The following is a 57,671-nucleotide window of genomic DNA, read 5'->3' on the forward strand; positions in this document are numbered from 1 at the left end:
ACCCTTCTCATTTTGACCCCATGCCCATACACTTCCGTCTTCTTTCACCATCAATGTATGTGCTCCGCCGGCAGACAAGCGATTCGCTTTCACATCTGTCTCCCTGACTTCTACAGGAACTGTGATCGTTTGGTTATAGTAGCTGACTGTGATGTTCGCTGTCCCTACCGATACCGCTGTGATCACACCTGCTGCATCTACCGTTGCTACCGCTGGGTTACTGCTCTCATACGTCGACTGTGTCGTGACGTCTTGGGTGCTGTTATTTGGATAGGTCGCCGTGATTTGCAATGGCTTGCTTTGAGATGTCGGCAGTAACACCGTACCTGGACTCGCTACCAGTTGCTGAGCAGAGATGACCAGCATACTTTCTATTGGCGTCGTCCGATTCTGTACCGTTCCATCTCCTAGCTGCCCCTTCTCATTCTGACCCCATGCCCATACACTTCCGTCTTCTTTCACCATCAATGTATGTGCTCCACCTGCGGACAAGCGATTGACTTTGACCTCTGTCTCCTTGACTTCTACATGGACTGTAATCGTTTGGTTATAGTAGCTCACTGTGATAGTCGCAGTTCCTGCCGATACCGATGTGATCACACCTGCTGCATCTACCGTTGCTACCGCTGGGTTACTGCTCTCATACGTCGACTGTGTCGTGACATCTTGTGTACTGTTGTTTGCATAGGTCGCCGTGATTTGCAACGGTTTGCTTTGTGAGATTGGCAGTAAAACCGTCTCCGGACTCGCTACGAGTTGCTGTGCAGAGATGACCAGCATACTTTCTATTGGCGTCGTCCGATTCTGTACCGTTCCATCTCCTAGCTGTCCCTTTTCATTTTGACCCCATGCCCATACACTTCCGTCTTCTTTCACCATCAATGTATGTGCTCCACCTGCGGACAAGCGTTTCAGCTTACCTTCTTTCAATACTTGTGCTACTTTTACATTCGCGTTTACCTTGGTTCCCAAATAGTCGATGGTTACTGAGGTGATTCCTTCTTTTATTCCTGAAAGGAGACCACTTGCAGAAACAGATGCAATAGATGGATCTGCCATTGTAAACAATGATTTATCCGCTACATCTACTTCAGTACCATCCGCAAGCTTCAATAACACATTTAATTGTTGTGTTGTCCCCTCTTGAAGAGTGATGTCTTCCGGGATGACCTTGATGTTCTGAACCGGAATTTCTACTGTAACAACAACAGGCACAACCACACTCGCTCCCCCAAAGGAAACAGTGATGTTCGTACTACCTGCCTTAACAGCTGTAACCACCCCGTTTGCATCAACGGTTACCACTGTGGCATCTCCTGGCAAGTAGACTGCTTGCCCCGAAACATCCATGTTTTTGCCATCCTTATAGGTCGCTGTAACTTGTAGCTGCTGCGTCTTCCCAACCAACATGTTCAGGCTGACTGGTGTAACAGACAAGCTCTGCACAGGCTCTTGCGTCTCTGTAACCTGAACAGGAACGGTAACTACTTTTCCACCAAAAGATATGGTTACAGCAGATGATCCGACCGCCACCCCAGTAACGAAGCCACTTGTTCCAACACTAGCAATAGCAGGTTGCGAACTCTGATAAGTCGCCTGATTCGTTACATTCGTTTGGCTGTTATCACTGTAGGCCGCCTTTACTTCCAACTGCTGGTTGGTTCCTTTGCCAATGCTCACTGTCGCTGGCGTAACCGCCAAAGACACGAGAGAGATGGCCTTTCCGGAAACCGTAACAGGAATAATCGTACTTTGCCCACCGTAGCTTACCGTGATTTGCGTAGCTCCTGGCGAAAGTGCTGTTATCAGTCCACCACTACCCACAGATGCAACATTGGCATTACTACTTGAATACACGGCTTGTCTTGAAATATTTTCTTCGGCCCCGTTTGAATAAGTGGCCGTTACACTAAGCTGTTGAGTTCCACCTGCAACCAACGACACTTGCACCGGGGTTCCTTTTATTTCCTGAATACTAGCTCCCTGAACAGTTATCTGGCTGGATGCACTTTTACCATCATAAGAAACGGTAATCGTCGCTGTTCCTGCTTTGATACCCGTTACGACACCTTGGCTGCTTACTTGCGCAACAGATGCATTCGAGGTGTCAAAGCTGGCAACGCTGCTGATATCTTTGCTGTTACCGTCTGAGTAATGAGCGGATGCATACAAGCGTTGGATCTGGCCTTCTGTAATTGTTGATTGTCCTGGTGCAAGACTGATTGATGTCAAATGAACGGATGGTGCATCAACGGTAATGGCAAAAGTCTTCGACTGTCCTCCGAAATACAACCTGGCCTTCGTTGTTCCGCCGTTCACCGCATACACAATCCCCTTGTTGATATAGGCAACGGAGGGATCCTCCACGACATATACAGCCTGCGCGCTTACATCTACCTGACTCCCGTTGTCTAACGTTGCCATGACCTTGATCGATTTGGAGTTACCTGGTGATACATCCACCTTCTCCAGATCGAGACTCAATGCTTTGGCTTTCTGTGGTGTAGATGCATTTTGCTTTACGCTTTTTGTGATATTTCCGTTCTCGTCATGGTAGAAAATGACGCTTTCGACTCCATTTTCTTTGATCGCCTTGATTCGATTGTTTTGATCGTATACATACTCGTAAACCGTTCCCCCAGCCGCTGGAGCAAAAACGGTAAATAATACATTGACTGGATTACTTTCTGTATTGGTCAGCTTAATCGTATAGGCACCTGCTGCCAAATCATAAATGACTTCAGCTGCACTTGGCTTCTCCCTCGGTGACACTTGAACCCCGTTGGAATAGACCGTTACAGCAGGATACTTCTGACTTGGATTTTTCAATTGCGTCACCATGCGATACTTTCCAGGAATGATAGCATTCATGGCGATTTCTACCGTTTGTCCACCTGGAATCGTGATATCGTTTGGCTGATTAAAAACAAAGGCTTCGCCTCCTGGCTTTGCCAGAAGCGTAGCGTAAAACGTACTTTTTCCTACAATCTTCACATAATACGTTTTTCCGGCAGCAAAAACTGGATTCACTCTACCATTACTTCCTGAAGAGATCTCCTCATGGTCCAGCAAGCCCGCCCCTTTATAAACGGATATATTCGCATCTGCCGCTAATCCCGAGTCGTTATTTAACGTGAACTGATAAACTCCGCTCGTTTTCGCCGTGATTTTAAAGTATTTTGGCCGATTAACAGGAAAATCCATTCGTATCGGGTTATACTCTACCAACAGATTAAAATTGCCTTCTGCTGGTTTCGTTTGGACAGTGTAGGGGCTGCTGCTATAGCTGCTAGTACCTGATGAATTGTACGCCCAAAGTATGATTGTATAAGCGCGATCCGGTTGTAGGCCCGTGATGGTATAAGTGGATACGTTGCCTACCCGTTTGATCCCGCCGCCATCTACTTGAATGCCGTAGTCTGTTGCGCCTGCGACAGGACTCCAAAATACTTTAAGGGAATTCGTTTCTGCCTCTACTTTAATAATATTTGGGGCATCCGGTTTCTTCTCGATAGTCAAGCTTCCGGGATAAACCGCTACAAAACCGCCGCGATTGGATACTTCGATGTTCGGATAGGTGCCTTCTCCAAGATCCCTTCCCCTCCAGCTAAGGCTCCACTGACCTGAGCTACCAGTAGTAGTCATTTGCTTCGGATCTTTAAGACGATTCATTCTCCCAGAGATGATATCTCCTGGTTCCAGATGGGTATAGACCCCTTCCAAGGTAAAGGTCTCATCAATGTCCATGACCCGCTTTGCCCCAGGGGTATAAATAACGATCTTCGGGAGAGCATCTACCAATCGGGATGAGTAGTTCGTTGGTGTAGTCCATGCCCCGCGATTATCCTGAGCTTGAACCGTCCAGTAAACGGTTTGATACAACATTTCTTTTGTGATGGGGAAAAAATATCTGCCGGACGCATTCCCATTTTGGTTCGACTCGGAAATCGTCTCTTCTTTCTCACCGAGCTCGTTTCCGCCTGGTGTCAGTCCCACTCTTAATTTTGTTGATACGATTTTGTCTGAAACATCATTATCTCTAAGCGAATAATTGATTAATCCTCTAAGGCCACTATCCATAATGACAAGCTCTGTATTTACTACGACAGGTGCTTGATTCGTAGCTAATAGATAGAACTCCAATTTAGCGGTACTGCCTTCAAGGATTTTCGGGGCATCGCTCTTCATTACCGCTTTTAGTCGCACATCAATGAGTGCGTTTTTTTGTATATAGCTTGTATCAAATACATAAGAACGGGCTGTACCTGTTAATTTGTCCCGTTTTACAGAAGTGACATGCCCACCCTCGCTGATATAAATGATCAATTCTTGCGAGGCTATATAACTTGGATACCCTTTACGGCTGGAGTAGTCCCAATCCAACGTAATCGACTGCCCTTTTGGTATTTCTTGTCGATCTCTCGGATATTTCCAATCCGCAGAAATGGTTATCGGGTCCTTTTCAGCTTGCGCTCTCATATCCAAGCTAATATCGACTTTTTCGACGAGAGATTTACTGGATTTCTGATCGACTGCCCAGACACGAAGTGAGTAGAGATGATCTGGTTTCAAATTTTTGATGGGCAAGTTGTACGAAAATTCATTTGCGCTCTCTGATGCCGTAAAACGAGTCAGTTCATGAGGATCTTCTTCATCTAGCTGATACCAAATATGAACTTGGTCTCCGATGTTCGGATCCATCGCAATACCTGATATGATGATGACATCCTCTGAATTAACAGTAGTGACAGCCTTCCCTACCACTGGTGAGATCAAATAAACTTGGGGAGCAGAATTATCGTTCACCTCGGTCGTTATGTAGGTGATTTCAGGTGTCCATTTGAGAAGATCCCCAACGTTGTTTTCTTTCTGGTTGACTTGAAAAATCAGTGCGTCTCCTTCTTCAATGGAAAGCTCCTCCTGAAGCTCTACACCAATCTCATCGTTAAAGTCAATCGATTGCCAGCCTGAGGAAGGCCAAATTTGGACATCGTTTTTCAGTAATCGGACGTTGACTCCGTCTCCCTCTTCCACTTGAATTTTGGAAATCCAACCGCTTACGTGAATTCGACCTGAACGCGGTGCCTTCCATTTCAAGATTGGATCTGAGCTCCCGACTTTTATCCACGTATTTCCGATTGCCGTCTCGTTTTGATTACTCTTCCATTCCTCAGAAGCTTTGTCCCATTCCAAGTCCGTGAAGCGATCTCCGCTTACCTCCTGATAGGACCAATTGTTCTGCCCTTGCTGATTAGAAAATTGCAGCCAAAAAGCATACGTTTCATGTATGGGTTCAACAATCGTGATTGTCTTCTCCATACTGGTTTGCTTCCCGTCTTTTTCTGTGACCAGCACTTTTAATTGGTGTTCCCCTACTTGCATCTGGTCGACTTCCAACAGATAGGAGAAACCTGGTTTTAGATGTGGTGCGTCTGGGTATTTGCGCTTCATATCTGGTCGTTCAAGTCCATATTTCGCCTCGCCCAGCTTATCTCCATCCATCAAAACCTCGATTTTCTCCACTTCACCAGAAGAAACGAACCATCCCGTTATGTTGTAATTCCTACTGATCAGTTCGTTATCTTGCGGGGTGTCAATGGCGCCCCCTGTTACCAAGACGTCGCCTTTTACAGTAACAGGGTATTGCTTCACGATGCCAGCATAAGACACGGTAAGAACTGCATTTCCTGATGTGAGACCTGTTAGTAATCCAGTTGCATCTATTTTGGCGATAGATGGATTATCGATCGTGTAGGTCACTTCTCCCGTTACATCCTTGGTACTCTTATCTCGATAAGATGCAACGACCGTGAATGCTACGCTCTTGTCTTTTTCTAAAGTAACTTCGGAATAATTAGCTGTGATTCCCGTAACGGGACCAATGATGATGTTACTTTCCAGCACGAGACTCTCCGCGCCCGCTTTATCCGTTACTTTTATGGTCAGTTTGTGATTCCCTTCCGCAAACAAGGACGTATCCAGTAGATATTGAAAACCAGCATTTGCATTCTGGTAGAGTGGATACATGGCGAAAATATCTGGACGAGGTCCACCATAAACAGCGGTTCCTTGTAATTGTCCATCCACCAAAACCTCTATTTTGGAGACACCGCTTGGGTCCAGAATCCATCCCTGTAAGGTTGTGATTCCACCAATAACTGTGCCCTCTTTTGGGATATCCATTTGCCCTTTAGCAACCAGCGAGCCTGATTCTGATTCTGTGACAACAACTGGAATCACCAATGACTGATTTCCGTAATTCACGTGAATCTTTGTCATTCCAACCTTCAGACCTGTAACGATTCCCAGTGGACTGACATAAACGACATTCGGATCCTCTACTGTGTAAACAGCTTCCCCTGTAATGTCCTTTGGATTTTGCCCTTCAAAACTGGCCGTAATCTGCAGTTTCTGTATAGCGTCTTTTGCTACGCTCATGTTTGGTTCTGTATTTTGCAGACTGATTGCTGGAGCAATTTTTCCAACCACGAAATTTCTTTCTGGTAGTCGATGTTGCTTTCCTTCGCTATCCGCTGCGATCACAGAAACGGTATGATTACCCGGTTGTAGTTCGTTCAGATCTACGGTATAGCTGAATCCTGCTTGTGTATTTGTATATTCCGGATGAAGCAGGGCAATATCCGGTCGAGCAATCCCCGATTTTGCTTTCCCATGTTCGATCCCGTCAATGACAACCCGATAGTCTGAGATAGCAGAAGGATGTAAAAACCAGCCTGAAATCGTATAGGAGCCATTGACAGTAGCACCATTTACAGGCGTTTCTATCTCTCCCAAGGTTTTAAGTGCTTCCGCTTCCGTAACGGTAATAGGAATGCTGATACTTTGATCCCCATATTTTACGGTGAGACTGGTACTTCCTTGGGCTAGAGCCGTGACCAAGCCATCTGTGCTCACCTTTGCGACAGATGAATTCTCTATGTTGTATAGGGCCAGCTTGGTTACATCATGACTGCTCTGATCCTCCAGTACCGCCATGACAGACATTTGATGCGTTTTTCCTTGAGGAACGGTTATCTCTGTAACGTTTGCCTTTAATCCGATTGCTGGTAGCAAGGTAACGACTTGAATCGTTCTGTTCCCGAGCATTACCTGATTTCCACCCTTACCTGTTCCTCTAACAGAAAGAGTATGTGTGCCTTCCCGCAATTTTCCTGTATCGAGATTGTAGTGGAACCCTACGTTTCCATCCGGTTTAGAAGCATCCATAATTTCTATTTCCGGACGAGAAATGCCATAGGTTGCTTCGCCACTTACGGCTCCATCGACCAGTACTTCAATCTTTTCAACGCCATTGGAGTCAACAAACCAGCCGGTGACAGGGTAAACACCGCTGATTAATGCATGGTCTGCGGGACTGTCAATGCCTCCCCGAGCCAGACCCCCTGCTGCTTTGACCCAAACAGGTATCGTAAGCGTTTGTTCCTGGTATTTGACGATGATATTGGTCTGACCGATTTCAATTCCCGTAACGATTCCTTTATCTGAAAGGCTAATGATCGCAGGATTCTCAATCGTGTATTGAGCCTCTCTGGTCACATCTTTCGTTTGTTGATTCAGTAAAACAGCAGAAATGGATAATTGCTGTGTATTCCCTTGTATCAAATCTACCTTGCTTATATTTGCCACAATACTTGTGGCCGGTTCTGCACGACCGATGAAAACAGCTCGCTCTGCCAGAATTTGCTCGGCGCCTTCTTTCGTAACAGCCGTTACCTTAATCGAATGCTGCCCTTCCATTAGCTGCGTTGTGTCTAAACGGTACTCAAATCCGGCTTTAGCATTCTGATATTGTGGATAAGAGGATTCAATATCAGGGCGGGTAAGCCCATAAGAAGCTTCCCCCACTACTGTTCCATCCACATGAATCTCTATCTTGGAAACGCCTGATGGGTCCAGGTACCAGCCTTTGATGAGTGTGACGCCTGTCATCATGGAATTACTGGTTGGCGCCTCTAACTCCCAACGCGGTATCAGTGGCTCATCCTTTTTGATCGTAACGGGGATCGTGATTGATTGACCATCATATCGAATGGTCACAATCGTCGCGCCAGCCCCCATTGCTTTTACAAGCCCAGCAGCGTCAACTGTTACGACACTTTCATCTGATGATGCATATTCGGCAAGACTTGTCACGTCTTTCAGGGTGTTATCTTCTAAAACTGTAGATACCACCAACTGATGCGATCCTTCATTCGTTAGTTCCAGCTTAGTCACATCAGCATGTAGACCGCTCAACGGCTCCATGTCACCAATGTAAAACGTCGTTCCATCCATCACGGTTTGTTGTCCATTCGTATCCTGAACCTCCACCGTAATGCTATGTGTGCCTGCCACTAAATTTCGAGTATCCAGTTGATAGTGAAATCCAGCATTGCTATTCTGATAAACTGGATATTTCGCTTCAATATCTGGTCTCGGGTCGCCATAGGATGCCTCTCCCACATTCGTACCATCAATCAGGATACTGATTTTCGATACTCCGTCTGGATTGAGATGCCATCCTTTAATGGTATACGTACCACTGATTAACTCGCCTTTTTCGGGAGTGTCGAGCCCACCTATCGGGATCAAAGGAGCTCTTTTTGACACCACGATCGGGATCTCAATCGTTTTGTCACCCAACTCAGCGATCAGTTGCGTATCTCCGATTCCACTTCCCGTGACGAACCCTGAAGGTGTAACCGTAGCAATTTTTTCATCTTTGCTCGTATAGGTAACTTCCTTGCTGGCATCTTTGGTGTTGCCATTTGTCATGTTCGCCGTAATTTTCAGTTGATAATTCTCACCTTCGGAAAGACGCAATTCGTTCGGCGTCGATTCCAATGAGGTAATCTCAGCGGAGTCGTCATCCCCTAATCCCAGCGCTTTCTCCAGGTTTACAAGCCCTTTTCCGTAAAAACGTGATTCCCCTAAAGGTGTTGCGTTATCGACTAAACTATCACGCACTTCGCGATTGGTGGCTCCACCCAGTTTTGACCAAATCACAGCTGCTGCACCGGTTACGTGAGGAGCTGCTAAAGATGTACCTGAACGTTGCTCATAGTCTCCATGGAGAGACGTGCTTAGAATATCAACGCCAGGAGCCATCAGGTCTAACCCACTGCCAACACTTGAAAAGTCAGCCCGTTGATTGTCCTGATTAATCGCACCAACGGACAATGTCTCAGCATATTTCGCAGGATATAACTGGGTATCCTCACCCATTCCTCGATTCCCTGCTGCTGCAATAACCAGTATCCCTTGTTGATTCGCTCTTTTTATCTGGTCGTGTAGCGCTTGACTGTCAATTCTACCACCAGCACTAATGGAAACGATGTCCATGTCATTCTGTATCGCCCATTCAATCCCTTGAATCATGCTGGAATATGTACCGTGACCTTTTTCATCAAGGACTCTAATGGCATAGATTTCAGCTTCTGGGGCAACACCAACAATCCCAACATCATTATCTTTACCAGCGATGACACCAGCCACCGCAGTTCCATGCCCGTGCTCGTCATCAAAATCTGATTTTCCTTCTACATAGGAAATGCCTCCTTTTACTTGGAGGTCTTCATGATTGGATATACCTGTATCAATAATTCCAATTTTGATATTTTGGCCTTTGTAATGTTTTTCGTGAGCTTGATTCGCCCCTATGTGCTCAATCCCCCACGGAATTTCCTGCTTTTCTGTTCTGTTTGTTTCTGCTAACTCTATTTCACTATCTTCCTCAATATAGGCTACATTCTCGTCCTGAGACATTACCTCCATTTCATTCTCTGTTAATTGAGCAACCATCACTTTCGTGCTAACTTGCTGTACAGATGATCTTAGAATAGCCCTCACTTTTGTTTTCTTGCTTTCTTTAAAACCAATTAAATACGTTTTACTACTAGCGCTTGCAATAGCGTGCTCCGGGACAAGTTGCAAAAACAGTAAAGCAAGCAGTAGGAATAAATTGAAACTACTGATTAAGCGGATGAATCTAGGGTTCATTCCTGTAACTCCTTGTCATAATTGTGTTGAGCTTTGGATCACTTCTTTTTACTCTTCATCTCCTCCCCAAAAATAAGTACAGATAAAAAATGTAAATTTTACCTAAACAGCATTTAGAATTATAGTGAATTCCTGATATTGGAGCAATAGGAACTTACCAATATGTTTTGACTAACAAATTACTAGTCAGCCAATATTGCAAATTAGCAGAAGGGATTTCCAAGTTGGAATATGTTTCCCTTACTTGTAGGTCAGCCTTGCTCTCTCAAAAGCAGATTGTTTCCGAAGTTTCCTTACTTCAGACAAAAAAGAACCCCAAACGAGCGTAGATTACTCGTTTAGGGGATAGAGGTAGTTCTATTGATTGTTTATTTTTGCTGCTGTTTTCTCCAGTATATTAATTTCATATTTCTCATTTGGAAAAGGAAACTCCTCGGTAGTGTTAAGTATGTAAATATTTGAGTTAGTAGTTGGTTCGAGCTTAACAAAGTAATTTACATCACCCCAAGATACACCTGTGATCTCCTTTGTAGGAAACTCTAAATGAATTCTTATTTCCTCCAATGTCTGGGTATTCTTTAAATATAAGCGAGCTGAACTATTTTTCTGAAACAAATTAATTAGTTCCATGCAGTATTCAAATCTACCATCCGGTGTCTGCTGTATGGAATCAGTTCTTATTTTTTCTGTTAACCACCCATTCGTCTCTACGTTTTTATACAAATGTGGTGTCATTAAAAGCATCGCAATGATGATAATTAAAACCCCAATGAACTCCCACCACCTAGATGGACTCCACTTTTTCAATAATAGAAAACTAGAAACGACTATCAATAAAATTGAGGGTATACCTAGATACAAAAGTATTACCGTGGAAATCAAGTCTATACCGCGTTGAAAATTTGCAGTCGAGCCAAGTACAAACCAGATAACACCTGATAAATTAACGAGTATAGTGATGATCCAAATTAACTTCAACCACAATCGCACTGGGCATTCCCCCTCCTGCTAATTAATTTAGTTTCGCAGTAAGATTATTTTTTACCTTTTTGGTTCCACATAAAATTTTGCGAGATACGGCGTTATATATTTTTTCCACCTTTCAACATTAGAGTGCATTGCAGAGTGAGCCTCAATTGGGTCGTACTCCTCCCCTAATTCAATTTTTATATTTGCTGCATTTGTATACTCCCGTTTGGCTTCGCCAAGTAACCATACGCTTCCCCCATTTACCTGTACACCATCTCGTTCATTGTAAACATGTAGATGCTGTCCCACTGGATACTCTAAATAATATTCAAGTTCCCTTACAGGAGTAGCAATAGTAACAAGCGTTTCCACCTGAATTCCTTCATGTTCCAAAACATTTGCTGCTAAAATTGATACATTTCCGCCATGACTATGACCAATTAGCCGAATTGGTTTCTTCTCATTACCTTTAATACTTCGCCAATTCATGATCTCGCTTGCCAACGATTGTGCTGCCTTTACCCTTGCCGTATTATCGTTATCACCTGACCACTCAAATTTTCTTACATCCTCTTTATATAAATCTTTGAAATACGTAACAAAATCATCCTTCCAAGTAGAATTATCCGAAAAAGTCCCATGAACTAGCCATGCATCATGTCCTGTAGGATCAATATACCTAACCGGATTGTTGTGAGTATACGTATACCTATTGAGCGTCAGCGGATTATCCACTTGCCCTTTATACGTATCCTCGGATATAAACCTACCTATCTTCGGATCGTAATATCTAGCACGCAAATAATAGAATCCGCTCTCCTTGTCATGCATTTCCCCTGCATACATAAACGGATTTGAGATCGTCTCCTTGACCTTATCCCCAATCAAATTGCCCCAAATGTCATACTCATAAGTATTCAGGACATTCCCGCTCGGGTCTTTGATCTTAACTACATCCCCGTGGCTGTTGTAATAGTAATTGCCTTCTAGATTCGACGCATAGTCTTTTCGCCAGATCAACTGGTTACCAAACACATTCCGCGCCTTGACCCTGCCATCCTGCGTCAGCTCTTCAATCACTTGTCCATTCAAATAGACGTAGTGAGTCGTATCCGTCACGCTGCCAGTCTGTTGCTTCGTCGCCCGCAGTCCACCTGGGTAATACGTGTAAGTCGTTGTCCCCTTCTCGTCCTTGTACTCCTGTAAACGATTAAACAAATCGTGCTTCATTTCATAGGAGCCCAAGATATTTGCCGGAGCATTTGCATACACTTGGCGGTTGCCGCGCTTATCATAGGAATACTGCTTAACGTTCCCTTCGACCGATTCTTCCTTGATCCGGGAAAGCTTGTCGTACACAAACAATCCATAGTTCGTACCGGAGCGCTTTTGACTGGTGATATTGCCAAACAGATCGTAGCCATTCGTCTCGTTCCAGCCGTCTGCGTGATTCATTGCTGTTAGTTCTGCAAACGAGCTAACCGATTGTTGCATGGCTGTCGGTTGTCCCGGATACGATACAGCATTGGTTTCTCCTGAATTACTAATATCGTACGTATACGTGGTCGTTCCGACTCCGGGGATCGCCACCGCGTTCAATCTGTTCGCGTTGTCATAGGTGTATCCGACACTTAGAGATGGAGCAGAACCAGATACCGCACTTCTTGCAGGGTATACAAGTGTATCTACCAAATCGTCATTGTCTGAATACAGAAGCTGGTAGTCTTTGCCCATCATCGTCTGGCGATTCTTCCGATGGAATCCATCATAACCATAGCTGATGGCGTTTCCTGTGTGATTATTTTCGCTCAAAAGCAGTCCAGACTGTGGATCATACGCGCGCTCTTCATAGAAGGACGCACCGGAAGAAACTTTCGTCATTTCATGGAAAGGCGAATAGTCGTAGTTGAATGTGACGCCGTTTTTGTCCTTGTAACTCTTCACAAGGCCGCTTTTATCGTAGGTGTACGTCTCTGCTCTCGTTTCTGGATTCTTCTCCGAGAGCTTCCATGCCAAACTATTGTAGGTATACTCTGCGGTAGTCGTCCCATTTTCCAGAACACTGGTGAGATTGCCTAGCGTATCGTAGCCATATACGTTTACGTTATTTTCCGGGTCCTGCAAATAAACGAGGTTGTCGTTGTGATCGAAGCGCATACTCCACGCTTGGGAAGTTTTGCCGTCTGAGATTTCTTTATTGGTCACTTTCCCGAATCGATCGGTCTGGTAGTTCGTCACGCGATGGTGACTGCCGCTTTGGGTCGTCTCCTCCGTGCTTTCCACTTTTCCATACAAATCGCGGTAGGTGGTCGCGATATAGCCATTCGGAGAGAGCGTTTGTTCCGTCAGACGAGGTAAGTATCTTGTTCCATCCGAGTAGGCATTGTTTCGATGGTTCTTGGTGGTTCCTAGTGCATTCGTCGTTTGATACAAAAATCCATCCCAATCATACAGGTACGAGGTACTTTGCTCCTGTTTCCCAAAAGGAACCGTGCGGCTAACCTCTAACCCATCCGGCGTGAACTCGTTTTCTACCAATGGACGTTTCGCACCCGCTGTCCCCACCTGCTCTTGATAGGCGGTATCTCCATACGGGGTGTAGTAAGTGATTAGCTTCGATTGATCCGGGGCAATTTTCTCCACGATGCCCGGTCCCTCTGTACTCGATCCAGAGGCTTCGCCGTCCCGATAGACAAACGTAATACTTCGTTTTGCGCCTTGATTGTGAAAAGTCTCTGATAGAGGTCTTCCTAATTCATCGTATTCATACGTAGCCTTGCTTCCGTTCGGATAGGTCTGGCTTTTGATTTGTCCTTTGTCATCGATGTCGTAGGAAAAATTCAATACATCCGATTTACCGCTTTCCAACTCAACACCTGCGAGTGCGATTTGCGTAGGCTGAATTCCGTATTGATCATAAGCGGTGAAGGTCTGCGTCCGTGTCTTTCCTCCGCCAAAGTTCTCCGTTATCGAATAAAGCTGTTTGTTTGTGTACTCATATGTCCGTTCAACCGATTGACTTTTGGGCGTATTGATTAAATTGACAGGGAACGAGTTGATCTCTGTTTCCTTCCGGAGCAAATATTGATCGTTGTACTCATAGGTGGTATTCGAATAATACGGATCACCAGAAGCTGTCGTTGATTGTGTTCTGGCTGCCTTCAATACAGAGAAGGTAAGGAAGCCCCGTGGATTCAACGCCACTTCATCATATGTCCATGTGCTCATAATCCCGTTTGGCGCAATCTGCTTGATCAGTTGTCCATAATGGTTGTATTCCAGGTACGTCTCTTGTGCGTAATTATTGATCTTGGCCGCATACCTTGAGCGATTGGAAAGATTCGGGTCTTTCAAGTAGGAATTGTAAACCTCTAGATCACTCACTGCCGATGTCGGTTCCAGGAAAACGTATTGATACGTCGGCTTTGTGTTCCGGCCGGAATAGGCATAGGTTGTGTACGTAGTTGGATTGTACTCGACCCGATACTTCGCGCCAGATACATTCGTTCCGCCTTTGCTCACGCCTGTTGTCTTCTCGCTTCGCAGCAATGGATTCCCATCTTGATTGACCTTGTAAATGGAATTCTTCGTGTACCGGGAAGCCTCTGATTCGTTGACCTGGATGGTATCCCCATGGCGTTCTGCAAAATTCTTCAATCTAGGCAGTTGTTCCTTTGGTACCTTCCATATTTCGTGGAGGTTATCATTATTGGCATAGCTCTTTTCCAGCTTATACGTATTTGTACCGCTCGGTGTTTTCTGCGTGTAGCTGTACGATACTTTATTGACTGGATGATAAGCTACATAGCTTAGTGCATGCTTGTCTTGAAAAATCCGTACGAGTCCGTCATTGAAGGTAGTCTGACCTAGTTGATAGGGACGATAGTCGTAGTTGATTTTTAATCCTTGCAACGGATAGGAAACCTCTTGCATGAGCAAGTAATCGATTTCCTTACGCTTCTTTGTATCCGATTCCCAATACTTGGATGAATCTTGGAGGCTTGGATCGGTTGGGAGCTTATCCAGCGTATATTTTTTGTTTAAATTGAAATAGGCTATGCCCTTCGTTTTGGGATCATGATAGGCATAACGCGCCACTGTATATGCGCTGCTTCCGCTTCCTGCTGTCGGCAGGACTTCTACGCGAACAAGCTGATGATAAGCGCTCAATGCGAACTTTCGTTCAAAATGGTAGCGAATGTGCTTGAGCACCGTGGTCTCGGTCTTGTCTTTGTAGACGATCAAGTCTTGCGTGGTGTCGTTTTGCTTTCGGTTCAATACCACATAACGACCGACACTATCTTCGATACTGCCCCTCTCTCCGTCACTACTCAGATTGTACTTGATCGTATCCCCGTAAATATTGGATTTGATGACCATTCCTCGAGTCATATCAAATTCATACTTCAGATTACGGTAATGCAGCGTGTACTTCCGATTCACTTCGTCAATCGTGAAGCGGATGTCTTGATACGGATAATTCACAAACTTGTTGAACCGGTATTCTAAAGATGTACCGTCTTCTAAGGTAATGTAATACCGATTACTCGATGGATCCTTATCTACCTTGGTAGAGTAAATTTGTAGACTTGGATCATAGGCATCGTCCCTTACCGTTACGGCCTGCTCCCGACTGACGATATCCAATCTCGGCATATTAAAATCCCAGCCGGTTGCAAATTTGTCAGTGTCATGTAGGGTTTCATTCTTGTCTAGATCATCATCCCAGGTTGGCACACTGATTTTACTGCTCATGGAGTGGTATCTACGCTTTATATCCAGATCCAGTCCATGCTTTCCTGGCAAGTAGAGATCTTGCTCGACCAGGTTCGCAGCGCGATATAGATCGTCGACGGATTGCTCTGTTTTGGAACGAGCAAATCGAAACTCCTGATCCTGTTCGGTGTATTTTACCGGAGGAAGCGAAGTGGATTGGACCTCCATCTGTTCTTCCAGTTGCTTGATTTCATTCATTTTAGATAAAACGAGAGGGGTTAACCGCTGCAAAAGGTCTTTGCTTTCCTGACTCAGATTCTCAAATTGGGTGATAATCTGCTCAGTGGAACGGCGTTTGACTTCTTCTTGTTCTTCTGGTGTTAGTAATTGCAGCAGCTCGGAATAGAAATAGGCTGCGAATTTTAACAATGCTCTGTCAAAACTGCGATGAATGTCAATAACAGTGTCAGTCTCTAGCTGCGTCCATGTAAGCGAAGAAATATCCGTTTCCGTGTATTCTATCGGATTTTTTGCTTCTCCTTTGCCATTGGTGATTGGCTCGCCCATGGATTGTTGAATCTCTTCGATTGTCGTGTCAGGAGTTGATGCTTTCTCACCTGACGTAACTGGAGAGATGGACACGGGGGAGGATTCGTTTGCGAACGTCCTTCCAAGCGGCAGCATCGTCGTGCATAATGCAAGGCAAAGCACAACGATCATGAGTGATTTTATGGAAAAATGTTTCATAATGCCTCCGTTAGAGATATTCGTCCCCCCATGATGCGAAGGGGGGACTGCATGAACATGGATTAGGGTACAACCGTAATCGTTATCGTTTTAAACTGTCCATCGTAAGACACCCTGGCCTCTGTAGTTCCAGGATTCATCCCATATACAACGCCTTTCACGATAAATCCAACTCTAGAATCTACCACTGTGTAAAGGCCTTGTGTTGTTACATCCAGCGTACTGCCGTCCTCCTTTGTTGCTGTGACCTTGATCGGTCGCGTGCTGCCAGCTCGTACCTCCACCTTTTCCTGATCCACTTGTAATACGGTTCCTTTTGGTGGAAGCGTCACTGCATGCTTGACACTTTTCAAAATGTTTCCATTATCATCATGAATGAACGTTACGGATTCTACGCCATTTTCTTTAATCGCCTTTATCCGATTGTTTTGATCGTATACGTACTCATAAAGAGTCCCACCAGGCGGGGGAGCAAAAACAGTGAAGGAAACACTAACCGGATAACTCTCGGTATTGGTCAATTTGATCGTGTAGTTCCCCATCCCTAGCTCATAATTGCTTTCGGAAGGAGTTGGCGTCTCTTTAGGAGTTATGGCATTTCCATTGGACAGTACCGTGACAACTGGATATTTATGCGTCTGATTTTTCAATTGTGTCGTCATGCGATACTTGCCAGAAATGATCGTATTCATGGCCAGCTCTACCGTTTGACCAGGCTGAAGCGTAATTTCCTTTGGTTGGTTAAAGGTAAAGGCCTCTCCCCCCGGCTTTGCCAGGAGCGTAGCGTAGATGGAATCCTTAGCGACAATTTTTACATAATAGGTTTTTCCTGCAACAAACACGGGGTTGACTCTTCCGTTGGCACCCGCCGCAATCTCCTCATGTGCCTGCAAGCTTGCCGCTTTATAGACGGATAGGGTTGCATTTGCAGGTGAACCCGAATCGTTGTTTAACGTGAATGAATAGGTTCCATTTGTTCCGGCAACGATTTTCATGTATTTCACCTCATTTGCAGGGAAATACATCCGCACGGGGCTATTCTCAACGATTCCATTAAAATTGCCTTCTGCTGGTTTCGTTTCAACCGTAATCGAACTGCTGTAGCTGCTAATTCCGGCTGAAGTATACGCCCAAAGTTTAATGGTATACACACGGGAAGGCTGAAGGCCCGCGATCGTATGATTAGTGACGTCACCCACTTTTTTAATACCCCCGCCATCGACTTGGATCCCGTAGTCAATGGCACCTACAGATGGACTCCAATAGATTTTGAGTGAATTGGTTTCGGCCTCCACGTTAACGATACTTGGTGCATCCGGCTTGTCTTCCACCGTTAAGCTTCCACTGTAATAGTTCACAATCGGCTCCGTCACTTGGATATTTTCGTACGTGCCTGTTCCTATTTCCCGCCCCGTCCAATTCAGCTCCCACTGACCGGAGGTTCCTGTTGTTGTGAATTTTTTGGCAGAATGAGAGGAGGACACTTTGGCTTCAATCGTTTCTCCAGAGGTAAGCTTCGTGTATGTTCCATCCAATGTAAAGATGTCATCAAGGTCCATGACTCTCTTGGCAACCGGCGTGTAGATCACGATTTTCGGAAGTGCTTCTTCCAGTCGGACGGAATAGTTAACCGCTGGTGTCCAAGCTCCCCGGTTATCCTGCGCCTGCACTGTCCAGTAAATGGTCTGGTGCAGCATATCTTTTGTTAGGGGGAAGGAATACCTGCTAACAACTTGTCTGTTTTGAGAAGACTCCCGGATGAACTCTTCCTTTTCACCAAGCTCGTTTCCACCTGGTGTGTAACCTACTCGTAATTTTGTCGAAACGATTTTGTCCGTGACATCATTTTCATTGAGCGTATAGTTGATGGTTCCTGTAAGCCCTCTGTCCAAGGTGACAAACTCCGTACTGTATACGACAGGTGCTTGATTGGCAGCTAGAACACTGAAATTCAACTTCGCCGTGCCACCATAAACATAAGTAGGCGTTTTTGGCATGATGGTGCGAATCCGAGCTTCCACGCGGGCATTTTTCTCGATCACACTTGTATCAAACACGTAGGAACGTGCTGTACCCGTCAATTTTTCGCGGATCGTTGAGGTCATACGCCCACCTTCGCTAATATTAATCAGCAATTCTTGCGACTCGATTTTACTGGAATGCCCACGGTAGCTTGCGTATTCCCAAGTCAGTGAAACCTTTTCTCCTTTTGAAATTTCGGTTCCATCTTTCGGAGATTTCCAGTCTGCGACAACCATAATGTCTTCCTTTTCGGCTTGCGCTATCATGTCCAAGGTGAAGTCTACTTTTTCACTGACTGATCTTCCGGACTTTTGGTCGACTGCCCAGACACGAAGAGAGTACAAAACATCCGGTTTCAAGTGATGAGTGGACAGGTTGAACAAAAATGGTTGGGGCTTTTCCGAAGCCGTAAATCTCGTCAACTCTTGTGGATCTTCATCATCCAGCTGGTACCAAATGTTAACCTGATCTCCCATATTCGGGTCCATGGCAAAACCTGAGATCGCAACAACATCTTTGCCATCAACGGTGGAGACCGCTGCTCCCACAGCGGGAGAAGTCAAATAGATTTTTGGGGCCGCATTATCGTTAACGGCGTTGCTCACGTACGTAATTTCAGGTGTCCATTTTAGTAAATCGCCGATACTGCTTTCTTTTTGATCCACTTGAAACAAGAGTGCATCTCCTTGCTCTACCTCAAGTTCTTCTTGGATTTCCACACCAATTTCATCGTTGAATTCAATGGCTTGCCAGCCAGTAGCCGGCCAAATTTGTTCATTGTTTTTCAGCAATCGGACGTTTACCCCATCGCCTTCATCGACTTGAATTTTGGAAATCCAACCGCTGACCTGGATTTTTCCTGATCGTGGCGCTTCCCATTTGATGACAGGGTTTGAGCTGCCAACCCTTATCCAGATATTCCCGATGGCCGTATCGTGATTACCCTTCCATTCTTCTGTTTGCTTGTTCCACGTCAAATCAGCATGTTGATTCCCTAACACCTCTTGATAGGACCAATTGTCCTTGCCTTGCTGATCTGAAAATTGCAGCCAATAGGCGTATTTGTCATGAATCGGTTTCACAATCGTGATCGCCTTTTCCATGCTGGTCTGTTTCCCGTCTTTTTCCGTTACCAGAACAGTCAGCTGATGCTGTCCCAAGTCCAGACCATTCACTTCCAACAGATAAGAAAAACCGGGTTTTACAGGCGGTGCCTCTGGGTACATTCGCAAAATATCTGGGCGATCCAGTCCATATTTCGCCTCACCCAATGCGACGCCATCCATCTGCACTTCGATTTTTTCCACTTCACCCGAGGTCATGAACCAGCCTGTCACGTTATAGCTTCCACTAATCTGTTCATTCTCTCCTGGAGCATCAATCGCACCTGTCGTCGTCAGAGCGCCCCCCTTCACATGAATAGGCACTTGCTGAACGATGCCAGCAAAAGTAACGGACAAAATGGTATTCCCTGGCGCTAGTCCCGTTATCACACCAGTTGCGTCTATTTTTGCAATGGCTGGGTCTTGAAGCGCGTAGGTGGCTTCGCCCGTTACGTCCTTTGTACTCTTGTCCCGATAAGCTGCTACAACCGTGAGAGATGCGGTCTTTTCTTTCTCAAGATCAATTGTGGAGAGGTTGGTAGTAATCCCTGTTACAGGGCCAACTGTTACCTCTTTATCGAGGACGAGACTCTCTACTCCCTTTTTGTTGGTTACTCGTACGGTTATTTTGTGCTTGCCTTCATTGAAACTCATTGTATGGAGTTGATACTGAAAGCCTGCATTTGCATTCTCATAGCGTGGATACAGGGCAAAAATGTCTGGGCGAGGTCCGCCATATACTGCCGTTCCTTGTAGCTGCCCATTCACCCCAACTTCAATCTTGGCTACACCGTCCGGATCAAGGAGCCATCCCTGAATTGTTGTGGTTCCTCCGATTTCTGCTTTGTCCATCGGGATGTCGATCTGTCCTTTTGCGACCAGTGGGCCTGATTCTGTTTCCGTCACAACCACTGGAATCGTTAGGGTCTGACCTCCATAACTGACGACAATCTTGGTCATTCCTACTTCGAGTCCTGTGACGATTCCCAATGGACTCACGTGGATCACATTGGAATTTTCGTACGTATATACCGCTTGGGCAGTCACATCTTTTGGACTTTGCCCGTTTGACGTCGCGGTAATCTGTAACTTCTGGATCGACGATTTTGCTAAACTGATCTCCGATTCTGTATGCTTCAAACTATCTGCCGGAGCTACTTCTCCAACCGAGAAGCTTTTCTCTGGCAACGGATATTGCTTGCCTTCGCTATCCGTCACCACAACAGAAACCGTATGATGACCGGATTGTACCTCGGACAAGTCCATCTTATAGCTAAATCCTGCATGCGTATTCTGATAGTCTGGATGCAGCAGGGCAATGTCAGGACGAGCTATACTCGAATTGGCTTGTCCAACTTCTTTTCCATCAAGGAAGACCTGATAACGAGAGGTCGTAGACGGATGCAAAAACCAGCCCGCTATTGTATAAGAACCATGGATAATCGCGTCATTTGCTGGCGTTTCTATTTCGCCGATTGCCTTTCGTACTTCTGCTGCTGTAATGACGACTGGTAGCTTGATACTCTGATTTCCGTATTTGATCGTAAGGCTCGTATTGCCCTGCGCCAGAGCCGTAACTACGCCGTCTGGACTCACTTTTGCAACAGATGGATTTTCTACGGTGTATAGGGCTAGCTTGGTCACATCCTGCTTGCTCTGATCCTTTAGCTCTGCTTTTACAGTCAGTGGATGTGTCTTTCCTTGTGAAAGCTGAAGCTCGGCGATATCTACGTGCAATCCAATTGCCGGGAGCAATTCGACCACCTGAACGGTTCTTGACCCCAGCATCGTTTGATTTCCATCCTTGGCTGTTCCGCGAACAGAAATGGTATGCTTTCCTTTTTGTAGAAGAGCTGTGTCGAGGCTGTAATGAAATCCAACGTTGCTACCCGGTAAAGAAATATCCGTAATCTCGATTTCGGGACGCGGAACTCCATACGTGGCTTCCCCGATTACAACGCCATCCACCAACACATCAATGCTCGAGACGCCGCTTGAGGCGATAAACCAGCCTGTTACAGGGTAGACCCCGCTAATCGTCGTATTGTCGAGAGGACTGTCCAATCCCCCTTGAGAAACTCCGGCAGCTGCTTTCACCGAGATCGGTAACGTTAGCACTTGTCCCTGGTAGTCGACAATCACCGTGGTCTGTCCGATCTGAAGACCAGTGATGATTCCGTGACCGGAAATGCTGGCAACGGTAGAATCCTCGAGGGTGTACTTCGCCTCTCTTGTTACATCTCTGATTTGGTCATTTTGCAAAACAGCCGAAATGGTAAGTTGCTGTGTATTCCCTTGTGATAGCTCGACCTTGCTTACATTTGCAGCTATACTCTTGGCTGGTTGTGCACGCTCGATAGACACGGAGCGCTCCGCCAGCACTTGCTCTTTGCCTTCCTGATTCACAGCGATCACCGTAATGGTGTGCTGCCCTTCCGTCATTGGAGTCGTATCCAAAAAATACTGAAAACCAGAAGTAGCATTTTGATAAGCCGGGTACGCCTGCGCGATATCAGGTCGCGATTGCCCGTAAAGAGCTTCCCCGACTAATTTCCCATCTACATAAACCGCTATCTTTGAAACACCTGCCGGATCTAAATACCAGCCTTTCATGAGAGAGACTCCCGTCATTGTGGAATGATCGGCTGGACTCTCTACTTCCCAACGCGGTATGAGCGCGATTTTTTCCTGGATCGTGACAGGAAGCGTAATGGCTTGTCCTTCATGGCGAATCGTCACAATCGCTGTTCCCAGCCCTATTGCTTTTACGAAGCCAGTTGGGGATACCGTTACGATACTTTCATCCGAAGAAGTGTACTCAGCCAGCATCGTGACATCTTTTAGCGTTTTATCTTCGAGAATCGTAGACACAACGAGCTGATGCGTATTCTCGTCCGTTAGCACCAGCTTGGAAACGTCCGCATGAAGGCCTTCTACTGGCTGCTTGGTGCCAATATAGAATGTATTTCCTTCGATAACCGACTGCTCTCCATTCTTGTTTTGAATGGCAAGCGTAATCGTATGCAATCCTACGCTCATTTCTCTTGTATCCAGGTTAAAATGAAAACCTGCGTTTCCATTTTGATACGCTGGATACTTGGCCTCAATATCGGGTCTTGGATCACCATAAATTGCCTCCCCAACCTTTATGCCATCAATCATGATACTGATTTGGGGCACTCCTGCTGGATCTAGGTACCATCCCTTCATCTCATAGGTACCGACAATTAATTCGCCATTTTCCGGGGTATCAAGACCACCACGTGGGGTCAATGGTACCTTTTCACTTACCACTACCGGGATTTCGATCGTCTTGTCTTCAAACGTTACGATCAATCGCGTCTCACCAATGCCAGTCGCAGTCACCAGTCCTGTTGGCTTTACTGTTGCGATTTTTTCATCGCTACTGACATAATTCGCTTCTACGGTAATGTCTTTGGTCGTGTCATCAGTCAGCTTCGCCTTGATCTTCAATGGATAGCTTTGCCCTACGGAAATAGCCAGCTCGTTAGGATTGGATTCAATCGCCTGAATCCCGGCATACTGTGTGCTTCCTATCTCCAAAGCTTTTTCCAGGTTCACCAGCCCTTTGCCATAAAAACGTGGCTCCCCTAGAGGTGTTGCACTCTCGATCAAAATATCCCGGACTTCTTCATTGGTTGCCTTTCCCTTCTTCGACCAAATGACTGCTGCGGCACCTGCCACGTGAGGAGCAGCTAAAGAAGTACCCGAGCGCAATTCATATCCTTTGTGAAGGGAAGTGCTTAAAATATCCACGCCCGGAGCCATCAGGTCCAAACCGGCTCCTACACTGGAGGTATCTGCACGCTGGTTATCCCGATCAACGGAACCTACCGACAAAGCTTCCGGATAATGTGCCGGGAATAATTGAGTATCCTCCCCCATACCTCGATTGCCCGCTGCTGCAATGACCAGAATTCCATGCTCATTTGCCCTTTTAATCTGGTCGTGCAACGCTTGACTGTCCACGGACCCACCTGCACTGATCGAGATAATATTCATGCCATTCTGGATGGCCCATTCTATTCCCTGAATCATACTCGAATACTTACCATGGCCTTTTTCATCAAGAACTTTGATCGAATAGATTTCCGCTTCTGGCGCGACTCCTACGATTCCAAGATGATTGTCTTTTCCTGCGATTACCCCAGCTACTGCGGTACCATGACCATGGGCATCCTCATAATCCGCTTCACCTTCTACATAGGAAATGCCGCCATTCACTTTCAAATCTTCATGACGTGAGATTCCGGTATCCAAAATTCCTATCTTCACATTTTTACCTACGTAATTTTTGCTATGTGCTTGAAGTGCACCTACATGCTCGACTCCCCAAGGGATCTCCTGTTTTTCTGCCAGGTCGATCTCTGCCAACTCAGTGTCACTATCTTCCTCCATGTACACCACATTTGGATCTTGAGATAATTCCTCCCTCTCGCTTTCAGTTAAGGTAGCCACCATAATTTTGGAGCTGAGTTGTTGCACAGATGTTCCTTGAATGGCGCTCCTTTTCGTTCGCTTACTGTCCTTGAAACCAATCAAGTATGTTTTGCTTTTTTCCGTTGCACGCACCTGCTCAGGAACCGCTTGCAAAAACAGTAAAGAGAGCAGAATAAATACGTTACAAATACTGACGGAACGGATGAATTTACTGTTCATCTCTAAGACTCCCTCCCCCATACCGGTTCAAAACCGAAAGAAAATAAGTACAGGTAAAATTAGTGAAATATTCCTTAAACACACAATTCGAATTATAATGAATTCCTTATATTGGATCAACAGGAAATAAAGACAAAAAAAGACGTTCTTAGACAAGAACGCCTTTCTCTTTCCTTATTTATCCTCTCATCTGCCCTGCAATCGTCAAATGCGCCTCACCTGCTACACGAATAACAGGCTCCTCACCAGATCGATCAACCGTTACATACAGCTTTCCTGGTCGACCAATCGCATGTCCTTGCCCAATGACGAGCTCTGTCACGTTTCCAGCGGGCAGCAACTCTTCCAATGCCAGATAGCCAGCCAGAGCCCCGTTTGCAGCACCTGTTACAGGATCCTCCGCAATCCCGATCGCGGGTGCAAAATCTCTCGTGTACAAGTCATAGCCTTCAGGAGCATCCCACGAAAACAAATGGGTGGTTGTGATGCCGTGTTCCTTATTCATTTCTGCGAGCGAAGCGAGCAATGGCTGAGCTGCATCGATTGCCTGACGGGTGCGGACTGGAACGAGTAGATGCCTATTTCCAGTGGAAGCGAGCTTCATCGGATAACGATCATCCATATCAGCTGGTGTTAGGCCTACCAGCCTCGCTACCTCTTCACTGTCTAAATCAATCTCCTTCACAGAAGGCTTGATTTGGGTCATTTCCACTCGCTGTAACTGGCCATTCTCCATCACCAATTGAACAGGAATCAAACCAACGTTTGTTTCAAACACGATACGACTACCCCTTTCCAACCAACCACGCTCTGTTGCCAATAGCCAAGCAGAACCCACTGTCGCATGGCCGCAGAAATCGATCTCAACCGAAGGAGAAAAATAGCGAATGCGAAAATCAGCTTCTGGGAGGTCGGATGGCATCAAAAAGGCAGACTCAGGAAGATTCAACTCATTGGCAATTTTCTGCATTTGGTGTAAAGTCAAAGTACCTGCTTCCGGGATGACGCCCGCGGGATTGCCTGCAAACGGCTCTTTCGTAAAGGCGTCCACATGATATACACTCACATGATTCATGGTTATTTCTCTCCTTTCTTAAACGAATGCTTCTCTTGCTTTTCATCTTAAAGTGGTGCAAGCGCGCTGTAAAATGAAGCTTTCGCATACCAACCATGATAAAAACTTCATGAAAGGAGAAGCTCTATGACTTTGTTTCAAATGGAAGTCCTTGTGGCTGTCACAAACGCTGGCAACTTCACGCGAGCTGGGGAACAAATCGGATTGAGCCAGTCGGGTGTAAGTCATACGATCGGCGCACTGGAGAAAGAGCTCGGTGTTTCCTTGTTCACCCGCAATCGCAGCGGTGTTAAGCTGACCGCAGCTGGCGAAAAAATCGTCGCCTCTGCCCGGATCATATTGGAAAACGTCTCACTGATTAAACAGGTGGCTGCCGAATCAGGCGATCATCTGGAGGTAACGCTTCGGATTGCTTCCTTTCCTAGCGTAACCGCTCAGCTTCTACCCAAATTGCTAAAGTCGATAGAAAGTCACTATCCGCATATGCAAACAAAGCTATATGAAGGTAGCTATCAAGAAATAAAAGAATGGATTCGCTCGGGAGTTGTCGATGTCGGTTTTCATGTGTGGCCTGATGACGAGCTGGAGGGAATCCTGCTGACGACAGACGCCCTGCATGCTGTCGTGCCAGCCAAGCATCCTTTGGCACAAGAGCCCTCCCTTACCTTGGAGCAATTAGCCCGCGAATCGTTTCTCATGCCCATGGCGGGTTGTCACTTGTTGATTGGCGCGGAGTTTGCCAAGGCTGGCCTTACGCCAAATGTTTCCTATGAAATCGCTGATCATACAACGATTTTGGCCATGGTAGAAAGCGGTGTTGGAGTGACAGTCGTTCCGTCACTGACTCTACCAGCACAACTCCCTGATGTCGCTATCAAAGAAATCACGCCGCCTCTCTCTCGGCAAATCGGCTTGGCTGTACGTTCGCTTCGTGAAGCCCCACCTGCCGTTCAGGCTTTTTTGCGAGAGGCAGAGCGCATCGTACCTACACTATAAAAAGGACGTGCTTCTTCGTTGAAAAAATGGCTCATTCTCCTACTCGCTCTCTCCGTGATCAGCAGTGTGATTTTAGGGATTACTATTCAAGCCGGTACGTTGGTGCCATTGATTAACCAGAGTTTTTTAATCGGGCTTTTCCTGTTGATCGTAGGGAGTATTGCCGTCGTGACACGCTCCGGATTTTTTACGATTTTTCTGCGTGGATTCAAGCAGTTAAAAGGGATGTTCTTTCGCAAGCCGCGCATGATGGACAGTGACATCGTTCAAGCTAACGACCCTACTTTTGAGGAAAAGAAGGAGTCGTTCGTGCGAATCGGAACCTCGCTTTTTCTTACATCGGGTACTGGACTGATTGTCTTTTCAATTGTTCTTACCTGTTTCTACTATCTATAATCTCACAAGAAAGGGCTGTCCCATCGATCGGGAACAGCCCTTCTTCCTTTCTTACGACTCTATCAAATGGCATGCCACCCAATGCCCGGGTTGTACCTCCTGCCACCTCGGCACTTCTTCCGCACAACGAGGTTGAACAAGTGGGCAGCGTGTGCGAAAACCGCAGCCACTCGGCTTGTTCGCTGGACTCGGCAAATCTCCCTGCAAAACAATACGCTCTCGCTTCACCGTCGGGTCAGGCACTGGCACAGAAGAGAGCAAAGCCTGTGTATAGGGGTGCAACGGACGAGCGTACAGCTCATAGCTCGATGCCAGTTCGACCATTTTGCCCAAATACATGACGCCAATCCGGTTGGAAATATGTTTGACCATGGACAGATCATGCGCGATGAACAAATAAGTCAATCCGCGATCATGTTGCAAATCCTCCAATAAATTGACGACTTGCGCTTGAATCGAGACGTCGAGTGCAGAGATCGGCTCGTCGGCAATGATAAATTCCGGTTCCACTGCCAACGCACGCGCGATTCCGATCCGTTGGCGCTGTCCCCCACTGAATTCATGCGGAAAACGCTGCGCATGGTCCTTATGCAAGCCCACTAGATGGAGCAGCTCCGCCACACGCTCTCGTCTCATTCCGCGACTCAAATGATGGATGTCCAAGCCCTCTGCAATAATATCCTCCACGGTCATACGCGGGTTCAGACTTGCTTGCGGGTCTTGGAAAATCATCTGGGCATCCCGATTGAACTGCTCCGCTTCTTTTCCTCGAAGCTGATGAACATTCTTCCCTTTGAACAGCACTTCGCCATCTGTATGATCATACAGCCGAATAATGGTCCGGCCTAGCGTAGACTTCCCGCAGCCACTTTCGCCAACTAGACCAAATGTCTCCCCTCTGTTGATCGTAAACGAAACACCATCAACTGCTCTCAAATCAAATCCCGTTCCAAGCGAAAAATACTTCTTCAAATCGCGAACAGCAAGCAACGCTTCTGTCATACTCCCTGCCTCCCCGCTGCCACCAGCTCCTCTATTCGCGGTGCCCGTGGATCGTGAAGCCAGCAAGCAGCCTGATGTCCACGGCCGAATTCGCTCGTCACAGGCATCCGCTGTTCGCATATCTCCATTGCAAAATCACAGCGGGCAGCAAACGGACAGCCGACTGGCGGATTGAACAAATCTGGAGGACTGCCTTCGATGGGAATGAGCCGTTGCTTTTCGCCTTCATCCAGACGCGGAAGAGAACGCATCAATCCCCATGTATACGGGTGACGAGGATTTGCAAAAACATCCTCAATCGTCCCAGTCTCAACCACCATCCCCGCATACATGACTACCATACGATGAGCAATCTCGGCTACGACTCCCAAATCATGGGTAATAATCACCACCGATAACTCCTGTTCCTCTTGCAGTCGTTTGAGCAAATCCAAAATCTGCGCCTGAATCGTCACATCCAGTGCTGTCGTCGGCTCATCCGCAATCACCAGCTTGGGTTGGCAAGCAAGAGCAATCGCAATGACCACTCGCTGACGCATCCCTCCGCTGAATTGGTGCGGGTACTGATCGATTCGCTTTTCCGGATCGGGAATTCCTACGAGGGAAAGCATCTCGATCGCGCGCTTTCGCGCTTCCTCTCTGGATACTTGGTGGCTGCGAACAAACCCCTCTACGATTTGTGTCCCTACCTTCATCGTCGGATTGAGCGCTGTCATCGGGTCTTGGAAGACCATGCCGATCTGCGTTCCGCGAATACCCAGCAGCTCTTTTTTGGGCAGGTGGCTGATTTCAGCTCCTTCAAATACAACCTTTCCCCCGACGATTTTTCCAGGTGGATGAGGGATTAATCCCATGATTGCTTGAGCCGTAACGCTCTTGCCACATCCACTCTCCCCTACGATGGCAACCGTCTCCCCTTTGTCCACGTAAAAGGACACGCCCCGCACGGCCTGAACCTCTCCGCCATACGTCTTGAAATTCACCCGCAAGTCATCGATTGTCAGCAAATGCTGATTCATCCTCATTCCCCCTGTCGTCTCTAATCGCGTAGACGCGGATCAAGCGCATCCTGCAAACCGTCGCCGAATACGTTGAAGGCGAACATCGTCAGCGAGATCATCAATGCCGGGAAAAACAGTCGCCACCAATCACCCGTCAAAATAACGCCCAAGCCATCGTTTGTCATCGTCCCCCAACTGGCGACGGGAGCTTGTACACCGAGTCCAAGAAAGCTGAGAAACGATTCTGCAAAAATCGCCGATGGAATCGTAAAGGTCAAATTGACGATGATGACGCCGAATGTGTTGGGAATCAGATGCTTGAGCAAAATCCGTGAAAACTTTGCTCCCAGTACTTGGGCAGCCAGAATGAACTCTTGATTTTTCAATTGCAGGATTTGTCCGCGCACCAACCGCGCCATGCCAACCCACCCCGTAGCAGACAGGGCAATAATAATCGTCAGCATTCCCGGCTCCATCACCACCATGAGCAAAATAACGACCAGCAAATACGGCAGCCCATACAAAACCTCAATAATGCGCATGATGATGGTATCGATACGATCCCCTCGTTTGCCTCTTCCCGCCATATAGCCTGCAATCCCCCCGACGGTCACCCCGATGACCAGATCGATGAATGCTGCGACAATGCCAATCGTCAAAGAAATCCTCGCCCCATACCACGTACGGGCAAACATGTCACGCCCCAGCTCATCCGTACCGAACCAATGCTCTGCGGAGATTTCCTGATTTTTGGTCAGCAAGCTCTGGTCGGAATAACTATACGGCACAAGGTTCGGGCCAATGATCGCCATGCCAACCAAAGCGAGAATAATGAACAGCCCGAGCATAGCCAATTTGTTTTTCAGCAGCTTCCGAATGACCTGCTGCCCATTGCTGAGACTGGGTCGTGCAATGACATTCGCCTGCGTATTTTTCGCCAACGGGCGAAATAACGGGTCCACTTTGTGCTCCATCGCCACAGTTTATCTCTCCTTGTTGGTCAGCTTGATCCGCGGATCAATCAGGGTGTATGCGATATCAATCAGGAAAATGGTAAAAATCAGAATCGCACTGTAAAAAATCGTCGTACCCAAAATGACTGGATAGTCACGGTTGAATATGCCGTCTACGAAATACTTGCCAATACCGGGAATCGCAAAGATTTTCTCCACGACAAAGGTTCCTGTGATCAAACTGGCAATCAAAGGTCCGAGAAAGGTGACAACAGGCAGAATCGCATTGCGAATTCCATGTCTGACGACGATGATAAACATCGGAATCCCCTTTGCTTCTGCTGTTCGAATGTAGTTGTGGTTCATGACTTCAATCATGCTGGCACGCATGTAGCGGGTAATGACCGCAACTGGACCAAAGGCGAGCGCCAGCGAAGGCAGTATCGTATGCATCCAGGTACCCCATGTCGCAACGGGAAAGAGTGGCAGCTTGATCGCGAAAAAATTGATCAGAAGCGGTGCCATAATGAAGCTCGGAATCGCTACCCCCAATACGGCAAGCGCCATGGCAACGTAATCCAGCCATTTGTTGCGATTGAGCGCTGCGATAATGCCCAATGTAATGCCGAAAAGGAGTGCAACCCCAATCGCTTGTGCACCCAACCAGGCAGATGCAGCAAAGCCATCGGAAATCATGTCATTGACTCCCCGAGAGTCTGACTTGATGGATGGGCCCAAGTCGAGCATTAACAGATTTTTCAGATATAAAATGTATTGAACAGGCAACGGCTCGTCCAGGTTGTATTTGGCACGTAAATTATTGAGAATTTGCTCGGGCAACTGATCCGACTCGGAGGCAAACGGGTTCCCCGGAATGGCATGCATCAAGGCAAACGTCAGCGTCACGATAATCCACAGGGTGACGAACATCATCAAAATACGTTTTACCAGATAGTTTGACATGGAAGTCCTCCTCGTTTACTTAGCCAGCTCGTAAATAGCATGTGCGTAAATCGCCATGGCACGCAGCAGGTCGTCAATCTCGGCATATTCATCAGCCAGATGGGCCATAGATTCCTTCCCTGGAAAGAGAGGACCGAAAGCAACACCATGCGGCATGATTTTGGCGTAAGTTGCTCCTCCTGAGGAAAGAAGGGTCGCTGGCTCTCCCGTGTGCTCCTCGTACACGCGCGACAAGGTTTGGATCACAGGATGCTCTTTGGGTACAAAATGCGACTTGGATGTCCGCAGAGCGGAAAGCGTCCAGCCCAGTTCTACAGTCCTTTGCTTCAATTTCTCAACGTATTCTTCACAGGAAATGGTCGCCGGATAGCGGATATTGAGCCGAACTGTCCCCCCTTCGCTGGAATCGTAATGTAAAATCCCCGCGTTGACCGTCAGCTTGCCTGACACTTCATCCTCGCAAGCCATATGGAGATGGTGAGCAAAATAATCTTCATGCAAAACATCAGCCAACAGCGTAAGAAAGGACAAACAGGAGCCACCAAATGGGTACGCTCGTAAAAAAGTAGCCAACAAGGTTCCCGCATTCACGCCTTGGAATGGCGCCATCCCATGAGCTGGCTTTCCTGCGAGCGTGAATTGCAGCTGTCCCAGCCCTACCAGCTCCATACGACCAGTTGTGTGATTTTTATTCAGAAACATCTCCCATTCTTCCGCCAATCGGGAAAGGACGACCTCCTGCCGTGCCTCGGAGTCCAGTCGTACTAGAGCGACTGCTTTTTCGGGTACACTATTGCCTTGATCACCGGAGACAAACGACGCTAACTGCCATACTCCATTTCGTTCGATTGCTTCCATCACGGGAATCGTCAATGTCGGATTGATCTGTCCCTTCTCGGCATGTGTCATCGGAAAGGAGGAATCAGGTGAGAAGCCAATCGGTGGGATGCGATCATGCTGGGCAAAATGCTTCATGCACAGCCAGCCGCTCTCTTCATCCGTTCCGATGATCATACGCACGCGTTTTGTCAGGGGCAAGCCTGAATCCTTGACCAGCTTCAGCGCATAGTACGCAGCCATCGCTGGGCCTTTGTCGTCAATCGCTCCCCGCGCATAGATGCGACCGTTGCGAATGCTCGGTTCAAAAGGCGGGGTCGTCCAGCCTTCCCCCACAGTGACAACATCGATATGAACGAGCACACCGATCTCTTCTTTTCCGTCGCTGAACTCGATTGTCCCAGCGTAACCATCCAGGTTTTTGATCTGGAAGCCATCCAGCTCACCGCGTCCGAGCATGGCTTCAAGCGCCGCGGCAACACCTTCGCCAAATGGCTTTCCTTCTTTTGCCGTCGTCATGTCTTCGATGCTGTTAATGGAAAGAAAGGATTTCAAATCATCGAGGTACTGCTCTCTTTGCAGAAGCGCTTGCTGCCTCCAGTAATCGCTCATATACGTTCCCCTGCTTTCATCCGATGTAAATAGGCAAGAAACGATTCACCTTTCGAGGAAATCTGACTTCCTTGTCTTCCTTTTCCCACTTGAATCAGCTCATCCTGCTGCAAAAGCTTCAGGCGATAGCGCAGCTGTTGCAACGTAACCGAGTGACCTTGTTCTTGCAACTGCGCAAGTAGCGTATAGCGTCCGCCGCTTCCTTGTCCCAGCTCTTGCAAAATAGCCGTGATTTCATCTAGAAATCCTCGTTTTTTATATTCAGTGACGATGCTTTCACATTCATTGTGTAGACCATCTACAGGCAACGGCGCTTCCGGTATTTCCCGCAGAAACGGCAAATGATACGGATACGCTTCCTCCTCCACGACATGCGCTAAATACTCGATCACATTTTCAAGCTCGCGAATATTTCCAGGCCAATCGTACTCATGGAGCGCCCGCATCGCTTCATTGGTCAACGTAAACGGCGGGCGGCGCAAATCATAGGAATATTTTTTTATAAATTGTTGGGCCAACCACGGGATATCCTCCCGTCTGTTCCGAAGCGGCGGCAAATGAATCGGCAAGATATTCAGGCGATAATACAAATCAGCACGGAAGGCTCCCTCCGCAATCATCCGCTGCAAGTCTTGATTCGTTGCGGCGATGACGCGAATATCTGTCGGAATAATCTTGCTCCCTCCTACGCGCATAATCTGACGTTCTTGCAATACACGCAGCAGTCGGTTTTGAATAGCGGTGCTGGCATCCCCGATCTCATCAAGAAAAATGGTCCCTTTGTGGGCCAATTCAAACCAGCCGATATGTCCACCTTTACGCGCTCCGGTAAAAGCCCCTTCTTCATAGCCGAATAGCTCGCTTTCCAAAAGGGATTCCGATATGGCAGCGAAGTTCACCCCAACAAATGGCTCTCTTCTGCGTGGCGAAGCATTGTGGATAGCCTGGGCGAGCAATTCCTTCCCTGTCCCTGTCTCTCCCAACAACAGCACGGTGGAGTTGCTTCTGGCGATTTTGCGGGCAATCTGAATGACTTTTTGTACAGGGGCACTCTCCCCATAAAAATCATCAAACTGGTATTTTGCTATCAATCCTTTGCTGTAAAGGCGCATGCGGTAATCATGCTCTAGCTTTTCAATTTCTGCCGCCTGACGAAACAAAAGCAGACTCCCGAGAAAGCTGCCTTCCATGACGATGTGCATTTTGCGGAAAAAGTAGGTCTTGTTCGCCCAATCTACCAAAACATCCTTGTTCTCTTCACAATGTCGGATCAACTGATAAAAACTTGCGGGCAAGCAATTGGACGCCCGCTCACCGACGACTTCATTCCCTTCCATCTGCAACGTATCGATTGCTTTCTGATTGACAAAACGGATGTTTTCTTTTTCATCCATGGCAATCACTGCGTCCTCGATTCGATTGACGATGGCCTCCAAATATTTGCTCAACAAGTGCGCATGCTGAATCTCGTTGTTCAGCTCTTTGGTGATATCGACCAACGATTGCATAGCGCGTGCGGTCACCTTTTGAAAATTACCGTTTTTAAAATGAGAGTAGATGGCAAGCCATGTAGATAAATCGATGATCCGATACCCGATATCGACAACTTTGCGAATGTGCGTAGGCACATGCTCTGCCTCTCCTGGCGTAACCGCAATCTCGATGTCAGGTGGATAGTCAGCACCTGGATAATAGGGATACAGCTCAAAATCCATCCCTGAAGCACGCAGCAATTCCACATTTTCTTCAGCAGTTTCCTTGGTGTCACTGACGAGAAGCACTTTCACGCCTTTCGGGATTTCCAGCATCCCGCGTAAATTGTGATACGGCAGCATTCGCTTGGCAATGATGATGCTGGATTCTTTCGGCACATACGGTTGCACAAGGGAGACGATCCTTTTGGTGGATACAATGACGAGAGCACCAGGCGTAATCGGGCGTAGCGGAAGCTGGTCGACTCGCATCGCCTCGACATGGATATCATCGCCGATTCCCAATTCATGGTATTGACTAACGACAGACTGTAGAAACTCATCCATTCTCGCAATAAATATGATCGATTTTTTGTCCATTTCAGCAGCTCCAAGATGTAGTGTGAAGACAAGAACGTTTCGAATATTCGCTCTTGTCTTCGCTTATTTTACTTACTACTTATTGCCGATTTCTACCCATTTGTAGTCAATCGTGCCGACTGGATGGCGAATAATGCCTTTTATGTTTGGCTGCTCCATAAATACTTTTGTCCCGAAATAGATAGGTACGAGTGGCATATCATCCATGAAAATTTTCTCCGCGTCATGCATCAGCTTGAAGCGCTCGGGTTCGTCGGCAGTGTTGCGAATCTTCTCGACCAATGCGTCATACTCTTTGTTGCTGTAATTGATACGATTCCCAGGATGGTCAGTCACGAACAGCTCCAGGTAATTGACTGGGTCTCCGTAGTCGGCAGGGATCGTCGAGCGGGAGAATTGAAGCGTGCGGGCACGCTGTTCTGCCAAGAATACTTTCCACTCTTTGTTTTCCAGCTTCACATCTACTCCAAGATTTTTCTTGTACATTTCCTGCAAAACTTGCGCGATGGCCTTATGTGCATCACTGGTGTTATAGGTCATGGTGACAGGCGGCAGGGTTGTCCAGCCTTCTTCTTCCATCCCTTTTTTCAACAATGCTTTTGCCTGCTCTGCATCGTTATCCTTGAAGAAATCTCCGCCCTTTGTGCGGAAATCCGCTCCGTCTGGCTCCGGGAAGCCCAATGGCACGTGGGCCATGGCAGGTGTTTGCTTCCCTTGCACAACATTGTCTATCAAGGTTTTGCGATCGATGGCCAGTGCAAATGCTTTCCGAATGTTGGCGTTCGTGAACGGAGGAATTGTGGTGTTCATCCGGTAGTAGTAGATGGACGCTTCCGTCTCCACTTTTGCTTCTCCGGAATCGATCAACTGTTTCTTCATATCATTGGGAACGGTCTGGATCATGTCGAGCTGACCTGTTTTGTACATTTGGAATTGTGTATTTTCATCGTTGACCATGACAAACTCGATTCCCGCATACTTGATCGAATCACGGTCCCAGTAGCCATCGTTTTTCACCAGCTTCACTGTCTGGTCATGAACCCAATCTTCCATTTTGAACGGTCCATTCGTCACGATGCTTGCAGCGCCTTCCGCCCATTTCGGATTGCTCTCCACGACTTTTTTATTCACTGGGAAGAATGTCGGCTGCGTCAGGATGTGGAGGAAGTAACCTGTTGGCGCCTTCAGCTTTACCTCAAACGTCTTCTCGTCTACGGCCTTTACTTGTACGCCATCTGCATTTCCTGTTCCTTTGTTGAACGCTTCTGCTCCATCGATGTAATAGGCGAGAAAAGCAGACGGGAATGCATTGTTAGGATCCACAATGCGCTTAAACGCAAACTCGAAGTCCTGCGCTGTCACTGGTTCACCATTCGACCATTTGCTATCGCGCAGGGTAAAGGTATACGTTTTTCCATCCTCACTCACTGCCCATTTCTCGGCCATGGCTGCTTGCGGCTTGTGATCCTTGTCCAGTCGAACCAAGCCTTCCATTGTGGCGTTCAACACCTCGTTGGAAGTACTGTCAAAGCCCTTTGGCGGATCGAGCGAAGGTGGTTCGGTCTTCAGATTGAGTTTGAGCTTTGCAGCGACATTTGCTTGTCCACCTGAATCTGTGGACGCTTGACCTGCTGTCCCTCCCCCTCCTGGCTGTGTCGGCGTTGCCGACTGACTACAACCCGTAATGGCAAGAACAGTGACAAGTGCAGCGGTACTAAGCAGCTTCCATCCTTTTCGCATGTTCATTGCATGTGACCCCCTTTTCTTTTTAAACAACATGTAGCCTTTGTTGCTTTATGAATAAACGGCACGCTGGGAATGCCATTTATACACGTAATGAAAAATCTGTCTTGGCGAGTCGAAAGGAAGTCTCGATCCTTCCAACAACGTTCCCACTCATGTTTGTAATGGGCGGATTGGTATATTCCGCGAGCGCTTCCAATGGACCGTCCATGCCGATTCCCAATTGACGAAGCACTTCATTGACGACCGGGTTGATCGCTCGTGGTCCTCCATCCTCGATCTTGATAGCGATGCCCAATCCTGTTTCACTATCACCCAGGCAATACACAGACTCTGCGCCTGCCTTCCCTACGATGCGACCGCTAAATGCTGACATGAGGTCTGTGCAATATCGATTCTCGCCCCCGACCATTTCGGGATGAGCGGTCATGGCATCCGTAATTCGCTGAACAGCTTTTCGTCGCTCCGGATTCTCAATCACCTCTGGTCTCGCCAGCTTGGCGAAGGCCCACGCGTAATGAGCGAGCGGCAATTGATGGACGGGAACCCCACATCCATCTGTCCCGAGGTTGATTTTGTCTTTGGGGTAGCCTGTTATGTCCTCGATTACTTCGAGAATTCGCTGTTGCACCGGATGCGTAGGCAAATGATAGGTAGTCACGTCCTCCCCCATATGTGTCGCAGTGGCAATCATGCCTGAATGCTTACCGGAGCAATTCGAGAATACGGGTGTGAGCGGCTTGCCCTCCCGGATTAGCTGTTTGTAGCTCTCCTCATCACGTGGCACATGTGTCCCGCATTGTAATGCCGCTTCTGGCTGACCTGCTCGCGCAAGCATCGAGAGCGCCCGCGTGCGATGGCGTGGCTCTCCACTGTGAGAAGCGCAACAGAGCGAGAGATCAGCTGGCTCAAAACCATACCGATCTGCCGTCCCCGTCTCGATTACCGGAATCGTCTGCAACGGTTTCATACTGGAGCGTGCATATGTGAGGCGATGGGGGTCCCCGTACGAATAGAGTAATCTCCCCTGCGAATCAACAACTGCGATATGTCCAAGATGTGAGCTCTCTACCTGTTCTCCCCGGTATACGTTGGCAACGACGTTCATAGCAAGTCTCCTTTGAGTGTGAATATTTGAATGTTTGTACTTTTCTAAACAAGCAAGTAGTGTGCCAATAACTGAAAAAACTAAGCACCTGGCGGAGTTTGGCTATTTTCTAGAGAAAAAGATCAGCGCCTTCCCTAGATTTGAACAAAAACAGGCTAACTTATTTTCGGAAACAGGCTCACCTAAAAAAGCAACAGGGTGACAGCTCCATTTTCATTTCAAAATGGAGTACTATCAGATCATTGTCATAAGCCTCCACGTTTTAGCAGAAAGTTTTATATCTGCAACAAAAAAAGAGACGTTCCCCATGAAACGTCCCTCCTTGGCTCGTGTTGTGATCTTATTTTGACAACCCCTACTCCTGAATCGGGAAGATCGATTGGCATTGTCGAGGAAATAGAAAAGACGGACAACGGAAAGAGGGAGTAGGAGTAGGAGCAGGAATGTTATTTGGACGCGGCGAGCAAAATTTCCCCAGCACCTCCATTTTGACTTCCGCATGTACCTGAATCTCCTTGCAGATGATCACTTCCAATTCCACCCTTCCACCAAGCAAAAAGTGCTCATTCGGTGTACACTCGATACCTGTGATCCTGCAAGAGATATTGTTTTCGTCTAAAGGCTCTGGCAAGCATAGAATGATTTCATCGTCGAATGATACGACGACCGGGAATTCGCACAAAAAGTCACCATTCGCGAAGATGCGGATCAGGACAGTTGCCTGGAAAACAAACTGTACCATACCTGCTAGAAAAGTCGTTTGATTGATCGTCATCTGCACTCTGCGAACATTGACGATGCTGCAGGAAAAATCGGAGGCAGATTTCGCATGTGAGCGATGAATGAGCGGAAATGGCGGAGGGACGACAGGTTCTATGCATTGAATAGAGATGTCTTGACCTGACTGTATGGCTTCGTCAATCAACGGAAGGCATTCATCAGGGATGGATACTTTGCTTCGTTCATTGTTCGTGGAGACAATCCAGTCGTACACCTCTTGTACCATGATGCACCTAGCCTCCAGATTGTTCGGGGGCGGAGGCGTGGCTGTTGGAAATACTTCTGTAACTGTAACGGTAAACGAACAGGAACTCGTATTTCCAGCCGCATCCGTTGCCGTGCACGTCACCACTGTCATTCCCCGCGGAAACGCCATGGTCTCAACTACTTCAGCTACAGGTAAGGACGGGAAATTGTGAACGACGCCGGACGGGCTGCAAGAAATCGAAACGATGCCGCAGCTAGGACTTGCCGCTGTTACCGTGTACGTTACGGTTCCGAAATTCACACCTGGATCCGTACCGGTGATTATATTGGAGGGACATGTGATGGTCGGGGGTTCGACGAAAGGAAAACTGATGAAGACCTCTCCATTATCAAGCCCAATACTCGTCAAGTTAACCTGATTGCTTCCCCCGTTGAATGAGCCACCTCCTCCTCCGACCCCAGCGACTAGAGGAAACAAGGGATCTAATCCGTTTCCTCCGCCACCCCCACTAAAGCCTCCACCGCCACCGCCGCCACTTTCTCCTCCGCCTCCTCCGCCACCAAAACCACCAGCTCCGCCGCTTCCGTCAGGGGTTCCACCCGCGCCACCGGCGTTGATCGCGGTTCCGCCGCCGCCACCCCCTGGGGAGGAGGAACCATTTCCAACAATGCCTGCTCCACCGCCTCCACCATCGTTTGGCGCTCCCGCACCGCCACCTAATCCATTGATCCCTCCAGCTGCGCCAGGCGATCCGGCCGTTCCTCCTATGGTGAGCACTGCATCCCTTCCAGGCAGAAAATTGGCTTCACCGCCACCCCCACCCGCTGCTACGAGCAGATTGGTCGCTGTCACCGGGTTTACAGTCCGCCATATAAATGTGCCGCCACCGCCGCTACGATTAACTCCCTTTCCTCCAACCAAAACGCTCAATACTTCACCGGGAGTGACAGGAAAATCCCCCTGAATGAACGCTCCGCCACCAGCATCAAAAAAACCTCCGGAAAAGCCTCCTCTCGCCCCTACTGCCTGAATCGTCATAGTAGTAACGCATGGAGGAACGACGAAGGTCTGAAGCTCGCCCGTAAAATGGAGTGTGACAGCCGCAAACGTGATGACTACAATACCATCGCCTGTTCCCACACCGGAAACGTTTTTCTGATTGAGTCCGGCATTAAAGGAACCTCCGCCACCTCCGCCACCGAATGATTCCACAAGGTTTGTACCCCCACCACCCCCACCGCCGCTGTATCCTCCACCGCCTCCGCCACCTGCGCTCCCTTCCCCGCCGCCGCCAAAACCTCCAGTACCTCCCCCGGTACCCCCAGCATTAATAGCGGTTCCTCCTATGGCACCCGTGGAGCCGTTGGCACCGTTTCCAATGATACCTGCTCCTCCAGCACCTCCTCCCCCTAGGAATCCGCTGCCTCCTCCACCTCCGAGGCCATTCACTCCCCCTGCACCTTTTAATGTCTCTTCTCCTGCTCGACCAGATGTACTCGACTCAATCGCATTGACTCCTGGGGAGCCTTGAGTACCGCCACCTCCACCACCTGCTGCAATCAGAATGTTGACAGCAGTAATGGGACTCATCGTTCGCCACACAAATGATCCGCCGCCTCCACCCCCTGCGGTTAAGTCATCGCCACCACCCGCTCCGCCTACGAGGATAGACAATACCTCACCGGGTGTCACGGGAAAGTCGCCCTGAATATACGCCCCCCGCCCTCCAGTTGTGAGTCCGTCACCGCCTCGTGCACCTACTGCCCGAATCGTCAACGAAGTAACGGTTGCAGGGACGACAAAGGTTTGAATGGCGCCCGTAAAAGCAAAGTTCTGTGTAGGCATTTCCCACCATTCCTTCCAAGCAAGGTTATACACACATAATTGCCCATTCCTATATATATGTGTTGACTGTAGATACGACATAGGCGAAAGAATAGAAAAAGACGTCCCATAGGCAGGACGCCTCGTCACTTGGTCATAGACCTTTCGATTCCGCTATGCTTTTGCCACCCGCTGCATATCCGCTTCGACCATCATGTGAATGAGCTCTTCCAGCCTCGTTCTCGGTGTCCAGTCGAGCTCTCTTTTCGCTTTTTCCGGATTGCCCAACAAAATGTCCACTTCTGCTGGCCGATACAATTCCGGGTCAATCACGACATAATCCAGGTAGTTCAACCCAACATAATCGAAGGCGATTTTGCACATCTCTTCCACCGTCGATGTTTTTCCCGTCGCGATGACATAATCATCCGGCTTATCCTGCTGGAGCATCAGCCACATTGCTTCTACGAAATCTCCTGCAAAGCCCCAATCCCGCTTCGCCTGAATATTCCCCAGCCGCAGTTCCTTTTGCTTGTTGGCGGCAATTCTTGCAACAGCATGCGTCACTTTCCTCGTAACGAATTCCAGCCCACGCAAAGGCGATTCATGATTGAATAAAATGCCGTTGGTGCTAAACATCTGAAAGCTTTCCCGATAGTTTTTGGTTATCCAGTAGCCAAACAGCTTGGAGACTGCATATGGGCTTCTTGGGTAAAAGGGCGTTTGCTCCGATTGCTGTGGCTCCTGGATTAATCCGTACAGCTCACTTGACGAAGCCTGATACATTTTGATAGCAGGGTCCGTTTCCCGAATCGCCTCCAGAACATGCAGGACACCCATTCCCGTTACTTGCGCGGTCAAAATAGGTTGTTCCCACGACGAACCAACAAAGCTCTGCGCACCTAAATGATACACTTCCGCTGGTTTACATGCCTTCAGCGCACGCGTCAACGACGACACATCCAATAAATCGCCGTCCTTGTACTCTACCTGATCTGCGATGTTCAAATACTCCAGCCGCCACCTGTCCACTGTGCTCCTGCGTGGAACCAGTCCCACCACATGGTACCCCTTCTCCAGCAAAAATTTTGCCAGGTAGGCTCCATCCTGACCTGTGATTCCTGTGAGGAAAGCTGTTTTCATCCGCTTCTACTCCCCTTCTTCAGGCTGTGCCGTAATGTTGATTCCGGTAAGTTCCCTTGAGCATCTCTTAAGCTTATGCCGGATCATGTTCATACGTTCAGTTGTCAGGGTGAGGGTCAAGAATAGAAGTCCGTAATAAACTAATGAAAGCAAGCCGTTGTCATAGATCAATAAGGAGGTAGGCAGGTGACATGTCGCTCATTACCGTCGTGATTCCAACCTATAATCGGGCGAAGTATCTCCCCACAGCCATCGAAAGTGTGTTGAACCAAACACACAAGGAATGGAAGCTCCTCATTGTAGATGACGCCTCTACTGATCACACACAAGCCATCGTCGAAAAGTACCTCGGTGATCCCCGCATTCACTATGTGCTACTCCCTGAAAATTCAGGGATTGGAAAAACAATGGCTACTGCTCTGGAACGAATTGATACGCCCTACTTTGTCTCACTTGACTCGGATGACTGGTTCGACGGAAAAACCTTAGAAATTTTGTTGGATGAGATGGAACGCCAGCCGGAAACCACGAACGTCGTGTTCTCCAACACCGTTTTTTGGAGGGAAGTGGGTGACACGCGTGAACTATCCGAAATCATGCGGCCTCGGAGCTATGAAGATAAGTATGATTACTTGGAAGCCCCAATGGTTTGGCCTCGTTTTTATCGGACACAAGCGGTTCGTGATGTCGGCGGATTTGAATGTGACGATCCCATGCAGGGAAGGTTTTCTCATGACAAGTACATGTTATTAAAATTGATCGGAACAGGTGATATTCACTGGGTCGATGCGAACCTCTATCATTATTTGATTCACGAGAGCAACAATTCCCACACAAAGAACTGGCCGCAATGGACAAAAGCAAGAAAGTACATTCTAACGAAAATCTTGAAACTGTGGGGAGACGAGTACGAGCCTGTTTTTGTGTACACACCCCAGGGATGGATCTATGTGAGCAAGCTCATTCCAAAAGAGAAGCCTTCCTAGCTATTCTGCGACAATCTGCTTAAACAAGGTCAATGCCCGCGCCACCGCTTGATCCATGTTGTAGTATTGATAGTCCGCGAGTCTGCCCGCAAAAAGCACCTGATCGCGTATTTGCTCCGCTTCTTGTTTATAGAGGCTGTACCGTTGACTGTTTTCCTTGCGGGGAATTGGATAATACGGCTCGTTTTCGTCAGGTGAATACGACTGTGGATATACGAAGGATATAGTTGTGTGAGGAACGACTTGACCGGTGAGGTGCTTTTGTTCGAGGATTCTTGTGAAATCATACTCATTGGGATAATTGACAGTCCCCACTTCTTGATACCATGCCTTTTGATGCGTTTCAAAATGAAAGCGCAGGCTTCGATAAGGCAATCGCCCATGCTTATAGCCAAAAAAGGAATCGATCGGGCCGGTGTAAATCATTCGTTTATACCTACATTCATCCGCGATTTCTTGATAGTCCGTATTGAGGAGCACCTTTATATTCGGATGGTCCAGCATGCGATGAAACATTGCTGTAAAGCCATGCAACGGAATTCCCTGATACGTGTCCTGAAAAAACCGATTGTCCCTGCTGACATACACAGGAACCCTTGCGGAAACAGACGGATCCAGCTCCTCCGGCTTCAAGTCCCATTGCTTGATCGTATACCGATGAAATACTTTTTGATAAATGAACTCAGCCAAAAAGCCAAGCTCTTCATGAGCACTTTCTCGAAGCTTCAGAATCGGAATCTTCGCCCCGAATCCATATTGACGGATCAGCAAGCTCTCCAGTTTCTGAGCATATTGCGGAGAAAACAATGCGGACAAAGCATTTAGATTGAAAGGCAACGGTATTTTTATGCCATCGACATAAGCACGCACCTCATGGAAGTACGGCCGCCACTGGGTAAAACGCGATAAATAGTCCCAGACCAGCTTGGAATTCGTATGAAAGGTGTGCGAACCGTATTTGTGAATCAGTACCCCCTGCTCATCATAGCAATCATAGGCATTTCCTCCGATATGATTGCGCCCCTCTACCACCAACACTTTCTGATCGAGCTCATTGGCAATCCGCTCTGCGAGTGTAGCACCCGTGAATCCAGCTCCGACAATCAGCCAATCCACCTTCATGTTAGACTCACATCCTCCCGTCTTCATCACATCCACTCACTCACTTACCATTCCGTTAATACCCTAGTAAATGATGTCGTACTCTACACGTGGGAGTGAACTCTACATGAATGCAAACTGGCACGCACACTACACACGCTGGAACGAGTGTGAATCCCTTGATTCAGAGCTTCGTCAGCAGTTAACCGCCATGCACGCTGATGAAAAGCAGCTTGCGGATTGCTTCTCTGCCCCGATTGCATTTGGAACCGGAGGGATGCGCGGGGTCATGGAACCGGGAATAAACCGCATCAACCTTTACACGATTCGCAAAGCAAGCGCAGGGCTGGCTCTTTATTTACTCGAAACATACCCGAATCTGGCCGTCAAAAAAGTCGTCATTGCCTATGATTCACGGAAACACTCACAGATGTTTGCCAAGGAAACCGCCAAAGTTCTCGGACAGTACGGGATTACTACATGTATATTCAAACAGCTGACTCCTACCCCTCTGCTTTCCTTTGCCGTGCGCCACTATCGTGCGTGTGCTGGTATTGTCATTACAGCAAGCCATAATCCGCCCGAATATAACGGCTACAAAATTTATGGCGCAGACGGGGGACAAATTACGCTCGCGACAGCCGAACGACTGATGGACCTTATCGCTAATGCCGGAAATGAACTCGAAATCACTCCAGCAGATGAGCAAGAGCTGTACAAAAATGGACTGCTCCACTACATTGACGATTCTCTCTTGCATACGTATTTGGAAAAAGTAAAGCAATTGCGCGTCCATCCTGACTTATCTCCTGCCATCCGGGAGCAAGTGAAGATTGTCTTTACTCCCCTACACGGCACGACGCATGACTCGATCACGCGTGGATTGAAACAGTTCGGGTATACACAGGTGAGTGTTGTTCTCGAGCAAGCTATCCCCGATCCTAACTTTTCGACGGTAGACTCGCCTAATCCCGAAGAGCCTGAGGCCTTTCGATTAGCGATTTCATACGCCAAACCGGTGGATGCCGACATGATCATGGGCACGGACCCTGATGGAGATCGCCTTGGCGTGCTCGTCAAAAATAAGGCAGGAGACTACAGCGTCCTGACAGGAAATCAGTTGGGAGCCATGCTTCTTCATTACCTGCTGGAAACCAAACAAAAAAAGGGGGAGCTCCCCACAAACGGCCTTGTCTTGAAAACAATCGTCACGTCCGAAATGGGTAGAGCCATCGCGGCAGACTTCGGTGTATCAACAGAAGACACCCTGACAGGCTTCAAATATATTGGCGAAAAAATCGAAGCCTATAAAAAAAGTGGAGCGTACGTCTTCCAGTTTGGGTATGAAGAAAGCTACGGGTACTTAATCGGTGATTTTGTCCGGGATAAGGATGCCGTACAAACTGCTTTGCTACTTGCTGACATGTGCGCGTATTACAAATCACAACACAAAAGCCTCGATGACACACTGAATGACTTATTCGACCGTTACGGTCATTATGCAGAAGAGCTGATTTCTTTCACATGCAAAGGAGGAGAGGGCATGCAAAAAATATCGGCAACGATGTCTTCCCTGCGCAATCAGCCACCTTCCCAAATCGCCTCCCATCCCATCCTGGCCATCGAAGATTATGCCAGCGGAATCCGCACAGATTGTCAAACAGGTACAACCACACCGCTCACCTTGCCAGCCTCGGAGACGATCAAATACTTTTTCCACGATCATTCGTGGTTTTGTGTCAGACCCTCAGGCACGGAGCCCAAAATCAAAATTTATTTAGGAGTGAAAGGAACGAGTAGTCAAGATAGCCAAGAAAAGCTCTTCACCTTGAAGCAAGCTGTCTTGCAGCTGCTCGATTTCTAGTCAGGACTAGATTTCCAAATAGGGACCGGACTGAGGTGGATGTCCGCCCGCGACTGATCCGTAACGAGGAGGATGATAAGCCTGTTCTGGTGTTAATTCAGGGAAACCGGATTGAAGAAGTAAGTCGCGTCTTACAAAAAAAGCGTTGACGCCCTTTGAATCTGTCCCCACCAAGGCATATCCCAAGCTGGTTCCCAAAATGGCCAGGGAACTCAAGCTGGCACCATAGTAGGTATTCCCACCCCATTTAAAATCCGGTTGATACACGATCACCATTTTTTGTGGAGGCGGAAAAGCCGCATTGTACTCAATAACGACAAGTCTCGGGGTGTAAGCAGAAAGAGCTTGCCATACCCAGTAGTCATTGCCGTCAATGTCGATAGAGAGCAGATCAAATTCTTTTTGGACACCATTTTTTTCGAATAAACCAGCAATATTTTCTCTCGTGATTAACTCATTCTTGATGATGACCTGGGGATAGGCAGCATAATCCGCAGACATTCTATTGCAGCTATTCAGGTCGCCTTCCATCGCCAATCCGCTCCAACCGTGCTGCGTGACGAGATTTTTGAGCATACATTCCGAGCCATCTCCAACGCCGAATTCCACAAAATAGCGATTCGTAGTTCCGATTCGTGAAAATATTTCTTCAATGATGCCATCTTCTCCATTTTGAGAATACACTCGTTTTTCATAGCGGTTTAACACATCCATTCTCTCCATGCCTCCATTCACAATTTCCCTCTTTCCGTATCATATTTATCTTTTTGCGGATACGATTGGTCATTCAAGGAACAGGCCGCAAAACAGGCTATTTGCATGGTTTCAAGGCCCTCCTCGGGACAATATATTAGGATAAAGTTTATCAATAGGAGCCTAGCAGGCATTTTGTAAGACAGAGGAGATGTATAATGGTGAGTTTGCCCATCGTGTTTATTCACAGAACGGCTGAAGAGCATGTAGGATTATGCATGCAACAGGCGAAATACAGCAACCCTTCTTCTCGTGTCATTCTTATCGGAAGCCCAGAAAACAAGTATCTTTCTACAGGAAATACAGAGCACTTCCTGTTGAGTCGTTTCTACCAAAGTGCCCAAGCTTTTTCTTTTGTTTACAAGCACTCCACTTCCAACACCTACGAATACAATCTGTTTTGCTTCCAACGCTGGTTTATTTTGCGCGATTTCATGAGGAATCAAGGGATAGAACGTTGCTGTTACCTGGACTCGGACGTCATGCTATTCACCGATATCAGCAAGCGATACAACGAGGAGTTCGATGACTTTACATTTGAGTATACCTGGACGACTGTATGCGATCTGGAAACACTCAATCAATTTTGCGATTACACGACCAAATTTTTTCGCGACCCTCTTCACTACGAGACTCTGCTTCAATTTGCAAAAGAACTCGGAGATGTCCCCATTTCCGACATGGTGTTGTTTATCCTGTTTCACAATTACGCGCTTCGCCGTAAAGCTACGTATGGTATAGTCGCCAATGGCTTTTTCGATCATAATCTCAACTGTCCTTTTGCTCCATCCTGCCCGCAGGCTGACAGTCAAGATGGGAAAAAGCAGATTTATCAAAAGGCTGGTGCTCTTTTTTGCAAAATAACGGGCACGACTGATTACCTTCCTGCTCATTCCTTGCATTTTCAAGGACACGCAAAAGCATATATCCCCTTCTTTGGCTCACAGGCTATCCCAAACACAGATGATTTCATGTTTTTCGACTATGCGACCTGCAAATGGGTGCATGCCGAGCCCTGATCCCCATAAAATTCCCTCTGGAAACGAGCTGTACGCCGTGCCATTTTTCACGTTTTTCCATATTCATAATATGTTAAGCTGTTCATCCTTCGCTACGAGCATCATGGACAGGGGGGATTCGACTCATGAAGGCATTGATTACCGGAGTAACGGGATTTGCCGGCAGTCACTTGGCTGAGTATCTACTGTCACGGGGAGATGTAGATGTTTACGGTACATTCCGGTCCCTTACCAAAAAGGAGCAGCTGGGGCACCTGATAGACCGCGTGCATATGGAAAATTGTGAACTAAAAGATCCCCAATCTGTAAATGAACTCATCCAGAGAATAAAGCCTGATCTCATTTTTCACCTGGCTGCCCAAAGCTTCGTCCCTACCTCGTTGTCATCTCCTGCGGATACGATGGTGAACAATATTGTCCCACAGTTACATTTGTTCGAGGCGGTACGCAACCATGCTGCTGCTTGCAAAATTCAAATCGCATGCTCCAGTGAGGAGTACGGTTTGGTTTATCCGGAGGAAACCCCCATTAAGGAGACCAACCCCCTCCGTCCTCTGAATCCATACGCGGTCAGTAAAATCGCCCAGGATTATCTCGGATACCAATACCACCACAGTTACGGTCTGGCGATCATCCGTACACGTACGTTTCACCATACCGGTCCGAGAAGAGGCGAAAGCTATGTGACCTCCAATTTTGCCAAACAAATTGCCCAGATTGAGCTTGGTCTGCAAGAGCCAAAAGTTCATGTCGGCAATCTTGAGGCCATTCGCGACTTCACGGATGTACGGGATATTGTCAAGGCGTATTGGTTGGCGATTACGCGAGGTGAACCAGGTGATGTCTACAATATATCCGCGGGTACTCGCTACACCATCGAGGACATGTTGAAGACACTACTGGCCTTGACTGATGTGCAGGTAGAAATCCAAGTAGACACCAATCGGTTGCGCCCCTCTGATGTGGACATTGTATTGGGAGACTCATCGCTGTTCCGAGAAAAGACGGGATGGGAGCCCGAGATCTCCTTCCAGCAAACGATGAAAGATTTATTGAACTACTGGCGCTCTGTCCTACGCCAACAGAACAGCCCTTAAAAACGCCGAGTGGATGAGTAGAAAAAATCAGGAGGGAACTTTTTATGTCCATGCAATCCCTTCCTCTCGTCAGTGTCATCACCCCTTCGTACAATCAGGCAAAATTTATCAAGCGAACAATCGAAAGTGTACTGACACAGGACTATCCCCATATTGAGCATATTGTAGTCGATGGCGCCTCCACTGACGGTACACAGAATATTTTGCAGCAGTACAGCCACCTGGCAGACCGCTTCCGCTACGTTTCCGAACCAGATCGCGGCCAATCCCATGCTATCAATAAAGGATTGCATATGGCACGTGGCGAGATTATTGGCTGGCTCAATTCAGATGATACGTATTTCCCCGGTGCCATTCGAAAGGCTGTAGCTGCCTTACAGCAGCATCCCGAATGGGGCGTGGTTTACGGAAAAGGGCTCCACATTGATGAGGATGACAAAGTAAAATATCCGTACATTTGGGTGGAGTTTGACAGAAAAAAATTGTTTCATTTCAACATCATCTGCCAACCCGCTGCTTTCCTGCGAAAGCATGCCTTTGAAGCAGTCGGTGGTGTAAATGAAGAACACGACTGGTGCATGGATTACGATTTGTGGAACCGGATTTCCCTGCATTATCCGATTGGAACGATACCGGAATTCTTGGCTAACTCACGCTTATATGACGCATGCAAAACGTTTGTCTATGAATTGGAGCCAGGGTTTTCCGAAATTTTGAAAACAAGCGTGAAGCATCATGGCACCATCTCAAATGAATGGCTCTATCACTATACGCAGAATCATTACAAGCAAGGAGCCTTTTGGTTTCTCAATAAACTAAAAGCGTATCATGCTTTCGGGCCCTCCCCCCAAATCATCGCATCCAACCGCTACTCGGACTCATGGGCTCCCCAAAACCTGCGAATGACCATCGAAGCCAGCCATGGACCAATGAACGCTTTGCTTATCAAAGGAAGCAACCAAGATATCGCCCCTCTTCTTCATTTCCATGTCATGAGGAATGGAAAATTCGTATACAAATTCCAAGTTACCCAAGGGCGTTTTCAAGTCGTGATTCCCATTACCTCAGAGGGACAGCAATGTGAAGTGAGTATTTTTTGCAGCCAGCAGATTCTTCAGAACCACCCCAACAATCCTGAAGTCAAACGCTCTGTCAGCTACCACCTGGAAGAAGTCCTCCCGCTTTCCTATGAGGAGTACCAATTTTATCAGGAATTTACCAAAGGCAAGGCCCAGATCGAAAATTGGGTAAATCGCAGAGTCCCTTCGCCTCGAATTTGAATGCGGACGAGAAAGGCAGGTTGACAAGAATTGAATCTGGCGAAAAAACGGATTGTGGTTACGGGTGGATCAGGATTTCTAGGAAGCCACGTCGTTCATCAATTGCGCAAGCTGGACTGTACGGACATCTTCATCCCTAGAAGCCATGAATACGATCTTCGCAAAGAACATGATGTGAACAAGATGTTGCAAGATTTCCGTCCCGATATCATTCTTCACTTGGCTGCCGTCGTTGGCGGAATCGGCGCGAATCAAAAAAACCCCGGAAAATACTTTTACGATAATTTGATCATGGGGACTCAGCTCATGGAGCAATCCCGTTTATTCGGTGTCGAAAAATTTGTAGCTATCGGAACCATTTGCTCCTACCCGAAATATGCGTCTGTACCGTTTCAGGAAGAAGATATATGGAATGGTTACCCTGAAGAAACCAATGCTCCGTACGGCTTAGCCAAGAAAATGATGCTGGTGCAATCACAAGCCTATCGCGAGCAATACGGGTTCAATTCCATTTATTTGCTCCCTGTCAATTTGTACGGCCCGGGCGACAACTTCGATTTGGAAACCTCACACGTCATCCCTGCCATCATTCGAAAATGCGTAGATGCTATTCGCAATGACGAGAAGAAGATCGTTCTCTGGGGAACAGGCAGCGTCACACGCGAGTTCATTTATGTCGAGGATGCGGCACAGGCGATTATTGCGGCAACCATGAACTATGATCAATCTGAACCGGTCAATATCGGTTCAGGTCAAGAAATCTCCATCAAAAGCTTAGCAGAAACGATCAAGCAGCTAAGCGGCTTCCAAGGAGAGATCGAATGGGATAAAACCAGGCCAGACGGACAGCCGCGCCGCCTTTTAGATGTGACCAAAGCAAAAGAGCATTTCGGCTTCGTGGCACAAACGTCCTTACTCGCTGGCTTGGAGAAAACGATCGCTTGGTACATGGTACATCCTCACGTGCAAGGGAGGATCCCTACATGAGAGTCGGAATAAACCTGATGTCAGTGATTCCTGGCAAAATCGGCGGGATGGAGCAGTATGTCAGGAACTTGCTGGCCTACTCGATGAATGCTGGGGACGGCCATCAGTGGTTTCTTTTTTTATCCTCACACAATTTCCATACCTTTGAGGCGCAAAAAAATGTACGCAAATTCATGGTCCCTGACCACGGTAATGCACACGCGATGCTTCATTTCTGGATTAACTCTCTGCAATTGAATTTGTGGTTTTGTCCGTTGCTTGTATTGAATCCATCCGATGTCACAATCCCTTCAGTGATCAACATTCCAGATATCCAACACGAATATTACCCAGAGTTTTTCGATGCACATTCCTTGCGCTGGCGACTAGACAACTACAAGTCGTCTGCTGAGCGTTGCAGTGCCGTGCTGACTCTCTCGGAGTTTTCCAAGCAAACGATTCTCCAAAAATTCGGGCTTGCTCCGCATAAAGTACATGCGATCCACCTGGATGCCTCCCGGGAATTTTCCTTGCCGCATAATGAAGCACTCAACCAACAGGTCATACAAAAATATAAGCTGCCCAGCGAATACGGCTTTTTCCCCGCAAATACATGGCATCACAAAAATCACCTGAATGTATTCAAAGCACTTGTCGCTTTGCGGGATAAACACCAAATCAGAATTCCCATGGTTTTCACCGGTTTTGCTCAAGAGGCTCATCAAAACGTCATGAATTACATCACAAATAACCAGCTTTGGGACCAAGTCAAATGGCTTCATTACGTACCGCAGGAAGAGATGCCTTACTTGTACCGGAATGCCCAGTTTCTTTGCTTCCCTTCCCTCTTCGAAGGCTTTGGCATTCCGCTGGTAGAAGCCATGAAGTCCAACATTCCCATTGTTTGCTCCAATGCAGGGAGCATTCCTGAGGTGGTGGGTGACGCTGCTCTCACCTTCGACCCGAATATTTCCGATGATATCGCGGTGAAGCTCGCCCATATTTATCTGACACCTGAGGCACGAGCAGACCTGGTTGCCAAAGGCATCCATCAAGCCAAGCATTTTTCGTGGGAGAAATGCGCGCGCGAAACTTTGGCTGTCTTTTCTTCCGTCGCACGCTAATGTCATTTGAAAGGAGGTCATCCTTGTATGTCACGCATGCAGCAAATTCGGGATACGTGGAGGAAGGAGCGCCGAATCCCGTTTCCGTTAACCGAACAAGAAACTTGGGATTTTTGGCTGTTGGAAGCACCGACAAACGATTTGAAAAAGTCGAAGATCAAGCATATCGCAAAAACGATGGGCATCCGCACCTTGATCGAGACAGGTACGTTTAAAGGCGACATGTTGCAAGCAATGAAACACCATTTCGACTTGCTTGTTTCCATCGAGCTGGATGAAGCATTGTTTATCGCGGCAAAAGAGAGATTCTCAGGCGACAGCCACATCCATATCCTCCACGGTGACAGTGGAAAAGTATTGAGCAACCTGATGCACTCTGTTACATCACCTTGCCTGTTTTGGCTGGACGGTCATTACATCCCGCGCTCAACGGAGGCAGCCAAGGGGGACCTGGACACCCCTATCTTGCATGAGCTGGCTGCCATTTTGCAGCATTCTGTTCATAATCACGTCATTTTGATTGATGATGCTCGTTGCTTTATTGGTCCCAATCCATTGCTGAAAGATTATCCCACTATCCAAGAACTACGAGAATTCGTTCATTCTCTTCGTCCCGACCTCTTATTCGTTGTAGGAAATGACATCATCATGATCTACAATCCACTTGAAGGAGCAACAAATTCGATGAAGAAAGTTGACTTTCACCTGCCGTTTGACAATCAAACCTTTACCGTCTATGGAGACGACTCCGATCAAAGCGTCCTGTATTTTATGGAGTATTACAACGGGTACTATGAAGACTACGTTATCAATCCCCTGAAAAAAATCGTACAACCTGACCATGTTTGCCTAGACATCGGAGCGAACATCGGTGCGATCTCGCTCGCCCTGAGCTATCTCACGCCTCAAGGCAAGGTGTACGCATTCGAACCCTCCGATGCCAATTATCCTTATCTCCTGCGAAATCTTGCCGAGAATCACATCACCAATGTCGAGCCTATCCAGCTGGGAATAGCCGACCGCAACGGGAACATTCATTTTCATGACGACCCGCGTGGAGGCGGATGGTCTTATATCCCGCATGAGCCAGAGGCCGTGGAGAAATCCACCCAATTCATATCATGTGTCAGGCTGGATGACTGGGTAGAGCAGAATATGATTTCGCGCATTGACCTGATTAAAATTGACGTGGAAGGCTCTGAGGTCATCGTCTTGGAAAGTGCCATGCGAACGCTTAAGCAGTGGGACCCGGATGTGATCATTGAATTCAACCCTGAGAGCATCACGGAAAACTTCGGCAGACATCCACTCGTGCTATACACCCTGCTGGAGAAATTGTTTACCCATCTGTATATGTTTAAACGGGACAATACAGTGGTAAAGGTGAAGAACTACAACCACTTACTAGACGAAATGAAACCTTTTCACGCTGATCTGTTTTGCACAAACAAGACGTTCCTCGATTAAGCGCACATGAAAAAACATGGCTGTAGGCTCGCCATGTTTTTTGTTGCGTTGCTATTTGAAAGTAGCCATTACCTTACTCAATCCATCCTCCAGCTTCACTCGATGATTCCACCCTAGTGCTTGCAGCGATCGTGTATCTGCTTGTGAATGCATGATTTCCCTATCTGTATAGGCAATCGATCCGAACTTCAGAACCGTGCTTGATTGAGTCATCTGATGAACCCGTTCTACAAACTCTCGTATCGAAGTAGCCGTACCTGTCCCTACCTGGTATTCCGTAAAGCCTGCGGGCAAACGAGCAGCATGCGCCAACAGCACGCGAAAGGCAGAGACAACATCCTCCACATAAATAAAGTCCCTTGCTTGCTTCCCTTCTGTAAGCCTTAGTTCAGGTTGATTTTCGAGACAGCTTTTGATGACAGAAGTGACAAATTTATTCGTATTGTCATAAGGACCATACACGTGCTCCAGCCGGACGTTGATGAATCGTAGGGAAGAGGTATCTGCTAGGCATTTTCCCCATTCTCGAAACTGACGCTTCGTCAAATTATATGGTTGTAGATGCTTGGATAATTGGATGGGTGCACTGGAAAATGTATCTGTATTTAGAAAAAAAGGGGTACCAAAGCGCATGGCCATATCCAGCAGTTTCAGTGGAAAGGTCACATTGGCATCTACCATCGTGGTATGGCTCTCGTTCTTTCGTCCATAACAGGTTGCCGTATGGATGATTGCATCGATTCTCCCCTGCTCGAAAAAAGGAGCTTCCCATTGACCGCGATCCGTATCATACATAATCAAATCAGGCAATATGTCCCGGATACGCGAGCAATCGGAAGTACTCCTTTTCAAGATGATGACAGTATGTCCGTCCAATCGCAGCGCTTTTACGAGCTGGCTTCCGAGAAAGCCTGTCGCGCCGGTCACTAGTATCTTCATTCGGGATCGCTCCCCTTCACCTGCTCTACAATCTTCTTATATCCAGTTCAAGTCGATGTTGTGAATTTGTTTTTCTTGCATGACACTCCGAAAGTGATCGGCTTTCGTTTTCAAGCCTTCAATTAGCCATTCATGATTTTCTACGACGATTTTTTCGATTTGCAGGTGTAAATTTTGCTCTACAATTTTTTCTAACAGTTCAAATTCTGCCCCCTCGATATCTATTTTGATTAATTTGATTGGCCGATTGAGCATCTGGATGAACTGTGTCAAATCAATGACTTCTACTTCTACATACTTATGGGGATTCGTAACAGGATGATTGTTCAAAAGGGAAGAGGCGTAAGCAGACCCTGCCGGATCCGTATGGTAATGTTCATGCAAATGCAAGCGCAGCTTATCGTTTTTATGCCAAACTGCTTTGTTGATACATATGACATTCGGATAGGCGCCTACCCTTTTTTTCAATTCCTCAAATACGTATGGATTCGGCTCAAACGCAAAGACGAGAGCGCCTTTATCCGCCATTTTTTGTGAAATGACCCCATAATTTGCCCCACAATCGATCGTTATGTCCCCGTATCCGATCGGAGAAAAAACTTCTTCACTGTTCTCGTTTAATCCGCCCACTCCTGCTTCCTCCTTATGTTCGGCTAGATGCCCATGCTGCCTTTCCGGATTTCCACAGTTCTTCCAAGTAGTTTTTATCCCGGAGCGTATCCATTGGCTGCCAAAAACCGGTATGCTTGAAGGCCATTAGTTGATTCGCCTTGGCCAAGCCCTCCAACGGCTCTTTTTCCAATACCGTCTCATCACCTGCCATATAATCAAATACGCCCGGCTCCATGACAAAAAAACCAGCATTGATCCATCCGCCATCCCCTTTTGGCTTCTCCTGGAATCCTGTTACGGTGTTCCCATTGGCAATATCCAATGCTCCGAATCTGCCTGGCGGTTGAGTCGTGGTGATCGTTGCTAGTTTTTTATGCGTGCGATGAAATTTTACCAGCTGTTCAATATTGATGTCGGATAAGCCATCTCCATACGTCAGCATGAATGTATCTTCTCCCACATACTTCTGTATCCGCTTCACCCTTCCACCTGTCCCTGTGTCTTTCCCCGTATCAATCAATGTGACTCGCCACGGAGCAGCATTATGGTTGTGAAAAGTGACCTGATTGTCGTTACGAAAATCAAACGTCACATCAGAATGGTGAAGGAAGTAGTGCGCAAAGTACTCCTTGATCATGTAGCCTTTGTACCCGAGACAGATGATGAAATCATGGAAACCGTACTTGGAATAAATGGACATGATATGACAAATGATGGGCCAATCACCGATCTCAATGAGCGGCTTCGGACGAAGATGCGTTTCTTCTCCAATACGCGTGCCATACCCTCCTGCTAGGATGACGACTTTCATTGGCTGCCCTCCTTCCTCTCTTGTTCACTTGGCCTCATTGGTATACGCTGCGATTTGGGCCAAACAAATTTCTCTTACGTCTTGCTTTTGCTGATAAGCCTTCTGCCAAGAAATGATACTGTCCAAGGTCTGTTCGAGCGACCAGTTGGGTCTCCAGTCTATTAGGCCTTTGGCTTTGGAACAGTCCAGCTTTAAATATTTGGCTTCGTGCCATTGTGGATCGGTTCGCTCTGCTTCAAAACGAGCACCAGCCCCCCAACGCTCACACAATTGCCGGACGATCCACTCTACCGATCTGGCATCTTCCTCATTCGGACCAAAATTCCAGCTCTCGGAGTAATCCTTGCCATTCGCCCACATTTTTTCAGCGAGCATCAAGTACCCCTTCAAGGGCTCCAGGACGTGCTGCCACGGTCGAATTGCTTTTGGATTTCGGATGACGATGGTCTCTCCCTTTATCAAGGCGCTTAGGCAATCCGGTATCAAGCGATCCATCGCCCAATCACCACCGCCGATCACATTGCCTGCTCGCGCTGTAGCAACGGCGACGCCATGCTGATGATACTGGTCGGGATGAAAAAAAGCATTGCGATAGGAGGCAGTCACTTGCTCCGAACATGCTTTACTGTTGGAATACGGGTCATAGCCGCCCAACACATCCTGCTCACGGTATCCCCACACCCACTCCCGATTTTCATAAACCTTATCCGTCGTAACATTGATAATTGCTTTGATTTTCATTCCGTTTTGCACAGCCACTCTCGCCGCCTCGAGTACATTCACCGTACCCATGACATTGATTTCGAAGGTTTCCGCTGGATATTGATACGATAAACGCACCAGCGGCTGAGCGGCCATGTGAATGATGATATCCGGGTTGGCTTGGTTGATTGCTTTTTGAACACTTTCCTTCGATCTGACATCATCAATAATGGAATCAACCAATGAGCTGATTTGGGCGCATTCAAAAATACTCGGATTTGTCGGCGGCGACAGCGCATACCCCGTTACCTTCGCTCCCAAGTCATGCAGCCATAAGCACAGCCATGCGCCTTTGAAGCCTGTATGACCTGTGATCAACACTTTTTTGTCTCGCCAGAACGCAGGATCAACCATCGCGATCACCGTGCTTCCTAATCTGCTCCAGAATCGCTGACCACGTCATCCCCAGTCGAACGATATCTTCTTCCACCAGCTGACTTCCCATCTGTACCTCGATGAATGCCAGCTCTGTCGTAGCTTTGATTGCATGTTTGGCTCCTACCGGGATTTGCAATACGTCACCTGGTCCAACCTGACGCAGCTGATCATCCAAAATGAACTCTCCGCTACCCTCTACGATGATCCATACTTCGCTACGGTGGTGATGGTACTGATAGCTCAAATTTTTCCCGGCGTATACATGGATTTGTTTCGTTAATACTTCCACATTGTCTTCATTCTTCTGAAAATGCATAACCTGATACCATCCCCAGCGCCGCTCTTCATACATTGGGCGCTTTGTCCAATCCAACGACAAATTTTTGACCATATGACTTTGTTCCTTGGAAGAAACGAGGATGCCATCCGGACTCGCCGCCACGATCATATCCGATAGACCGATGGACACGATAGGGATGTCCAATTCGTTGATAACGTGCGTATTGGTGCAGCTCTCATCCAGCAAAACCTTACCCATTGTATTCCTGCTCATTTCTTCCGTGAGCGTATTCCACGTCCCTAGGTCCTTCCAGGCTCCCTCATACGGGAGAACGACTACTTTCTCTGCCTTTTCGACAATCTCATAGTCAAAGCTGATGGCAGGCATTTGGCTATATTGCTCAAGCATGCGGTTGTATTCAGTAGGCAATCCTTTTTGCTCCAATTCGCGAATCAGATAGCCCAATCGAAAAGCAAAAATTCCACAATTCCACAGGGCCTGCTTTTCTACTAAATCCTGCGCTTGCTCAAGGGACGGCTTTTCTTTGAAGCTTTTTACTTTTTGATAGGCAGAAGGCCTTTTACCCTGATCCGATTGTGATTCTAGCTGTGGAACAATGTAGCCGTATTTCGTAGATGGATACGTAGGTTTCACTCCGATTAATGCGAGATTCGCGCCAGATTTGAGGATGACGTTCTCTAGCTCCTTGATCCTGTCCATAAAGCGGTCCTCAACGAATGGATCTACAGGCATGATGGCAATGACTTCATCCGGGTCCATTGTCAAAGCAGAGTACAAATAGGTTACCGCTAAAGCGATGGCAGGGAAGGTATCCCTTTTTTCCGGCTCCACGATCAAAGGAACGTCTTCACCTAGTTGGCTTTGAAGCAAATCAACATGTGAGCGGCCTGTTGAAATATAAACAGGCTCCGACCAATTGCGGGAGGCTAGCTGCCTCCATACTCGTTGAACCATCGCCTCTGGTTGGGCATGTGCATTGCCTATCAATTTCAAGAACTGTTTGGACCTGACATCATTGGAGAGCGGCCACAGCCTTTTCCCTGAACCACCCGATAGTAATATCAGTTTCACTCAGGCCACCTCGATCCGTTTATCGTGTTGTATGCACCATCTTATGCGTCTGTCGCAGTCGATGCTCTATCGTCCAATGAAAATGGTCAACTAACACGAGGAATGATAGAAGCCTATAGAAACTGAATCCAACGGTTAGAAATATAATCGAAAATGTAAGAACCGGCTTGCGGGAGGTAGGGAGTCGTGAA

At 47.4% G+C, this 57,671-nt stretch carries 33 protein-coding genes (1 of these 33 running past the window's edge); 10 read left to right on the forward strand and 23 right to left on the reverse strand.

Translation table 11 applies throughout. The annotated features are described in order from the left end of the window. From HPY31_RS10600 to HPY31_RS10620, 5 genes are all read right to left on the reverse strand, one after another. On the reverse strand, positions 1 to 9,774 hold a 9,774-nt coding region (locus tag HPY31_RS10600), incomplete at its 3' end, for an Ig-like domain-containing protein (RefSeq protein WP_253901766.1). 582 nt (positions 9,775 to 10,356) lie between these two features. Further along, positions 10,357 to 10,989 carry a hypothetical protein gene (locus HPY31_RS10605; RefSeq protein WP_172140676.1) on the reverse strand — a complete coding sequence of 211 codons (633 nt, stop codon included), beginning with the start codon at positions 10,987 to 10,989 and terminating at the stop codon, positions 10,357 to 10,359. Positions 10,990 to 11,040: 51 nt separating this feature from the next. Beyond that, positions 11,041 to 16,431 (reverse strand): RHS repeat-associated core domain-containing protein, encoded by a 5,391-nt coding sequence (locus HPY31_RS10610; protein ID WP_172140677.1) that lies wholly within the window; start codon positions 16,429 to 16,431, stop codon positions 11,041 to 11,043. Positions 16,432 to 16,493: 62 nt separating this feature from the next. After that, positions 16,494 to 24,236 carry a S8 family serine peptidase gene (locus HPY31_RS10615; protein WP_172140678.1) on the reverse strand — a complete coding sequence of 2,581 codons (7,743 nt, stop codon included), beginning with the start codon at positions 24,234 to 24,236 and terminating at the stop codon, positions 16,494 to 16,496. Positions 24,237 to 24,414: 178 nt separating this feature from the next. Then, positions 24,415 to 25,311: a PhzF family phenazine biosynthesis protein gene (locus HPY31_RS10620; RefSeq protein WP_172140679.1), complete on the reverse strand. Its 897-nt coding sequence runs from the start codon at positions 25,309 to 25,311 to the stop codon at positions 24,415 to 24,417. Positions 25,312 to 25,437: 126 nt separating this feature from the next. On the opposite strand from HPY31_RS10620, the gene HPY31_RS10625 reads away from it, so the two are divergent. Together HPY31_RS10625 and HPY31_RS10630 are read left to right on the forward strand one after the other, a co-directional pair. Beyond that, positions 25,438 to 26,307: a LysR family transcriptional regulator gene (locus HPY31_RS10625; RefSeq protein WP_172140680.1), complete on the forward strand. Its 870-nt coding sequence runs from the start codon at positions 25,438 to 25,440 to the stop codon at positions 26,305 to 26,307. Positions 26,308 to 26,325: 18 nt separating this feature from the next. Beyond that, a complete protein-coding gene (locus HPY31_RS10630) occupies positions 26,326 to 26,703 on the forward strand; it encodes a DUF3899 domain-containing protein (RefSeq protein ID WP_172140681.1) in 378 nt (125 codons plus the stop codon). 51 nt (positions 26,704 to 26,754) lie between these two features. Here the strand turns inward: HPY31_RS10630 and HPY31_RS10635 are convergent, their stop codons facing one another. The 10 genes from HPY31_RS10635 to gmd all read right to left on the reverse strand — a co-directional run bounded on the left by HPY31_RS10635 (position 26,755) and on the right by gmd (position 40,949). Next, on the reverse strand, positions 26,755 to 27,705 hold the full coding sequence (locus HPY31_RS10635; protein WP_172140682.1) for an ABC transporter ATP-binding protein: 951 nt from the start codon (positions 27,703 to 27,705) through the stop codon (positions 26,755 to 26,757). Next, positions 27,702 to 28,724, reverse strand: a complete 1,023-nt coding sequence (locus HPY31_RS10640; protein WP_172140683.1) for an ABC transporter ATP-binding protein — start codon at positions 28,722 to 28,724, stop codon at positions 27,702 to 27,704. Before HPY31_RS10640 ends, HPY31_RS10635 begins: the two co-directional genes overlap by 4 nt. A 20-nt stretch (positions 28,725 to 28,744) precedes the next feature. Then, positions 28,745 to 29,680 carry an ABC transporter permease gene (locus tag HPY31_RS10645; protein WP_172141016.1) on the reverse strand — a complete coding sequence of 312 codons (936 nt, stop codon included), beginning with the start codon at positions 29,678 to 29,680 and terminating at the stop codon, positions 28,745 to 28,747. 9 nt (positions 29,681 to 29,689) lie between these two features. After that, positions 29,690 to 30,622 (reverse strand): ABC transporter permease, encoded by a 933-nt coding sequence (locus HPY31_RS10650; RefSeq protein ID WP_172140684.1) that lies wholly within the window; start codon positions 30,620 to 30,622, stop codon positions 29,690 to 29,692. Positions 30,623 to 30,637: 15 nt separating this feature from the next. After that, the gene (gene pepV / locus HPY31_RS10655; protein WP_172140685.1) at positions 30,638 to 32,071 is read right to left on the reverse strand and encodes a dipeptidase PepV; all 1,434 of its coding nucleotides are present in this window, start codon (positions 32,069 to 32,071) and stop codon (positions 30,638 to 30,640) included. Further along, the gene (locus tag HPY31_RS10660) at positions 32,068 to 34,143 is read right to left on the reverse strand and encodes a sigma-54 interaction domain-containing protein (protein WP_172140686.1); all 2,076 of its coding nucleotides are present in this window, start codon (positions 34,141 to 34,143) and stop codon (positions 32,068 to 32,070) included. The genes pepV and HPY31_RS10660 overlap by 4 nt, the downstream gene beginning before the upstream one ends. A 75-nt stretch (positions 34,144 to 34,218) precedes the next feature. Next, positions 34,219 to 35,889: a peptide ABC transporter substrate-binding protein gene (locus tag HPY31_RS10665; RefSeq protein WP_064200885.1), complete on the reverse strand. Its 1,671-nt coding sequence runs from the start codon at positions 35,887 to 35,889 to the stop codon at positions 34,219 to 34,221. A gap of 79 nt (positions 35,890 to 35,968) precedes the next feature. Continuing rightward, entirely contained in the window at positions 35,969 to 36,994 is a 1,026-nt protein-coding gene (locus HPY31_RS10670) for an asparaginase (protein ID WP_172140687.1), read from the reverse strand. Between the two features lie 355 nt (positions 36,995 to 37,349). Then, positions 37,350 to 39,827 carry a BMQ_0737 family morphogenetic spore coat protein gene (locus tag HPY31_RS29095; protein WP_172140688.1) on the reverse strand — a complete coding sequence of 826 codons (2,478 nt, stop codon included), beginning with the start codon at positions 39,825 to 39,827 and terminating at the stop codon, positions 37,350 to 37,352. 153 nt (positions 39,828 to 39,980) lie between these two features. Continuing rightward, the gene (gene gmd, locus HPY31_RS10680; RefSeq protein WP_172140689.1) at positions 39,981 to 40,949 is read right to left on the reverse strand and encodes a GDP-mannose 4,6-dehydratase; all 969 of its coding nucleotides are present in this window, start codon (positions 40,947 to 40,949) and stop codon (positions 39,981 to 39,983) included. A gap of 191 nt (positions 40,950 to 41,140) precedes the next feature. On the opposite strand from gmd, the gene HPY31_RS10685 reads away from it, so the two are divergent. Continuing rightward, entirely contained in the window at positions 41,141 to 41,935 is a 795-nt protein-coding gene (locus tag HPY31_RS10685) for a glycosyltransferase family 2 protein (protein ID WP_172140690.1), read from the forward strand. On the opposite strand, the gene glf is transcribed toward HPY31_RS10685, so the two are convergent. Continuing rightward, positions 41,936 to 43,057 (reverse strand): UDP-galactopyranose mutase, encoded by a 1,122-nt coding sequence (gene glf, locus HPY31_RS10690; protein WP_172140691.1) that lies wholly within the window; start codon positions 43,055 to 43,057, stop codon positions 41,936 to 41,938. Between the two features lie 106 nt (positions 43,058 to 43,163). On the opposite strand from glf, the gene HPY31_RS10695 reads away from it, so the two are divergent. Next, positions 43,164 to 44,900, forward strand: coding sequence for a phospho-sugar mutase (locus HPY31_RS10695; RefSeq protein WP_172140692.1), 1,737 nt, complete (start codon positions 43,164 to 43,166; stop codon positions 44,898 to 44,900). Positions 44,901 to 44,906: 6 nt separating this feature from the next. Here the strand turns inward: HPY31_RS10695 and HPY31_RS10700 are convergent, their stop codons facing one another. After that, positions 44,907 to 45,614, reverse strand: a complete 708-nt coding sequence (locus tag HPY31_RS10700) for a hypothetical protein (protein WP_172141017.1) — start codon at positions 45,612 to 45,614, stop codon at positions 44,907 to 44,909. Positions 45,615 to 45,811: 197 nt separating this feature from the next. On the opposite strand from HPY31_RS10700, the gene HPY31_RS10705 reads away from it, so the two are divergent. The 6 genes from HPY31_RS10705 (at position 45,812) to HPY31_RS10730 (ending at position 52,606) form a co-directional block, all read left to right on the forward strand. Next, positions 45,812 to 46,672 carry a hypothetical protein gene (locus HPY31_RS10705; protein WP_172140693.1) on the forward strand — a complete coding sequence of 287 codons (861 nt, stop codon included), beginning with the start codon at positions 45,812 to 45,814 and terminating at the stop codon, positions 46,670 to 46,672. Between the two features lie 125 nt (positions 46,673 to 46,797). Continuing rightward, complete coding sequence (locus HPY31_RS10710; RefSeq protein ID WP_172140694.1) at positions 46,798 to 47,769, forward strand: GDP-mannose 4,6-dehydratase; 972 nt, start codon at positions 46,798 to 46,800, stop codon at positions 47,767 to 47,769. 44 nt (positions 47,770 to 47,813) lie between these two features. Then, a complete protein-coding gene (locus HPY31_RS10715; RefSeq protein WP_172140695.1) occupies positions 47,814 to 49,049 on the forward strand; it encodes a glycosyltransferase family 2 protein in 1,236 nt (411 codons plus the stop codon). Positions 49,050 to 49,079: 30 nt separating this feature from the next. Next, the gene (locus HPY31_RS10720; RefSeq protein ID WP_172140696.1) at positions 49,080 to 50,036 is read left to right on the forward strand and encodes a GDP-L-fucose synthase family protein; all 957 of its coding nucleotides are present in this window, start codon (positions 49,080 to 49,082) and stop codon (positions 50,034 to 50,036) included. Then, positions 50,033 to 51,139: a glycosyltransferase family 4 protein gene (locus HPY31_RS10725; RefSeq protein WP_172140697.1), complete on the forward strand. Its 1,107-nt coding sequence runs from the start codon at positions 50,033 to 50,035 to the stop codon at positions 51,137 to 51,139. Before HPY31_RS10720 ends, HPY31_RS10725 begins: the two co-directional genes overlap by 4 nt. Before the next feature lie 27 nt (positions 51,140 to 51,166). Then, entirely contained in the window at positions 51,167 to 52,606 is a 1,440-nt protein-coding gene (locus tag HPY31_RS10730) for an FkbM family methyltransferase (RefSeq protein WP_172140698.1), read from the forward strand. A 51-nt stretch (positions 52,607 to 52,657) separates the two neighbouring features. Here the strand turns inward: HPY31_RS10730 and HPY31_RS10735 are convergent, their stop codons facing one another. From HPY31_RS10735 to HPY31_RS10760, 6 genes are all read right to left on the reverse strand, one after another. Further along, positions 52,658 to 53,545 carry an NAD-dependent epimerase/dehydratase family protein gene (locus HPY31_RS10735; RefSeq protein WP_172140699.1) on the reverse strand — a complete coding sequence of 296 codons (888 nt, stop codon included), beginning with the start codon at positions 53,543 to 53,545 and terminating at the stop codon, positions 52,658 to 52,660. 36 nt (positions 53,546 to 53,581) lie between these two features. Then, positions 53,582 to 54,175, reverse strand: a complete 594-nt coding sequence (locus HPY31_RS10740) for an FkbM family methyltransferase (RefSeq protein ID WP_172140700.1) — start codon at positions 54,173 to 54,175, stop codon at positions 53,582 to 53,584. A 13-nt stretch (positions 54,176 to 54,188) separates the two neighbouring features. Then, positions 54,189 to 54,968 (reverse strand): glucose-1-phosphate cytidylyltransferase, encoded by a 780-nt coding sequence (gene rfbF / locus HPY31_RS10745; protein WP_064200896.1) that lies wholly within the window; start codon positions 54,966 to 54,968, stop codon positions 54,189 to 54,191. 24 nt (positions 54,969 to 54,992) lie between these two features. Then, on the reverse strand, positions 54,993 to 56,084 hold the full coding sequence (gene rfbG, locus HPY31_RS10750; protein WP_172141018.1) for a CDP-glucose 4,6-dehydratase: 1,092 nt from the start codon (positions 56,082 to 56,084) through the stop codon (positions 54,993 to 54,995). Further along, positions 56,077 to 57,480, reverse strand: a complete 1,404-nt coding sequence (locus HPY31_RS10755; RefSeq protein WP_172140701.1) for a sugar phosphate nucleotidyltransferase — start codon at positions 57,478 to 57,480, stop codon at positions 56,077 to 56,079. Before HPY31_RS10755 ends, rfbG begins: the two co-directional genes overlap by 8 nt. Before the next feature lie 113 nt (positions 57,481 to 57,593). Further along, positions 57,594 to 57,671, reverse strand: the final stretch of a protein-coding gene (locus HPY31_RS10760; protein WP_172140702.1) for a hypothetical protein. The gene runs 768 nt beyond the window's last position; 78 of the gene's 846 nt are visible here — the last part of the coding sequence; its start codon lies beyond the right edge, outside the window; the stop codon is at positions 57,594 to 57,596.

It is taken from the genome of Brevibacillus sp. HB1.3 (assembly GCF_013186635.1).
Classification (GTDB): Bacteria; Bacillota; Bacilli; order Brevibacillales; family Brevibacillaceae; genus Brevibacillus; species Brevibacillus brevis_D.

Coding starts and splice junctions, on each gene's coding strand:
- HPY31_RS10610 (WP_172140677.1), bottom strand. CDS start 16,431: ATGAAACATTTTTCCATAAAATCACTCATGATCGTTGTGCTTTGCCTT.
- HPY31_RS10615 (WP_172140678.1), bottom strand. CDS start 24,236: ATGAACAGTAAATTCATCCGTTCCGTCAGTATTTGTAACGTATTTATT.
- HPY31_RS10620 (WP_172140679.1), bottom strand. CDS start 25,311: ATGAATCATGTGAGTGTATATCATGTGGACGCCTTTACGAAAGAGCCG.
- HPY31_RS10625 (WP_172140680.1), top strand. CDS start 25,438: ATGACTTTGTTTCAAATGGAAGTCCTTGTGGCTGTCACAAACGCTGGC.
- HPY31_RS10635 (WP_172140682.1), bottom strand. CDS start 27,705: ATGACAGAAGCGTTGCTTGCTGTTCGCGATTTGAAGAAGTATTTTTCG.
- HPY31_RS10640 (WP_172140683.1), bottom strand. CDS start 28,724: ATGAATCAGCATTTGCTGACAATCGATGACTTGCGGGTGAATTTCAAG.
- HPY31_RS10645 (WP_172141016.1), bottom strand. CDS start 29,680: ATGGAGCACAAAGTGGACCCGTTATTTCGCCCGTTGGCGAAAAATACG.
- HPY31_RS10650 (WP_172140684.1), bottom strand. CDS start 30,622: ATGTCAAACTATCTGGTAAAACGTATTTTGATGATGTTCGTCACCCTG.
- pepV (WP_172140685.1), bottom strand. CDS start 32,071: ATGAGCGATTACTGGAGGCAGCAAGCGCTTCTGCAAAGAGAGCAGTAC.
- HPY31_RS10660 (WP_172140686.1), bottom strand. CDS start 34,143: ATGGACAAAAAATCGATCATATTTATTGCGAGAATGGATGAGTTTCTA.
- HPY31_RS10665 (WP_064200885.1), bottom strand. CDS start 35,889: ATGAACATGCGAAAAGGATGGAAGCTGCTTAGTACCGCTGCACTTGTC.
- HPY31_RS10670 (WP_172140687.1), bottom strand. CDS start 36,994: ATGAACGTCGTTGCCAACGTATACCGGGGAGAACAGGTAGAGAGCTCA.
- HPY31_RS29095 (WP_172140688.1), bottom strand. CDS start 39,827: ATGCCTACACAGAACTTTGCTTTTACGGGCGCCATTCAAACCTTTGTC.
- gmd (WP_172140689.1), bottom strand. CDS start 40,949: ATGAAAACAGCTTTCCTCACAGGAATCACAGGTCAGGATGGAGCCTAC.
- HPY31_RS10685 (WP_172140690.1), top strand. CDS start 41,141: ATGTCGCTCATTACCGTCGTGATTCCAACCTATAATCGGGCGAAGTAT.
- glf (WP_172140691.1), bottom strand. CDS start 43,057: ATGAAGGTGGATTGGCTGATTGTCGGAGCTGGATTCACGGGTGCTACA.
- HPY31_RS10695 (WP_172140692.1), top strand. CDS start 43,164: ATGAATGCAAACTGGCACGCACACTACACACGCTGGAACGAGTGTGAA.
- HPY31_RS10700 (WP_172141017.1), bottom strand. CDS start 45,614: ATGGATGTGTTAAACCGCTATGAAAAACGAGTGTATTCTCAAAATGGA.
- HPY31_RS10705 (WP_172140693.1), top strand. CDS start 45,812: ATGGTGAGTTTGCCCATCGTGTTTATTCACAGAACGGCTGAAGAGCAT.
- HPY31_RS10710 (WP_172140694.1), top strand. CDS start 46,798: ATGAAGGCATTGATTACCGGAGTAACGGGATTTGCCGGCAGTCACTTG.
- HPY31_RS10715 (WP_172140695.1), top strand. CDS start 47,814: ATGTCCATGCAATCCCTTCCTCTCGTCAGTGTCATCACCCCTTCGTAC.
- HPY31_RS10725 (WP_172140697.1), top strand. CDS start 50,033: ATGAGAGTCGGAATAAACCTGATGTCAGTGATTCCTGGCAAAATCGGC.
- HPY31_RS10730 (WP_172140698.1), top strand. CDS start 51,167: ATGTCACGCATGCAGCAAATTCGGGATACGTGGAGGAAGGAGCGCCGA.
- HPY31_RS10735 (WP_172140699.1), bottom strand. CDS start 53,545: ATGAAGATACTAGTGACCGGCGCGACAGGCTTTCTCGGAAGCCAGCTC.
- rfbF (WP_064200896.1), bottom strand. CDS start 54,968: ATGAAAGTCGTCATCCTAGCAGGAGGGTATGGCACGCGTATTGGAGAA.
- rfbG (WP_172141018.1), bottom strand. CDS start 56,084: ATGGTTGATCCTGCGTTCTGGCGAGACAAAAAAGTGTTGATCACAGGT.